Annotated in this window: 60 protein-coding genes (2 of these 60 cut by a window edge); 24 read left to right on the top strand and 36 right to left on the bottom strand. The window is 70.7% G+C overall.

Annotated features, from left to right (window positions below):
* Window positions 1–9: the start of a DUF4229 domain-containing protein gene (locus tag AB0H21_RS16880; RefSeq protein ID WP_358517113.1), read on the bottom strand. It extends 192 nt beyond the left edge of the window; only the first 9 of its 201 coding nucleotides appear in the window; the start codon lies at window positions 7–9; the stop codon falls past the left edge of the window.
* Window positions 10–293: 284 nt separating this feature from the next.
* On the opposite strand from AB0H21_RS16880, the gene AB0H21_RS16885 reads away from it, so the two are divergent.
* Window positions 294–539: a BldC family transcriptional regulator gene (locus AB0H21_RS16885; protein WP_358517115.1), complete on the top strand. Its 246-nt coding sequence runs from the start codon at window positions 294–296 to the stop codon at window positions 537–539.
* Window positions 540–846: 307 nt separating this feature from the next.
* Here the strand turns inward: AB0H21_RS16885 and AB0H21_RS16890 are convergent, their stop codons facing one another.
* Window positions 847–1,095 (bottom strand): hypothetical protein, encoded by a 249-nt coding sequence (locus AB0H21_RS16890; RefSeq protein ID WP_358517117.1) that lies wholly within the window; start codon window positions 1,093–1,095, stop codon window positions 847–849.
* 10 nt (window positions 1,096–1,105) lie between these two features.
* Complete coding sequence (locus AB0H21_RS16895; RefSeq protein ID WP_358517119.1) at window positions 1,106–2,167, bottom strand: hypothetical protein; 1,062 nt, start codon at window positions 2,165–2,167, stop codon at window positions 1,106–1,108.
* Window positions 2,168–2,359: 192 nt separating this feature from the next.
* Between AB0H21_RS16895 and AB0H21_RS16900 the strand changes: the two genes are divergently transcribed.
* Window positions 2,360–2,665, top strand: coding sequence for a PLDc N-terminal domain-containing protein (locus AB0H21_RS16900; RefSeq protein ID WP_358517121.1), 306 nt, complete (start codon window positions 2,360–2,362; stop codon window positions 2,663–2,665).
* 173 nt (window positions 2,666–2,838) lie between these two features.
* Here AB0H21_RS16900 and ccsB read toward each other — a convergent pair whose 3' ends face one another.
* The 13 genes from ccsB to AB0H21_RS16965 form a co-directional block, all read right to left on the bottom strand.
* The gene (gene ccsB, locus AB0H21_RS16905; protein ID WP_358517123.1) at window positions 2,839–3,795 is read right to left on the bottom strand and encodes a c-type cytochrome biogenesis protein CcsB; all 957 of its coding nucleotides are present in this window, start codon (window positions 3,793–3,795) and stop codon (window positions 2,839–2,841) included.
* Complete coding sequence (locus AB0H21_RS16910; RefSeq protein ID WP_358517125.1) at window positions 3,785–5,368, bottom strand: cytochrome c biogenesis protein ResB; 1,584 nt, start codon at window positions 5,366–5,368, stop codon at window positions 3,785–3,787. The genes ccsB and AB0H21_RS16910 overlap by 11 nt, the downstream gene beginning before the upstream one ends.
* Window positions 5,368–6,099 (bottom strand): cytochrome c biogenesis protein CcdA, encoded by a 732-nt coding sequence (locus AB0H21_RS16915; protein ID WP_358517127.1) that lies wholly within the window; start codon window positions 6,097–6,099, stop codon window positions 5,368–5,370. The genes AB0H21_RS16910 and AB0H21_RS16915 overlap by 1 nt, the downstream gene beginning before the upstream one ends.
* Before the next feature lie 45 nt (window positions 6,100–6,144).
* Entirely contained in the window at window positions 6,145–6,723 is a 579-nt protein-coding gene (locus AB0H21_RS16920) for a TlpA disulfide reductase family protein (RefSeq protein WP_358517128.1), read from the bottom strand.
* 113 nt (window positions 6,724–6,836) lie between these two features.
* Window positions 6,837–7,478: a histidine phosphatase family protein gene (locus tag AB0H21_RS16925; RefSeq protein ID WP_358517130.1), complete on the bottom strand. Its 642-nt coding sequence runs from the start codon at window positions 7,476–7,478 to the stop codon at window positions 6,837–6,839.
* Window positions 7,479–7,491: 13 nt separating this feature from the next.
* On the bottom strand, window positions 7,492–8,421 hold the full coding sequence (locus tag AB0H21_RS16930) for a LysR family transcriptional regulator (RefSeq protein WP_358517132.1): 930 nt from the start codon (window positions 8,419–8,421) through the stop codon (window positions 7,492–7,494).
* Between the two features lie 50 nt (window positions 8,422–8,471).
* Complete coding sequence (gene hemL / locus AB0H21_RS16935; RefSeq protein WP_358517134.1) at window positions 8,472–9,788, bottom strand: glutamate-1-semialdehyde 2,1-aminomutase; 1,317 nt, start codon at window positions 9,786–9,788, stop codon at window positions 8,472–8,474.
* Window positions 9,789–9,847: 59 nt separating this feature from the next.
* Entirely contained in the window at window positions 9,848–10,501 is a 654-nt protein-coding gene (locus AB0H21_RS16940; RefSeq protein WP_358517136.1) for a bifunctional DNA primase/polymerase, read from the bottom strand.
* Window positions 10,502–10,595: 94 nt separating this feature from the next.
* Window positions 10,596–11,582: a porphobilinogen synthase gene (gene hemB / locus AB0H21_RS16945; RefSeq protein ID WP_358517138.1), complete on the bottom strand. Its 987-nt coding sequence runs from the start codon at window positions 11,580–11,582 to the stop codon at window positions 10,596–10,598.
* 76 nt (window positions 11,583–11,658) lie between these two features.
* On the bottom strand, window positions 11,659–13,191 hold the full coding sequence (locus AB0H21_RS16950) for a bifunctional uroporphyrinogen-III C-methyltransferase/uroporphyrinogen-III synthase (protein ID WP_358517311.1): 1,533 nt from the start codon (window positions 13,189–13,191) through the stop codon (window positions 11,659–11,661).
* 125 nt (window positions 13,192–13,316) lie between these two features.
* A complete protein-coding gene (hemC, locus tag AB0H21_RS16955) occupies window positions 13,317–14,252 on the bottom strand; it encodes a hydroxymethylbilane synthase (RefSeq protein ID WP_358517140.1) in 936 nt (311 codons plus the stop codon).
* A complete protein-coding gene (locus AB0H21_RS16960; protein ID WP_358517142.1) occupies window positions 14,249–15,592 on the bottom strand; it encodes a glutamyl-tRNA reductase in 1,344 nt (447 codons plus the stop codon). The genes hemC and AB0H21_RS16960 overlap by 4 nt, the downstream gene beginning before the upstream one ends.
* Window positions 15,589–16,284 (bottom strand): redox-sensing transcriptional repressor Rex, encoded by a 696-nt coding sequence (locus tag AB0H21_RS16965; protein ID WP_358517144.1) that lies wholly within the window; start codon window positions 16,282–16,284, stop codon window positions 15,589–15,591. The genes AB0H21_RS16960 and AB0H21_RS16965 overlap by 4 nt, the downstream gene beginning before the upstream one ends.
* A 279-nt stretch (window positions 16,285–16,563) precedes the next feature.
* Between AB0H21_RS16965 and AB0H21_RS16970 the strand changes: the two genes are divergently transcribed.
* On the top strand, window positions 16,564–16,812 hold the full coding sequence (locus AB0H21_RS16970; protein ID WP_358517145.1) for a glutaredoxin family protein: 249 nt from the start codon (window positions 16,564–16,566) through the stop codon (window positions 16,810–16,812).
* A 7-nt stretch (window positions 16,813–16,819) separates the two neighbouring features.
* Here the strand turns inward: AB0H21_RS16970 and AB0H21_RS16975 are convergent, their stop codons facing one another.
* The gene (locus AB0H21_RS16975; RefSeq protein WP_358517147.1) at window positions 16,820–18,484 is read right to left on the bottom strand and encodes an antibiotic biosynthesis monooxygenase; all 1,665 of its coding nucleotides are present in this window, start codon (window positions 18,482–18,484) and stop codon (window positions 16,820–16,822) included.
* A 229-nt stretch (window positions 18,485–18,713) separates the two neighbouring features.
* On the opposite strand from AB0H21_RS16975, the gene AB0H21_RS16980 reads away from it, so the two are divergent.
* The 5 genes from AB0H21_RS16980 to AB0H21_RS17000 all read left to right on the top strand — a co-directional run bounded on the left by AB0H21_RS16980 (window position 18,714) and on the right by AB0H21_RS17000 (window position 23,367).
* Complete coding sequence (locus tag AB0H21_RS16980) at window positions 18,714–19,313, top strand: sigma-70 family RNA polymerase sigma factor (protein ID WP_358517148.1); 600 nt, start codon at window positions 18,714–18,716, stop codon at window positions 19,311–19,313.
* Window positions 19,314–19,427: 114 nt separating this feature from the next.
* A complete protein-coding gene (locus AB0H21_RS16985) occupies window positions 19,428–20,114 on the top strand; it encodes a DUF5667 domain-containing protein (protein ID WP_358517149.1) in 687 nt (228 codons plus the stop codon).
* A gap of 87 nt (window positions 20,115–20,201) precedes the next feature.
* A complete protein-coding gene (locus AB0H21_RS16990; protein WP_358517150.1) occupies window positions 20,202–21,068 on the top strand; it encodes an HAD-IB family hydrolase in 867 nt (288 codons plus the stop codon).
* 431 nt (window positions 21,069–21,499) lie between these two features.
* Window positions 21,500–22,756, top strand: coding sequence for an ATP-binding protein (locus AB0H21_RS16995; RefSeq protein WP_358517151.1), 1,257 nt, complete (start codon window positions 21,500–21,502; stop codon window positions 22,754–22,756).
* Between the two features lie 5 nt (window positions 22,757–22,761).
* Complete coding sequence (locus AB0H21_RS17000) at window positions 22,762–23,367, top strand: RloB family protein (protein ID WP_358517152.1); 606 nt, start codon at window positions 22,762–22,764, stop codon at window positions 23,365–23,367.
* A 229-nt stretch (window positions 23,368–23,596) separates the two neighbouring features.
* Here AB0H21_RS17000 and AB0H21_RS17005 read toward each other — a convergent pair whose 3' ends face one another.
* From AB0H21_RS17005 to AB0H21_RS17015, 3 genes are all read right to left on the bottom strand, one after another.
* Window positions 23,597–24,337 carry a metallophosphoesterase family protein gene (locus AB0H21_RS17005; RefSeq protein WP_358517153.1) on the bottom strand — a complete coding sequence of 247 codons (741 nt, stop codon included), beginning with the start codon at window positions 24,335–24,337 and terminating at the stop codon, window positions 23,597–23,599.
* A gap of 99 nt (window positions 24,338–24,436) precedes the next feature.
* Window positions 24,437–24,796: a hypothetical protein gene (locus tag AB0H21_RS17010; protein WP_358517154.1), complete on the bottom strand. Its 360-nt coding sequence runs from the start codon at window positions 24,794–24,796 to the stop codon at window positions 24,437–24,439.
* 142 nt (window positions 24,797–24,938) lie between these two features.
* Entirely contained in the window at window positions 24,939–25,703 is a 765-nt protein-coding gene (locus tag AB0H21_RS17015) for a DUF5919 domain-containing protein (RefSeq protein ID WP_358517156.1), read from the bottom strand.
* A gap of 114 nt (window positions 25,704–25,817) precedes the next feature.
* Between AB0H21_RS17015 and AB0H21_RS17020 the strand changes: the two genes are divergently transcribed.
* The 4 genes from AB0H21_RS17020 to AB0H21_RS17035 are packed head-to-tail and all read left to right on the top strand — an operon-like array spanning window position 25,818 to window position 27,035.
* Window positions 25,818–26,051 (top strand): hypothetical protein, encoded by a 234-nt coding sequence (locus AB0H21_RS17020; protein ID WP_358517158.1) that lies wholly within the window; start codon window positions 25,818–25,820, stop codon window positions 26,049–26,051.
* Window positions 26,048–26,338: a hypothetical protein gene (locus AB0H21_RS17025; RefSeq protein WP_358517159.1), complete on the top strand. Its 291-nt coding sequence runs from the start codon at window positions 26,048–26,050 to the stop codon at window positions 26,336–26,338. The genes AB0H21_RS17020 and AB0H21_RS17025 overlap by 4 nt, the downstream gene beginning before the upstream one ends.
* A complete protein-coding gene (locus tag AB0H21_RS17030; protein WP_358517161.1) occupies window positions 26,335–26,748 on the top strand; it encodes a hypothetical protein in 414 nt (137 codons plus the stop codon). Before AB0H21_RS17025 ends, AB0H21_RS17030 begins: the two co-directional genes overlap by 4 nt.
* Window positions 26,745–27,035 (top strand): hypothetical protein, encoded by a 291-nt coding sequence (locus tag AB0H21_RS17035; RefSeq protein WP_358517163.1) that lies wholly within the window; start codon window positions 26,745–26,747, stop codon window positions 27,033–27,035. The genes AB0H21_RS17030 and AB0H21_RS17035 overlap by 4 nt, the downstream gene beginning before the upstream one ends.
* Before the next feature lie 188 nt (window positions 27,036–27,223).
* Here AB0H21_RS17035 and AB0H21_RS17040 read toward each other — a convergent pair whose 3' ends face one another.
* The 10 genes from AB0H21_RS17040 to AB0H21_RS17085 form a co-directional block, all read right to left on the bottom strand.
* Window positions 27,224–28,177, bottom strand: a complete 954-nt coding sequence (locus AB0H21_RS17040; RefSeq protein ID WP_358517164.1) for a lysophospholipid acyltransferase family protein — start codon at window positions 28,175–28,177, stop codon at window positions 27,224–27,226.
* Window positions 28,174–29,214, bottom strand: a complete 1,041-nt coding sequence (locus AB0H21_RS17045; protein WP_358517166.1) for an NAD-dependent epimerase/dehydratase family protein — start codon at window positions 29,212–29,214, stop codon at window positions 28,174–28,176. The genes AB0H21_RS17040 and AB0H21_RS17045 overlap by 4 nt, the downstream gene beginning before the upstream one ends.
* Before the next feature lie 103 nt (window positions 29,215–29,317).
* On the bottom strand, window positions 29,318–29,416 hold the full coding sequence (locus AB0H21_RS17050; protein ID WP_018654693.1) for an AURKAIP1/COX24 domain-containing protein: 99 nt from the start codon (window positions 29,414–29,416) through the stop codon (window positions 29,318–29,320).
* Between the two features lie 359 nt (window positions 29,417–29,775).
* Entirely contained in the window at window positions 29,776–29,979 is a 204-nt protein-coding gene (locus AB0H21_RS17055; RefSeq protein ID WP_114029719.1) for a helix-turn-helix domain-containing protein, read from the bottom strand.
* Between the two features lie 321 nt (window positions 29,980–30,300).
* Window positions 30,301–31,107, bottom strand: a complete 807-nt coding sequence (locus tag AB0H21_RS17060; protein ID WP_358517168.1) for a phosphatase — start codon at window positions 31,105–31,107, stop codon at window positions 30,301–30,303.
* An 86-nt stretch (window positions 31,108–31,193) separates the two neighbouring features.
* Entirely contained in the window at window positions 31,194–32,357 is a 1,164-nt protein-coding gene (locus AB0H21_RS17065; protein WP_358517170.1) for an acetoin utilization protein AcuC, read from the bottom strand.
* Between the two features lie 248 nt (window positions 32,358–32,605).
* Window positions 32,606–33,790 (bottom strand): ABC transporter permease, encoded by a 1,185-nt coding sequence (locus tag AB0H21_RS17070; RefSeq protein ID WP_358517172.1) that lies wholly within the window; start codon window positions 33,788–33,790, stop codon window positions 32,606–32,608.
* Complete coding sequence (locus AB0H21_RS17075) at window positions 33,787–34,509, bottom strand: ABC transporter ATP-binding protein (protein WP_358517174.1); 723 nt, start codon at window positions 34,507–34,509, stop codon at window positions 33,787–33,789. Before AB0H21_RS17075 ends, AB0H21_RS17070 begins: the two co-directional genes overlap by 4 nt.
* Window positions 34,506–35,921 (bottom strand): biotin/lipoyl-binding protein, encoded by a 1,416-nt coding sequence (locus tag AB0H21_RS17080; RefSeq protein WP_358517176.1) that lies wholly within the window; start codon window positions 35,919–35,921, stop codon window positions 34,506–34,508. Before AB0H21_RS17080 ends, AB0H21_RS17075 begins: the two co-directional genes overlap by 4 nt.
* 58 nt (window positions 35,922–35,979) lie before the next feature.
* Window positions 35,980–37,221 (bottom strand): MFS transporter, encoded by a 1,242-nt coding sequence (locus AB0H21_RS17085; protein ID WP_358517177.1) that lies wholly within the window; start codon window positions 37,219–37,221, stop codon window positions 35,980–35,982.
* 210 nt (window positions 37,222–37,431) lie between these two features.
* On the opposite strand from AB0H21_RS17085, the gene AB0H21_RS17090 reads away from it, so the two are divergent.
* Window positions 37,432–37,650, top strand: a complete 219-nt coding sequence (locus AB0H21_RS17090) for an EF-hand domain-containing protein (RefSeq protein WP_358517179.1) — start codon at window positions 37,432–37,434, stop codon at window positions 37,648–37,650.
* A 74-nt stretch (window positions 37,651–37,724) separates the two neighbouring features.
* Here AB0H21_RS17090 and proC read toward each other — a convergent pair whose 3' ends face one another.
* Both proC and AB0H21_RS17100 read right to left on the bottom strand, forming a co-directional pair.
* Window positions 37,725–38,519 (bottom strand): pyrroline-5-carboxylate reductase, encoded by a 795-nt coding sequence (gene proC / locus AB0H21_RS17095; RefSeq protein ID WP_358517181.1) that lies wholly within the window; start codon window positions 38,517–38,519, stop codon window positions 37,725–37,727.
* A gap of 91 nt (window positions 38,520–38,610) precedes the next feature.
* A complete protein-coding gene (locus AB0H21_RS17100) occupies window positions 38,611–39,525 on the bottom strand; it encodes a proline dehydrogenase family protein (protein ID WP_358517183.1) in 915 nt (304 codons plus the stop codon).
* A 216-nt stretch (window positions 39,526–39,741) separates the two neighbouring features.
* Here AB0H21_RS17100 and AB0H21_RS17105 point away from each other — a divergent pair, with 216 nt between their 5' ends.
* The 8 genes from AB0H21_RS17105 (at window position 39,742) to AB0H21_RS17140 (ending at window position 50,107) form a co-directional block, all read left to right on the top strand.
* Window positions 39,742–41,310, top strand: a complete 1,569-nt coding sequence (locus AB0H21_RS17105) for an alpha/beta hydrolase (RefSeq protein ID WP_358517185.1) — start codon at window positions 39,742–39,744, stop codon at window positions 41,308–41,310.
* A 109-nt stretch (window positions 41,311–41,419) separates the two neighbouring features.
* Window positions 41,420–41,881 (top strand): hypothetical protein, encoded by a 462-nt coding sequence (locus AB0H21_RS17110; RefSeq protein WP_358517187.1) that lies wholly within the window; start codon window positions 41,420–41,422, stop codon window positions 41,879–41,881.
* A 447-nt stretch (window positions 41,882–42,328) separates the two neighbouring features.
* Window positions 42,329–44,209 carry a molecular chaperone DnaK gene (gene dnaK / locus AB0H21_RS17115; RefSeq protein WP_358517189.1) on the top strand — a complete coding sequence of 627 codons (1,881 nt, stop codon included), beginning with the start codon at window positions 42,329–42,331 and terminating at the stop codon, window positions 44,207–44,209.
* The gene (gene grpE, locus AB0H21_RS17120; protein WP_358517191.1) at window positions 44,206–44,868 is read left to right on the top strand and encodes a nucleotide exchange factor GrpE; all 663 of its coding nucleotides are present in this window, start codon (window positions 44,206–44,208) and stop codon (window positions 44,866–44,868) included. Before dnaK ends, grpE begins: the two co-directional genes overlap by 4 nt.
* A gap of 35 nt (window positions 44,869–44,903) precedes the next feature.
* Window positions 44,904–46,091, top strand: a complete 1,188-nt coding sequence (gene dnaJ, locus AB0H21_RS17125; protein WP_358517193.1) for a molecular chaperone DnaJ — start codon at window positions 44,904–44,906, stop codon at window positions 46,089–46,091.
* A 21-nt stretch (window positions 46,092–46,112) separates the two neighbouring features.
* Window positions 46,113–46,460, top strand: a complete 348-nt coding sequence (locus tag AB0H21_RS17130; protein WP_358517195.1) for a helix-turn-helix transcriptional regulator — start codon at window positions 46,113–46,115, stop codon at window positions 46,458–46,460.
* A gap of 107 nt (window positions 46,461–46,567) precedes the next feature.
* Window positions 46,568–49,165, top strand: a complete 2,598-nt coding sequence (gene clpB, locus AB0H21_RS17135) for an ATP-dependent chaperone ClpB (RefSeq protein WP_358517197.1) — start codon at window positions 46,568–46,570, stop codon at window positions 49,163–49,165.
* A 219-nt stretch (window positions 49,166–49,384) separates the two neighbouring features.
* Window positions 49,385–50,107, top strand: a complete 723-nt coding sequence (locus AB0H21_RS17140) for a hypothetical protein (RefSeq protein WP_358517199.1) — start codon at window positions 49,385–49,387, stop codon at window positions 50,105–50,107.
* Between the two features lie 239 nt (window positions 50,108–50,346).
* On the opposite strand, the gene AB0H21_RS17145 is transcribed toward AB0H21_RS17140, so the two are convergent.
* On the bottom strand, window positions 50,347–50,907 hold the full coding sequence (locus tag AB0H21_RS17145) for a tetratricopeptide repeat protein (protein WP_358517201.1): 561 nt from the start codon (window positions 50,905–50,907) through the stop codon (window positions 50,347–50,349).
* Window positions 50,908–51,068: 161 nt separating this feature from the next.
* On the opposite strand from AB0H21_RS17145, the gene AB0H21_RS17150 reads away from it, so the two are divergent.
* Window positions 51,069–51,353: a hypothetical protein gene (locus AB0H21_RS17150; RefSeq protein ID WP_358517203.1), complete on the top strand. Its 285-nt coding sequence runs from the start codon at window positions 51,069–51,071 to the stop codon at window positions 51,351–51,353.
* A gap of 30 nt (window positions 51,354–51,383) precedes the next feature.
* Here AB0H21_RS17150 and AB0H21_RS17155 read toward each other — a convergent pair whose 3' ends face one another.
* The 3 genes from AB0H21_RS17155 to AB0H21_RS17165 form a co-directional block, all read right to left on the bottom strand.
* Window positions 51,384–52,226, bottom strand: a complete 843-nt coding sequence (locus AB0H21_RS17155) for an alpha/beta hydrolase (protein ID WP_358517205.1) — start codon at window positions 52,224–52,226, stop codon at window positions 51,384–51,386.
* A 131-nt stretch (window positions 52,227–52,357) separates the two neighbouring features.
* The gene (locus AB0H21_RS17160; protein ID WP_358517207.1) at window positions 52,358–53,077 is read right to left on the bottom strand and encodes a TetR/AcrR family transcriptional regulator; all 720 of its coding nucleotides are present in this window, start codon (window positions 53,075–53,077) and stop codon (window positions 52,358–52,360) included.
* Between the two features lie 117 nt (window positions 53,078–53,194).
* The gene (locus AB0H21_RS17165; protein WP_358517209.1) at window positions 53,195–54,433 is read right to left on the bottom strand and encodes a CapA family protein; all 1,239 of its coding nucleotides are present in this window, start codon (window positions 54,431–54,433) and stop codon (window positions 53,195–53,197) included.
* Window positions 54,434–54,558: 125 nt separating this feature from the next.
* On the opposite strand from AB0H21_RS17165, the gene AB0H21_RS17170 reads away from it, so the two are divergent.
* Window positions 54,559–54,975 carry a Fur family transcriptional regulator gene (locus AB0H21_RS17170; RefSeq protein WP_358517211.1) on the top strand — a complete coding sequence of 139 codons (417 nt, stop codon included), beginning with the start codon at window positions 54,559–54,561 and terminating at the stop codon, window positions 54,973–54,975.
* Between the two features lie 193 nt (window positions 54,976–55,168).
* Window positions 55,169–55,504 carry the 5' portion of an HD domain-containing protein gene (locus tag AB0H21_RS17175; RefSeq protein WP_358517213.1) on the top strand. It continues 276 nt past the right edge of the window, so only the first 336 of its 612 coding nucleotides appear in the window; it begins with the start codon at window positions 55,169–55,171; its stop codon lies beyond the right edge, outside the window.

Consider the following 55,504-nt stretch of genomic DNA (forward strand, 5'->3'; position numbering starts at 1 on the left):
CGGTCGCACAACCTCGAGGTTACGCCACCGTCCCGATGGAGCGGTCTAGGGCACCCCTGGACGGCCGCCCATTAAGACCCCGGAGCTTTACCGGCTCACTTCGCATCGGGCGCGAGCACTGCTAGTGTTCCCAACACGGCGCTTTTGTAAAGAAACACCCACGAGCGCCCCAAAGAGGCTCTATCATATAACAAACGGGCAGTCAGCTGATAACAACCCGTGATCTTTCGATGTAAATCACGGATATATCAGATTTGGCTCGGCAAACTGGATACCTGTCCGCCCGCTTCAGGATGCGGGATGCGAGGGGGGAGATTGTGGAGAGTAGCAGCGAACGTCTGCTGACCCCTGGAGAGGTTGCCGCCCTCTTCCGGGTCGATCCAAAAACGGTGACGCGCTGGGCAGCGGCAGGCCGTATCAGCAGCATCCGCACCCCCGGAGGGCACCGGCGTTTCCGCGAGTCGGAGGTGCACGCCCTCCTGCGTGGCGAGGAAGTCCTCACGGGCGATAGGCCAAACGGCGACTCGCCGCGCGTCTGATGTGCAGGTGAGAGCACGCCGGGCCTGGCGAACGTCGCGAGGCGCGGTGAACTCGAAGCCGCGATGCGCCACCCGGTGATCCTGCGTGCCCCCGGAAGCCGCAGGGTCACTGTTCTTTTTAGGCACGCCATAAATGCATTTACGGATCTGAATGTACGTCGGCCGACGCGTCGTGCACATGATCGGCACGACCCGGCACCGCGGGAGCCACGACCCGCGGCCCGGGGAGCTCCCGATCATGGGTAGTGAACGCCCGGTCACCGGTAGGGGGGCGGCCGAGTGCTTAGGGGTCGGCTCAAGGGCCGGCTCAGCGGTCATAGCCCGGCTGCGACTCCTTGAACGCCAGGAACTCGCGCTCCAGCTCGTCGTTCCCCTCACGCCAGCGCCGGCGCCGCTCGGTGTCCTGCTCCTCGGTGACGGACTCGGGCAACCACCGGTCGTAGTCCGGGTCGCCCGGCTCGATCTCGACGTAGGCGTTGCCGATCAGGCGTCCGTCGTCGCTGGTCAAGGACTGCGGTATGCGCAACCTCCCGTCCGCGAGCCGGATGACGTACATGACGGATCACCTAGATTCCGTAGCGCCGGTTGAAGAACAGCATGACATCCAGCGCGGCCCGCGTGTCTCCGTTCAGCATGTCCACCAGCGCGGGACGCTGCCGCGAGGCGATCGCCGCGAAGGCGTCGGCGAAGAACTCCTTGCGGCCGAGACCGCCCGGCTGCCGGTGGAACGTCGAGGCGAATAGCGGCGCGCACTGGTTATAAAGGGCCATGAACTCCGGGGAATCGGACACCCATTCGCCCGGCGCCGCGTCGATGTCGTCCAGGGCGTGGCCCGTCTCGTGCATCATCACGTCGGGCGTCGGCGACGGCCGGTCCCCCACCACGATCTTGCGGTCGCCGTACGCGCCGGCGCAGACGTCCCAGGTCGCCTTGCCCGAGGGCAGCGGCGCGCCCCGCAGATAGCCCATGTCGTCCAGATCGGGGACCCCTCCGGCCCCGATGTAGATGCCGTCGAGCCCGACCGCCAGGAGGGCCTTCAGGCGCTCGGGCAGGCGGCACAGGCTGTCGACGGCGCGGACCGCGTCCGCCGAGGGCGGCCCCTCGGCCGCGTCCCACTGCCGGTAGAGGATCTGCTCCAGGGGCCCGCAGTGCTTCAGCCCGTCCCCGTAGTCGGGGGTGTCCGGCGAGTTCGGCTGGGCCAGCGGCGGCTCGTCGTCCAGCTCGAAGTCACGCCAGATGTACTGGGGCCGGTCCACGACCGGCGCGGTGACCGCGCCGGGGACGTCCACGCGCCCCTGGTCGCCCTCCCAGAAGGAGTCGGCCCGGCTCTCGCGGCGGTTGGCCCTGCGCCCGCTGTCGCGGTACTCGGCGCGGCCCTCGCGCGGCTGGCGGCGGGCGTCGCCCCTGCCCTCCCGGGAGCCGTCCGTACGGCGCTCGGCGCCGGCGTCGGGACGCCTGGCGTCCGTGGGCTCCTGCGCCCCCTCACGCGGGGTCTCGCCCCGGTAGGGGAAGGCGTACGGCCCGCGCTGCCGCCAGCGCGACGCGCGGCGGTGGCGACCCCTGTCGCCGGGCTGGCCCGTCACCGCGATGGCCAGAGGGCCCGAGCGAGCGCGAAGTTCAGCACGCAACCTCTCCCGTCCGCGAGCGTGGTCACGGTCCACCGTACGACGAGGCCGCGCGGGAAGCCATCGGTAATGTCCGACGGAGATGGCCCGCGAAAATCTACGGGGGCCCGTGGAGCAGGGCGCCCAGCCCCTTATCGGCCCGGGGCGCCGTCCCCCGGAGACACGATCTACCGGCGAATGGCTTACGCTGCGGACATGCCTAGCGTGCTTCTTGGCCTGGCGTTGTTGGCCTTCTGGCTGTATTGCCTGTTCGATGTGATCACCACACCCGAGGAGGACGTGCGGAACCTGCCGAAGCTGCTGTGGGTCCTCATCGTCGTGCTCCTGGCCGACATCGGCGGCCTGCTGTGGCTGCTCCTCGGCCGCCCCCTCAGCGAGCAGGCCGTGCAGCGGCGTGTGGCCCGCCCGGGAGACCACCGGCCGCCCGTGGCCCGCGGCCCCGACGACGACCCCGACTTCCTCCGCGACCTCGACCGCCGCCTCCACCGCGAGGACGACTGACCGCCCCGAACCCGCCGCGCGGAGCGAGGCCATAGGCCGTTCGGGGCGCGGCGGTGTTCTGGAGGGAGGAAGGGGTGAGGAGCGAGCCCCTTACGAGTGACGACGGAAGAACGCCGCCTAAAGGAGCGCCCCGAACCGCAACCGCCGAGCCGGAGGCGCGGCCATAGGTACAGCTAGGGGACCTGTGCGTACGAGTGCAGGCCCGACAGGAAGATGTTCACTCCCACCAGGTTGAAGATCAGGCAGCCGAAGGCGACGAGCTGGACGATCGTCGCGGCCTTGCCCTTCCACCCGGCGGTCGCCTTGGCGTGCAGGTAGGCCGCGTAGGCGATCCAGGTGATGAACGACCAGACCTCCTTGGGGTCCCAGCCCCAGTAGCGGCCCCAGGCCTTGTCCGCCCACAGCGCGCCCGCGATCACGGCGAACGTCCAGATCGGGAAGGCGATCACGATGGCCTGGTGGGCGACGCGCTCCAGGTCGGCGCGCGAGGGCAGCCGCGAGGGGCCTTCTTTACGGACCAGAAACAGGATTCCGGCCACCCCGGCGAGGATGAAGAGCCCTGCCGCGAGGATCGCCGCCGTGACGTGGATGGCGATCCAGTAGGACTTCAGCGCGGGCACGACCGGCCCGGCCTGCACGTGCAGGTAGCGGACGGCGAACCCGAGCCCGAGGGCCGCCGCGAGCGACACGAACGCGCCGAGGAAGCGGACGGGCTGGCGGATCTGCATCACCAGGAACGCCGAGACGGCGGCGAAGCAGATGGCCACCACGAACTCGTACATGTTGCCCCACGGCCAGCGCCCGACCGCGAGGCCGCGCGCGACGATGGCCCCGAGGTTGGCGGCCCAGCCGAGCCAGCTCAGCGCCACGGCCGCGACGGCGGCGCGCGCGGCCCAGGCGGGCGGCTCGGGCCCCTCGGCCCGCGCGGATGGGCTCTCGGGAGCGCTCTCGGCCGCCCCGCCGGCGCCTACCGCGACTAGCTTCCGGGCCGGGACCGTCGCCGCCGCCGCGCGGACGCGGCCGAACCCGAGGTCCAGCGCGTAGCCGATCATGGCGAACACGTAGAGCAGGACGGCGGCCAGGACGAGCTGGTCGCTGAGCGTGGCGAGCCCGGACATCTCAGTGGGCATGGTTCGCTCCTTCACGCGAATCGGCCTCGGCGGCCTCGCGTCCTCGAAGGGTCGTGACGATCGTGGAGAACTCGTCGGCGAAGGCGGCGCCGCCGTCGGTGCGCGTCAGCCCGCCGACCTCGACCTCCTCGCCGTTCTCCGCGGTGCCGACCCGGACCCAGACCCGGCGGCGGCGGACGGTGAGCGAAAGGACCAGGCCGAGCACGGCCAGGGCGGCGGCGACCAGCGCGGGTCCCCGGCCGGGGTCGTAGGCGATCTGGAGGCTGATCCACTCGCGGACGCCGGTGAGCTGGATCGACCCCGCGCCGCCGGGCAGCGGCAGGGTGTCGCCGACGGCGAGCGGCTTGGTCTTGTTCCCCATGACGAGGGGCTTGAGGTCGGTGGTGTCGAGCTGGTACACCGACTGCGGCTGCCCGGACTTCAGCCCGAGGTCGCCGGAGAACGCGAACACCTGGGCCGTGGGGTTGGCCGCGCCCGGGAAGATCGACACCCAGGACCCGTCGGCGGCGGGCACCGTGGTCGGCAGGAAGCGCACCAGGAACCCGAGCTGGGACGGCTGCGCGTCCGGCACCTTGATCACGCACTCGGAGGTGTAGGTCATCTGGTCGGCGGTCAGGCACGGCACCGCGCCCTCGAAGGCGACCTGCCCCTTGCCGTCCAGCACCTTGAACGCGGGGGCGTACCCGTGGCCGAGCAGGTAGGTCTGCGTGCCGTTGACGTCCAGGGGCTCGTTCACCCGCAGGTCGTACGGGCGCTCGGGCGCGCCGGGGCGGTCGGCGACCCTCAGCCGGGCCGAGAAGTCCAGCGGCTGGCCGCGCCGGTCGCCGGCGGCGACATAGGTGGCCTGGAAGTCGTCCAGGTGGAAGGAGAACGGCTCCAGCGACTCGGCCGAGACCCGCTGGCCGGGGATGTACCGGTCGTAGGCGGCGACGGTGTTGGCGAAGCCGTTGCCCTCGACCAGCAGCACGTTCCCCCGGTACCCGTACAGCGAGCCCACGCCGACCGCGACCAGCAGCGCGAGCAGGGCGGTGTGGAAGAGCAGGTTGCCGGTCTCGCGCAGGTAGCCCTTCTCGGCGGCGACCCAGCCGGGGCCGGTGACCGTGCGGAAGCGCTTGGCGCGCAGCAGCGCGGCGAAGTCGTCGACGGTCCTGCCGGGCGCGGCGAAGGACGCGTGCTGCGGCAGCCGGGACAGGTTGCGCGGGGCCGCCGGGGGCTTGCGGCGCAGCTCGCGCCAGTGGGCGGCGGCCCTCGGGATGACGCAGCCGGCCAGCGAGAGGAACAGCAGCAGGTACGTCGCGGCGAACCACGGCGAGGTGAACACGTCGAACAGCCACAGCCGGTCCAGCCAGGCGGCCATGCCGGGGCTGTCCTTGAAGTACTGCGCGACCTTGTCGGGGCTGATCGACCGCTGCGGGTAGATCGACCCGGGCACCGAGGCCAGCGCGAACAGGAACAGCAGGATCAGCGCGGTGCGCATCGAGGTGAGCAGGCGCCAGGCCCAGCGCAGCCACCCCACCGGGCCGAGGCCGGCCGGGCGCACCGGGTCGGCGCGGACGTCTTCGGTCAGCGTCATCAGATCACCGGCTCGAATCCGCCCACCCAGCCCTGCATGTTCGCGATGATCTGCCCCCAGAGGCCGGTCACGAGCAGCACGCCGACCAGGACCAGCATGGCCCCGCCGACCCGGGTGATGAGCCGGGAGTGGCGGCGCACCGCCGTGAACGTCTTGAGGGCCTTGCGGTAGGCGAGGGCCGCGACGACGAACGGCAGGCCGAGCCCGAGCGCGTACGCGAACGCGAGTACGGCCCCGCGGACCGCGCTGCCCTGGTCGAGGGACAGCGTGAGGACGGCCGACAGCGTCGGGCCGATGCAGGGCGTCCAGCCGAGGCCGAAGACGACGCCGAGCAGGGGGGCGCCCGCGATGCCCGCCGCTGGGAAGCGGTGGATGCGCACGTCCCGCTGCAGGCCGGGCACCAGGCCGAGGAACGCCAGGCCGAGCACGATCGTCAGGCCGCCGAGCACGCGGGTGATCACGTCGGCGTTGCCGAGCAGCAGCGCGCCGAGACCGCCGAACAGGGCGCCTCCGAGCACGAACACCAGCGAGAAGCCCAGCACGAACAGGGCGCTGCCCGCGATCATGCGGCCGCGCCGGGGGTCGCCGCTCATGCCCGTCACGTACGACAGGTAGCCGGGCACCAGGGGCAGCACGCACGGGGACAGGAACGACACCAGCCCCGCGGCCACCGCGATGGGCAGCGCCACGAGCAGCGAGCCCGCCGCGATCGTGGTCGTGAGATCGCTCACGGCGCACCCGGCCCGGTCGGGACGCGGGCGCCGCGGGCGCGGGCCCTACTTCTCATCGCTGACCTTGGTCACCACGTCGAGCAGGTCGGAGTATTTGACCTCGCCGAGGGCGCGCGCCGCGACGCGCCCCTGGCGGTCGAGCACCAGAGTGGACGGGATCGCCGCCGGGTTCACCATGCCGTGGAAGGCGAGCGCCACCTTGCCCGGCTGGTCGAACAGGCTCGGGTAGCCGGGCTGCTGGGTGCGCTGGAAGGCCACGGCCTGCGCCTTGTCGTCCTTGAAGTCGACGCCGAGGAAGCCGACGCCGCGGTCCTTGGTCTTGGCGGCGACGTCCTTGAGGATGGGCGCCTCGCTGCGGCAGGGCGCGCACCACGAGGCCCAGAAGTTGAGCACCAGGACCTTGCCCTTGTGGTCTGCCAGGGCGGCGGCCGTGCCTTCGAGGGTCTCGCCCCGGACGTCCGGGGCCGCCTGGCGCTGCGCGGCGGGGACGACGAGCATGGTGCCGTCGCCGGCGACGTAGCGCGTGTCACCGGACTGCGGCTGGGTTCCCTGGGTTCCGGCGCAGCCCGCCAGAGCCGTCATGGCGAGCACGACGGCGACGAGGGCGCGTGGCTTCGCGGACACCGAGAAGGGTCTCCTTGTACTCACGACGTACTACGACCGGTAGAGCTTCAAACCCTATCCAGCACGCCGCGCGCCCCCGAAATCGGGGCGGTACCTGTGCAGGTGTGGGGTGACTACCGCCGATTGGCCGATTTGAGCATTTTAGGCGGTTTGACGAGTGCGCCGGCCGGTTCGCTGTACCCGACGCTCGCCAGCCGGTCCCCCTCGAACGTGAGGCTGGTCACGCTGGCCAGCGCGCACTGGCGGCGGCGCGGGTCGTGCCAGAACCTGCGGCCCTCGGCGGCCAGGCGGATGATCCAGATCGGGAGCTGGTGGCTGACCAGCACGACCTCGTGCCCCCGCGCCCCGGCCCGCGCCTGGTTGATGATCGACCGCATGCGGTCGACGATCTCGGTGTACGGCTCGCCCCACGAGGGACGCGCGGGGTTCCACATGTGGCGGAAGTTGCCCGGCGTGCGGAACATGCCGCCGATCACCAGGCCCTCGAAGACGTTGTCGGCCTCGATCAGCCGGTCGTCGGTCTGGACGGGCAGCCCGAAGGTCTGCGCGAGCGGCGCGGAGGTCTCCTGGGCACGCTCCAGCGGCGAGCTGTACAGCGCGGTGACGTCGCGGCCGGCGAGCGCCTTGGCCACCATCTCGGCCATCGAACGGCCGTTCTCGGAGAGGTGGTACCCGGGCAGCCGTCCGTACAGGAGGCCCTGGGGATTGTGCACCTCTCCATGACGGAGCAGGTGAACAATGGTGCTTTCAGTCATGACGGACACCAGCCTACTGGCCCGGACCGACCGCGGCCGTGAGGCCGGGCGGGGGTGTCATCTTGCGCAGCACCTCGACGGCCGCGCGGATGGCCGGGCGGCGCGCGGCGTCCGTCCGCCACACCGCGAAGATGTGCCGGGTGGGCCTCGGCTTCAGCGGCACGGCCCGGACGTCCGGCGGCAGCCCGCCGCGGCCCAGGCGCGGGATCAGCGCGCAGCCGTGACCGGCCCCGACCAGCGCGACCTGCGTCGGGTACTCGTCGGCGATGCACGAGAAGTCGGGCTCCAGCGACGCCCGGCGCAGGGTCAGCACGAGCCAGTCGTGGCACAACGTGCCCGGGGACGAGCCGATCCACCGCTCGCCGGTCAGCTCCGCCAGGTCGATCTCTGGCCTGCCGGCCAGGGGGTGGTCGGCGGCGAGGACGACGTCGGCCGGGTCCTCGAACAGCGGCGCGCGCGACAGCCCCTCGGGGACGGCCATCGGCCGGTTCTGCCAGTCCTGGACGATGGCCAGGTCCAGCTCGCCGCGCGCGACCTCGCGCACCTGGCGCTCGGGCTCGCGCTCGTACATCATCAGGTCCAGCTCGGGGTGGCGCCGCTTGAGCTCGCCCAGCGCGTGCGGCATGACCCCCCGGGCCGCCGTCGGGAACGCGGCGATCTGCAGGCGCCCGACGACCGTGCCGCGCAGGGCCTCGAAGTCGGCCTCGGCGGTCTCCACCAGGGCGAGGATGCGCTCGGCGTGCTCGGCGAGCAGCCCCGCGGCGTCGGTGAGCTTCACGCCGCGCCCGTTGCGCTCCAGCAGCGTGGAGCCGGTCTCGCGCTCCAGCTTGGCGAGCTGCTGGGAGATCGCCGAGGGGGTGACCATGAGCGCCTCGGCGGCGGCGCCGACCGAGCCGTACACCGAGACCGCGTGCAGGGCCTTGAGCCGGTGGAGATCCAACATATAGCGATGCTAAACGATGGCCGACCAAAAGTCGCGAATGCGCTGAAGCTTCACGACCCCTGTCCGGCCTCCTGGGACGCGGCGGCCGCGGCCTTGGCGGCGGCGGGCAGCGCCTCGGCGACGCGGGTCAGCGCCTCCTCGTCGTGCGCCGCCGACAGGAACCACGCCTCGTACGCCGACGGCGGCAGGTAGACGCCCTGGTCGAGCATGGAGTGGAAGAACGCCCGGAACGCCCCGGTGTCCTGCGCGCGGGCGCCCGCGAAGTCGGTGACGGGATCGGCCGTGAAGAAGATCGAGAAGAGGTTGCCCGCGCGCTGGAGGCGGTGGGGCACCCCGGCGGCTGCCAGCGCGTCCGAGGCGGCGCGGCCGATGATCAGCGCCGCGGCGTCCACGCGGTCGTACACCTCGTCGTCGCAGGCACGCAGCGTGGCCAGGCCCGCCGCGCACGCCAGCGGGTTCCCCGAGAGCGTGCCCGCCTGGTACACCGGGCCCTCGGGGGCGAGCCTGTCCATGATCTCGGCCCGGCCGCCGAACGCCGCCGCCGGCAGCCCCCCGCCCATGACCTTGCCGAACGTCATCAGGTCGGCCTCGACGGGGTCCAGGCCGTACCAGCCGGACGCCGAGACGCGAAAGCCCGTCAGCACCTCGTCCATGATGAGCAGGGCGCCCGAGGCCGTGCACAGCTCGCGCAGCAGCGCGTTGAAGCCGGCGGCCGGGGGCACGACCCCCATGTTGGCCGGGCACGCCTCGGTGATCACGCAGGCGATCTCGCCGCCGTACGCCGCGAACGCCTCGCGCACCGCCTCGGGCGAGTTGTACGGAAGGACGATCGTGTCGGCGGCGGACGCGCCGGTCACGCCGGGGGTGTCGGGCAGCCCGAAGGTCACGACGCCCGACCCGGCGGAGGCGAGCAGCGCGTCCACGTGCCCGTGGTAGCACCCGGCGAACTTGACCACGCGCGAGCGGCCGGTGAAGCCGCGCGCCAGCCGCACCGCCGACATGGTGGCCTCGGTGCCGGAGCTGACCAGGCGGACCTTCTCGACCGGGCCCACCCGCGCCACGAGCTCCTCGGCCAGCTCGACCTCGCCCGGGGTCGCGGTGCCGAACGAGGTGCCCCGCGCCAGCGCGGCCGTCAGGGCCTCCACCACGGCGGGGTGCCGGTGGCCGAGGATCATCGGCCCCCACGAGCACACCAGGTCGACGTAGCGGTTGCCGTCGGCGTCCACGACGTACGGCCCCTCGCCGGACTCCATGAACCTCGGGGTGCCGCCGACGGCGCCGAACGCGCGCACCGGGGAGTTCACCCCGCCGGGGACGACGGCGCGGGAACGGCCGAACAGGGCCTCTGAGATCTTCGTACGGCTCACGGACCCAGGCTAGTGCCCGGGGCGCGCGCCCGGACGGCCGCCTCCGGGCGCGAGCGCGGTCACTCGCAGGCGTCGGCCAGGTGGTCCAGGACGTGCAGCGGGTCGGGCAGGGGACGGCCGTCGGGCGGGCGCAGCCAGCGGGCCTGGCTGCCGTCTACCAGCGACGACGGCGGGGCGAGCACGTAGCTGTCGCGGCAGTGCCAGCGCAGGCCCGGGGTCTCCTCGATGGTCTCGGGCCCGTAGTCGAGGTGGCAGGACCACCACTCGTCCTCGTCCTCGGGGGCGCCACGTGTGGCGACATAAAAAAGGGCCCGGTCGCCGTTCGTGGCTACCGGGCCCGTCGCGAAGCCGGATTCCTCCATCGCGAGCAGTGCCGTATGTCCGGCGGAGGCCGGCACGTCGAACACGTCGAACACCCTGCCCGTGGGAAGAATCACGTTCGCCTCGGGATTCTGCTCCCACCATCGGGTCAGCAGCGCGGCGTCCGTGGTCGCCATCATCTGCCAGGCCGGGGACAGGGGATGCGCCCCTGGATCCGGACAGCCCACGCGGTCGCACGAACAGGCGCGCCTTCCCTCGCGCAGCGGATGCGCGCCCAGGCAGCTCGCCCAGCCCAGTTCGGCGTATTCGAGCACCGAGGTGATCGTCTGTACTCTGCCATGGGCACGGCCTCGCTTTTTGGCCCTGCGGGCCGCCAGCGGCACACCCACCATCGTGTTCCTCCCCCACCCTCGCCTTCCCCCGATGATGCCCGATGGCGTGCGGACCAGGTGACCCGACCCCCGGAAACCCCCGGAAAATGGCCCGTCAGGGTAGTCTTCTGGCCACTTCCGTAGCCCAGTAGGTGAGGATCATGTCCGCCCCGGCGCGCTTGATCGCGGTGAGCGACTCCATGATGACGCGGTCGCGGTCGATCCAGCCGTTGGCCGCCGCGGCCTCCACCATCGCGTACTCCCCGCTCACCTGGTAGGCCGCGACCGGCACGTCCACCGCGTCGCGGACCTGGCGCAGGATGTCCAGGTAGGCCAGCGCGGGCTTGACCATGACGGCGTCGGCGCCCTCCTGGAGGTCCAGGCGCACCTCGCGCAGCGACTCGCCGATCGGACCGGCCGGGTCCTGCTGGTAGGCGCTGCGGTCGCCGAACTGGGGCGCGCACTCGGCGGCGTCCCGGAACGGGCCGTAGAACGCCGAGGCGTACTTCGCCGAGTAGGCCAGGATCGGGATGTGCGCGAAGCCTTCCGCGTCCAGGGCCGCGCGGATCGCGCCGACCTGGCCGTCCATCATGCCGCTCGGCGCGATCACCTGTGACCCGGCGCGGGCCTGCGCCACGGCGATCGAGGCGTAGCGCTCCAGCGTCGCGTCGTTGTCGACCTCCCCCTCGGGGGTGAGGATGCCGCAGTGCCCGTGGTCGGTGTACTCGTCCAGGCAGGTGTCGCTCATGACGACGATGGCGTCGCCCAGATCGGCGCTCAGCTCGGCCAGCGCCTTCTGCAGGATGCCGTCCGGGTCGTCGGCCGCCGAGCCCCGGGCGTCCTTGGCCGCCGGGACGCCGAACAGGATCAGCCCGCCGACGCCCGCCTCCGCCGCCTCGCCGGCGGCCTTGCGCAGCGAGTCGACGGTGTGCTGGACGACCCCGGGCATGGACGCGACCGGTTGCGGGTCGCTCACGCCCTCCTTGACGAACATCGGCAGCACCAGCTCGGCCGGGTGCAGCCGCGTGCCCGCCACCATGCGGCGGATCGGCGTGTTACGGCGCAGCCTGCGGGGCCGCGCGACCGGAAAGCCCGCGTTCATCGTGTCTCCCCTCCCTGACCTCGCGACCGGCCGCGCGCGGCCGGTCGCGATGGGGATCTCTACTGGTTGTGGTGGGTCACCTGGCCCGGCGCCGCGCTCCCCTGCGGGTCTGCGAGGGCCGTCGGGGGACGTCGCCGGCGGCGAGGGCCGCCTGACGCTGCTTGGCACCGTACTCGGCGAGGGCGGCGGCCAAGGCTCCGGCCGAGGGGTTGTCGGCCATGATGTCCACCCGCAGGCCGAACTCCTCCGCCGTCTTGGCGGTCTGCGGCCCGATCACCGCGATGACCGTCACGTTGTGCGGCTTGCCGGCGATGCCGACGAGGTTCCTCACCGTGCTGGACGAGGTGAACAGCACCGCGTCGAACCCGCCGCTCTTGATCGCCACGCGGGTCGCCTCGGGCGGCGGGGCCGCGCGGACCGTCCGGTAGGCCGTCACGTCGTCGCACTCCCAGCCGAGCTCGGTCAGCCCGGCGATCAGCGTCTCGGTGGCGATGTCCGCGCGGGGCAGCAGCACGCGGTTGATCGGGTCGAGCATCGAGTCGTACGGAGGCCACTCGGCGAGCAGCCCCTCCGAGGAGTGCTCGCCCACGGGCACGAGGTCGGGCTTGACGCCGAACGCGATCAGCGCCTGTGCCGTCGCCTCCCCCACGGCCGCGACCTTCAGCCCGGCGAACGCCCGCGCGTCCAGGCCGTACTCTTCGAACTTCTCGCGGATCGCCTTGACCGCGTTGGCCGAGGTGAACGCCACCCACTCGTAGCGGCCGGTCACCAGGCCCTTGATCGCGCGATCCATCTGCTGCGGCGTGCGCGGCGGCTCGACGGAGATCGTCGGCACTTCCTCGGGCACCGCGCCGTACGACCTGAGCTGCTCGGACAGCCCGGCCGCCTGCTCCTTGGTGCGCGGCACGAGCACCCGCCAGCCGAACAGCGGCTTGTTCTCGAACCAGGACAACCGGTCGCGGGTGGTCACGGCGTCCCCGACGACGATCACCGCGGGCTCGGCGATGTCGGCGTGTTTCAGATCGGCGGCGAGCCTGCCGAGCGAGGAGACCACGGTGTACTGCTCGGTCGTGGTGCCGCTCTGCGTCACGGCCACGGGCGTGGTGTCGGGGCTGCCGCCCGCGATCAGGGCCTTGCCGATCGCCACCGCGTCCCGGACGCCGTTGTAGATCACCAGCGTGCCGTCGCAGGCGGCGTGCGGCGACCAGTCGTCCACGCGCGTGGCGTCCACGATGCGGAACTCGGACGCGGACGCCGCCGGGGCGATGCCCGCGTAGGTGAGCACGGCCGTCGCGGGCGTCACGCCCGGGACGATCTCGAAGTCGACGTCCGCCTTCGCGCAGGCCGCGACCTCCTCGCTCACCGAGGAGAAGAAGCCAGGGTCGCCCGCGCACAGGCGCACGACGTGACACCCGGCCTTGGCGTGCTGCACGGCTTTCAGCGACACCGCGCCCGACTCGCCGGCGACGTCGACGACCGTCACGTCCTCGGCGCAGTGGCGCAGCAGCGGGGCGTACGCCTCCTGGTCCAGGACGACGACGTCGGCGCGGGCGAGCAGGTCGGCGGCACGCAGGGTCAGAAGGTTCTCGTCGCCGGGGCCCGCCCCCACGAACGCGACGAAACCGGCGCGCCGCCGCCCGGCGTCATGGCCGGTCTCCTCGGGCGCGCCGCTCGTCGTGCCGGGCGTCTCAGGCTTGCCCGTCTCGGCGGTCTTGCTGGTCTGGCTTCCGGAGCTCAATGGGTCCGCTCCCCCATCAACGTGCCGGCCCCCTCGGCGATCATGGCGGTCGCGAGATCGCGGCCGAGCTCCATGGCGGCCGAGGGATCCCCGGCGGTGGACTTGCGCACCGACCGCGTGCCATCAAAGGCCACCACGGCGGCGGTCAGGTTGAGAATGTGCCCGTCATCGGAGGCGTACGCACCTACGGGCGCGCTGCACCCGGCCTCCAGCGCGGCGAGCACCTCGCGCTCGGCGGTCACCGCCGCGCGCGTGCGCGCGTCGTCGAGGACGGCCAGCAGGTCGATCAGGACGTCGTCCCCGGCGCGGCACTCCACGGCGAGGGCGCCCTGGCCCGGCGCGGGCAGCATGTCCGCGACGTCGAACAGCTCGGAGATCTCGGCGGTGCGGCCGAGGCGGCCGAGCCCGGCGGCGGCGAGCACGACGGCGCGCAGTTCGCCGGAGGCGACCTTGCCGATGCGGGTGTCGGCGTTGCCGCGGATCGCGACGTACTCCAGGTCCGGGCGCAGGAGGCGGAGCTGGGCGACGCGGCGCGGGGAGCCCGTGCCCACCTTGTCGCCGGGGCGCAGGTCGGCGAGCCTGGCCGGGCCGACCAGGGCGTCTCTGGGGTCGTCGCGGGGCGTGATCGCCGCGACGACGACGCGGGGATCGGGCTTGGTGGGAAGGTCCTTGAGGGAGTGGACCGCGAAGTCGATCTCGCCCTCGATGAGCTTGTCGCGCAGGGCGCTCACGAAGACGCCGGTGCCGCCGAGCTGGGCGAGCTGCGCCTTGGTGACATCGCCGAAGGTCGTGATGCAGACGAGCTCGACGGGACGGCCGGTGAGCATGGTCAGCCGGTCGGCCACCTGCTGGGACTGGGTGGTCGCCATCAGGCTGCGGCGCGTGCCCAGCCGGAGGACGCGCGGGCTCGCCATCAACAGGCCCTCGCTCATTCGTCCTCCTCGCCGGATCGCCCGGTCGTGTCCGTCTCCACCTCGGCCACCTCGGCTCTCGTCACTGCCTCTGGCACCTTCGGGTTCAGGTCGAACAGTTCGCGCAGCGCCTCAGCATAATGATCGCCCGCCGGGGACGCCGCCAACCGCTTGACACGCACGGTCGGCTCGTGGAGCAGCTTGTCCACGACCCGGCGGATGGTCTGGGAGATCTCTCCGCGCAACCGCCCGTCGATCTCGGGAACCCGGGTGACCAGGCGCCCGATCTCGGTCTCGACGACGTCGGCCGCCTTGGCGCGCAAGGCGATCACCGTCGGCGTGACCTTGGCCGCGCGCTCGGCCCGGAGATACTCGCACACCTCGGCGGACACAATCGAGCGGACCGCGGCGACCTCGTCGGAGGCGCCGCCGTCCTGACCGTCACCGAACCCGGCCTCCTGCATCGACTCGAGATCGACGAGGGTGACGCCGGGCAGCGTGCGGACGCCCGGATCGACGTCGTGCGGCAACGCGAGGTCGAGCAGGAATAGCGGCTTGCTCCGCGCCGCCCGCCCCACCATCTCGGTGCCGATGACAACGCTACCCGCTCCCGTGCAGGAGATGACGACATCGGCCGAGGTCAGCTCCCTCTCGACGTCCGCCAGCTCGACCGCGCGGCCGCCCACGCTCTGCGCCAGGCGCGCGGCCCGCTCGAAGGTGCGGTTGGCGACGACGATGTCGGTCACCCCGGCCCTGCCCAGCGTCACGGCCGACAGCGCGCTCATGGACCCGGCGCCCACCACCAGCGCCCGCTTGCCCTGGAGCGGCCCGAGCACCCGCTCGGCCAGCGTCAGGCCGAGCCCGACCAGAGAGGCCCCCACGCGGTCGATGCCCGTCTCGGTGTGGGCGCGCTTGCCCACCCTCAGCGCCTTCTGGGCCAAATCGTTCAGCGTGGAGCCCGCGGTGCCCTGCTCCTGGGCGAGCCGCAGCGACTGGCGCACCTGGCCGAGGATCTGGCCTTCGCCCAGCGCCATCGAGTCGAGCCCGCACACGACGGTGAAAAAGTGCTCGACCACGCGGTCCTCATAGTGGACGTACAAATGGCGCGTCAACTGCTCCTGGGGGACGCCCGAGTGCGCGCTGAGCATCTCGGTGACCGCCGTCACACCGCCGTGGAAGCGGTCGACCTCGGCGTAGACCTCGACCCGGTTGCACGTGGAGACGATCATCACCTCGGACACGTGCTCATCGCTTCGCAGGTCGTGCAGCAGCTTCACGAGGGCGTCGCCGGTGACCGCGACGCGTTCGAGCAAGGCCACGGGCGCCGTCCTGTGGCTGAGACCCACGGTCAGAAGACTCATGCGTCCATCGCCTCCGCCAAGTTCTCCGCCATGATGGGGCTCCCTGATTCACGATCCGCCTTGCGCTGCTCATGGAACGCGAGGATCTGAAGTTCGGTCGATAGGTCAACTTTGCGGACATCGACTCCGTCAGGCACATTGAGCACAACGGGGGCGAAGTTCAAGATACTGGTGATGCCGGAGGCGATGACCCGGTCGGCCACCGGCTGGGCGGCCGCCGCAGGCGTCGCGATCACCACGATCGAGATGCCGCGCTTGCGGATCACGTCCTCGAGTTCGTCGATGTGGTCGACGGCCATGCCGACCAGGCGCTCCCCCACGACGGACACGTCCGCGTCGAACAGCGCGGCCACCCGGAAGCCCCGCGACACGAACCCGCCGTAGTTGGCGAGCGCGCGGCCGAGGTTGCCGACGCCGACGATGGCGACGGCCCAGTCCTGGGTGAGGCCGAGCTCCCGGGAGATCTGATAGATGAGGTACTGGACGTCGTAGCCGACTCCGCGCGTGCCGTACGACCCGAGGTGCGACAGGTCTTTGCGGAGCTTCGCGGAGTTCACCCCGGCCGCGACGGCCAGGTCCTCCGAGCTGACGGTCGCGGTTCCCCGCTCCGCGAGCCCGTTGAGGGCGCGCAGATAGAGGGGCAGCCGTGCGACGGTCGCATCGGGGATGCCACGTTCACGCGCTTGGGACATGCGGCGGATCACTTCGGCCGGGACTCCAGGGGACGGGCGGCCGGTGCGCCCCGGCCGCGCTCGCGGTTGCGACGGATGTCGAGGAGAGGGCGCAGGCTTCCAGGTTAATCCCTTTGTGAAGACATGCACAAAGTGTGAGAGCCCACTCTCGGGTGTTCACTCTCCCAGTTAAGGGTGGCGGTCCGGGATCCACCCCCGGGCCCCGCGAACCCGTACGGGGCCGCGCCATGGGCGTTCCGGGAGCGTACCAGTCCAGGCGGAGGCCGCTAGGCTGGGCGTATGGCGCCGCGAGATCACACGATCACTCTGCTGGGCAAACCAGGATGCCATCTGTGCGACGACGCCAGGGCCGTCATCCAGCGCGTCGCCGCGGAACTGGGCGTCACCTGGGAGGAACGCGACATCACCGCCTCCGAGGCCGATCAGAAGGCGTACTGGGACATGATCCCCGTCACACTGATCGACGGCGTGCAGCACGACTTCTGGCGGGTCGACGAGACCCGCCTGCGCGCCGCCCTCGGCGCCTGAACCCTCCCTACACGCGATAGGCGGTGGGCAGCGGGACGACCTTGGCGGCGTTGACGTTCAGCTCGATCACGTTGGCGGCGAGCACGTGGGCCACCCGCTCGCGGGCGAACCGCTCCATGTGCGCCTGGCGCTGGTGCTCGGTGAACGCCACCTCGTCGCGGTAGATCTCGTACACGATGCGCTGCAGCGGCGCCGACTTGACCGCATGGCAGATGAAGATCAGGGTGTCCGGCTCGCTGCGGCGCACGGCCTCGACCGTCTCGTCGGCCAGGCGGTCGAACGCCTCGCCCGCGCCGTCCATGAGCGTGAAGACGGTGAGCAACCCGTAGATGCTGGTGGACGGCTTCGCCGAACCGCCGGCCGGCGCGGACGCCACGCCCCGGGCCCCGCGTCCCCCGAGCCCCTCGGGCGCGGCCGGCGGATCCGGGCGTCCGAAGGCCTGCTGCGCCTCGGCGCCGGAGAAGAGCACGCCCGTGGCGGGCATCGAGAATTCCGGCTGCCCGGGCGCCCGGTGCGACCCGTCCGGCCCGGGGAAACCGGCCTCGACCGTCGCGTCGTAGCCGCCGTGCCGGCCGAACTGTTCCTGCTGCTGCCCGGGCTGCTCGGGCCGTCCGTACGGGGACTGCTGCCCGTACGGGGGCTGCTCGCCCTGCGGGCCCTGGTAGCGGCCCGGCTGGTTGAGCCGGCCCGGCGGCGGGCCGGGTTCCATGAACTCGCCGGTCCTCGGGCCGCCGTGGCCCTCGAACTGGCCCTCGAACTGGCCCTCGGAGCCGCCGGACGGCTGCATGCGCGCGGCGAAGTCGACCTCGCCCGGGTCGCCCGCCCGGTACTCGGCCACCAGGTCACCGAGACCGGAACGGCGGGGCGGCGGCATGGCCGGGGCGGCGACCGGCATGGGGCCGGACTCGGGGGAGGTTCCGGACGGCTCGGGGGCGCGGCGCCTGCTGGGCCTTTGCTCCTCCTCCCAGACGTCGTCGGTGTCGTCGCGCTCCTCGTCGTACGGGGCGAGCGGTCGCGCGACGACGTACCACACGGCCCCCACCATGAGGGTGATCAGCAGCGCGGCGAACACGCCGGGGATGGCGAACCGCACCGCGCCGACGATGGCGAAGCCGGTCGGGGTGAGCACCACCCCGGCGTGCATGTTGTCGGCGTCGGAGTCGTCGCCCCCGCGCCAGCGCAGGACCGCGAGGATCAGGCAGCCGATGAGGATCAGGTACGTGGCGGCGTGGGCGGCGGTCAGCAGGGCGGTCGGGATGATCGTCCAGTGGGTGTCCCCGAGGGGCAGTACCTTGCTGCTGAGCTTCTCGGTCGCGCTGATCGGGTCGACGGCCAGGATGACGAGGGTGACCAGCGTCAAGGCCGCGCCGAACAGCCAGGCGGCGAACTTGCCGGCCGTGCCGCGCGCGAGGAGCTGGACCATGCCGATGGCCAGCCAGAACGGTGCCAGGAACGCCCCGGTGATCTGGTAGACGCGGAAGGTCGCGGGACCGAACCCGATGAGGTGCCCGATCGCGACCGAGCTGAGAGCCAGGCAGAGCGACGCGGTGGTGATGGCCCAGGCGAGGAGCCAGCCGGTTCTCTGCTCCCGGAGGCGTCCCACCAGGATGCCGGTGGTGATGGCGGCGAACACTGCACCGGCGAAGGCGGTGACGGCAACGACGGCTTCCATGATGGCTCAACTCTGCCGGACATTACCTCCAAACCGGTAGCCGATGCCCGAGGTGCCGCATCACTCCTGTTACGCGAGGTACTTACTGAGGCAAAGTGGATTGTGCAATTTCCCTATGATTTCTAGAGTGTTGCCGCACGCACCCGCCCTTCCCTTTCCTCCCCAGGGATACCGGATGTCGAACTCATGGTCGGTCGCCGGGCTTTCCCCACCAGGATCGGCCGACACAGTGAACTCCACGCGCCCCGCCGCTGACCAGCGCGAGCGCCCCTCTCCTGAGAGCGATGAGCTCCGGAAGGTGGTGCTCCGCGCCAAGACCGGCGACGCCGACGCCTTCGCGGCGCTCTACGACCGTTATGTGGATCTTGTCTATCGCTATGTCTACTTCCGGGTCGGCTGCCACGCGCTCGCGGAGGATCTCACCAGTGAAACGTTCCTGCGCGCCCTCGGGCGCATCGGCCACTTCACCTGGCAGGGCAGGGACATCGGCGCATGGCTGGTGACGATCGCCAGGAATCTCGTGACCGACCACTACAAGTCCGGCAGGTACCGCATGGAGGTGTCCACGGCCGAGGTGCTGGACACCCCGCTGGACGGCGCGCACATCCCGGAGAACGCCGTGGTCGCCACCATGATCACCGAGCGGGTGTTGCGGGCCGTCCGCGACCTCGGACCCGAGCAACAGGAGTGCGTGGTGCTGCGCTTCCTGCACGGCATGTCCCTGGCCGAGACCGCGCTGATCATGGGCAAGAAGAGCGGCGCGATCAAAGCCCTGCAGTTCCGCGCGATCCGCGCCCTGGCCCGGGCGCTCCCGGACGACCTCAATTGACCACGACCGGCAAGGCGCCGCCGCGGGCGCGGACGGCCGTAACCTGAGGCCTCTCCGCATCGTTGGGCAGATAGCACCTATGGATCATCGTAGTGCGTCCGGCAGGGAGCTTTCATGGGCAAGTGGGGGCCTACGCGGTGGCTGCTCAGGCGGCGGGCCGTCGTCAGGCGGCGCGATCCCCAGCCCCATTTCGTCGCACGGCTGAACGAGATCGGCTCCGACTCCGGCACCGGCCCGCGTCCCGACTTCCGGGCGCGCCTGCGCGAGGAACTGCTGGCCGCCTACCACGCGAAGGCCGCCGCCCCCGCCCCCGAGACGCCCCCGCGCCGCCCGTCCCTGTTCACCCGGGTGCGCCCGGCGGCGGTGATCGTGGCCGTGGTGGGCGTGATGTTCTTCACAGGCCTGCGGACCTACGACGCCGTCCCCGGCGACAGCCTCTACCCGATCAAGCGCGCGGCCGAGGCCACCCTGCTCAGCCTGACGACCGACGACACCGAACGCGCCAAGCGGGAGCTGAACGCCGCCCACTCCCGCGCCACGGAGGCCGCCGCGCTGCTCGGCTACCCCGACTCCGCGCGCGAGAAGCTGATCGGGCGGACGCTGGACGACATGACGCGCACCACCCGCTCCGCCCTCACCGAGCTCGGCCACGTGAAGCGGCGCGGCAAGCAGACACCGGCGATCAAGAAGTTCACCGAGCAGCAGCGCGACGTCGTCGAGCCGATGATCCCGCAGCTCGGCGGGGACGACCGCATGAAGGCCAGCGCCTACCTGGACATGATCGACGACCTCACCCCGTGACGTCCCCGCGCGTGCGCCAGACCGTCACGCCACGCTAACGCCTCGTACACCGATTTCAGCCCCTCCGCATGGTTAAGCTGAAGTGCTATGAGGCGGTTACTACGACGGCGTACCGAGGCGGAGATCGCCGGCGAAGTAGCGGCGGCGGCGGCCGTCACGGCCCCGGAGACCGAGCCCGACCCCACCGCCGCGGCGTTCTTCGACGTCGACAACACGATGATGCGCGGCGCCTCGATCTACCACTTCGCCCGCGGGCTCGCCTCCCGCGGGCTTTTCACCACCGGGGACCTGCTGAAGTTCGCCATCGGCCAGGCCCTGTTCCGCGTGCGCGGCAACGAGAACCCCGCACACATCGCCCGCGCCAAGGAGACGGCCCTGGCGTTCGTGGTCGGGCTCAAGGTCGAAGACGTCGTGCGCCTCGGCGAGGAGATCTACGACGAGGTGATGGCCGACCGCATCTGGGCCGGCACCCGCGCGCTCGCCCAGGGCCACCTTGACCGCGGCCAGCGCGTGTGGCTGGTGACCGCCACACCGGTCGAGCTGTCCCGCGTGATCGCCCAGCGGCTCGGGCTGACCGGCGCGCTCGGCACCGTCGCCGAGACCGAGAACGGCGTCTACACCGGACGGCTGGTGGGCGACCTGCTGCACGGCCCCGCCAAGGCCGAAGCCGTCAAGGCGCTGGCGCGACGCGAGGGCCTGGACCTGTCCCGCTGCACCGCCTACAGCGACTCGGCCAACGACCTGCCCCTGCTGCGGCTCGTCGGCCACCCCTGCGCGATCAACCCCGACAGCGAACTGCTCGAATACGCCAGGAAGAGCGACTGGCCGGTGCGCGACTTCCGCACCGGCCGCAAGGCCACGATGATCGGCCTGCCCATCGCGGCGGGCGCGGGCGCGCTGGCCGGAGGCGTGGCCGCCGCGATCGCCCTCAGAAAGCACTACCGCTCGCTCTGACCCGACGCCCCGCGGGCGTCGGCTGGTCAGCGCCCCTCGGCCTTGCCGAAGACCTCCAGGGCCTCGGCGTCGGAGTAGCTGCCGGTGACGAACTCGGCGACCCACTGCTCGACGCCGCCGAAGCCGCTCTCGTGCCCGCCCCTGGTGACCTCGACCAGTTCACGGTCAGCGTTAAGGCCTCAATGCGGAGGAACCGGGACTCGCTTGACCCCAACAGGCCGGCGCACGGAGGTGGGGACCACGTCACTGCCGACACGCAGGCATCGACGTGGGGACCGCGAGCCCGTTCACCCGTCAGCCGTGTTCGCGGAGGGCATGCAGGCAGACGCACGTCTTCGCAAGTTTTCCGCGAAATCCTCACTATGATGACGACGTGCATGCAGGGAGGGGGGGCCGTGCTCATCCGATTCGATGTGGCGAACTTTCGGTCGGTGCTCGATTCCGTCGAGTTGTCGATGGTCGCCGTCGACCGGGACAGAACCGAGGCGAGGCCGGTGCCCAACCTCGGTGAGAGCCTGCTGCCGGTGGCGGCCGTCTACGGTCCCAACGCCTCCGGCAAATCCAATGTCATCGCCGCGCTGACGTGGCTGCGAACCGCCGTGCGTGATTCCTTGCGCTACTGGGACGACGAGATCCCCGTCGAGCCGTTCGCGTTCGCCGACGGTAAGGACCGTCCTTCCGAGTTCACGATCGAGTCGGTGATATCGGGCGTCAGGTTCGAGTACACCGTCGAACTGGACCGGCAAGAAGTCGCGTATGAAGCCTTGTTCCACTACCCCGAGAAGAAGCGGCGCAGGATCTTCGAACGTGAAGGAGCCGAGCTCAAGCTCCAACGGGGCCTCGGCAGGCTGTCCGGCACGCGGGAACTGTTGACCGCGCGTACTCTCGCTCTGTCCGTCGCCCGGCGATTCGACGAGCCTCTCGTCTCTGATTTCGCTCGTGACCTGCTCGCGGCCCAGACGCTCGGCCTGAAGTCCCGTGCTCGCCGCCCCTTGAACTCCGGTCCGGCTCGCTCGACGCTTCGCTGGTTCGAGGAGAGCTCCGAACGGGACCAGTTGTCCTTGCCGGGCTTCGAGGAACTGGAATGGCCCTCTCCGGCGGATCGGACTCAGGCGTTGGCCTTACTGCGGTTGGCAGACCTCGGCATCGACGATGTGGTGATCGACGAGCCCGAGGGGAGTTATCCAGAGGGCGCCCCCGAAACACTGCGCATGCGAACGCAACGCAGGGTGAGGCTCGTCCACCGAGCGGCTCACGAAAGAGCACCGCTCGACTTCGCAGCGGAGTCGGAGGGCACGCGCACCTGGTTCCAGCTCATCGGCCCGGTACTGGCCGCTCTCCGCTCCGGGTCTCTGCTGTTGTTCGACGAGCTGGACGCGAGCCTGCATCCGACGTTGTCCATGCACCTGATCCGGCTGTTCCACGAACCGGCGACGAACCCGAAGGGCGCACAGCTCATCTTCACCTCGCACGACACGAGCTTGCTGAACCACCTCAACCGAGACGAGGTCTGGTTGACCGAGAAGGCGGAGGACGGCGCGACCAGGCTCGGCGCGCTGGCCGAGTTCGCCGGAGAGCGGGTGAGGAAATCCCAGAACCTCGAGAAGGGGTACCTGCACGGCCGGTTCGGTGCGCTCCCCGACGTCGACCGGACCGAGGTCCTCCGCGCTCTTGGTCTGATCGGCTGACCGATATGCCGCGTAGAACCAAGGCGAAGGACCTCAAACGCAAGGTCGCGAGCCGACCGGAACGCAAGACCGTCGTCGTGTTCTGCGAGGGCGAGGCCTCCGAGCCCGACTACATCAACGGACTGAAGCGACTGCCGCACGTCCGCGCGAACACCTCGGTCAACATCGAGATCGACCCCGACAAGGGGGTACCGCTGACGCTCGTGAGGCGGGCGGTCGACCGAAAGCACGATGACGAGGTCGACGAGTGCTGGTGCGTGTTCGACGTCGAGTGGCCGCGGAATCATCCGAACCTTGAGCAGGCCATCCAGTTGTCGAACAGGCACGGCATTCGCCTCGCCATCTCGAACCCCTGCTTCGAGCTGTGGCTGATCCTTCACTTCGAGGACCAGACGGCCTTCATGAACACCGGTGACGCCGAACGCAGGAGCCGCAAGCTTGACGGACGTTCCGGGAAGCGGATCGACGCCGATCGGTACATGGACCGTCGGCACGCGGCATCGCAGCGCGCGGCCCTGCTGGCCAAACGCCACGCGCGGGACGAGACCCTGTTTCCCGACGACAACCCCTCGTCCACCATGGGCGACCTGCTCGACGCGATCGAACCCTGACCGGTCCGCACCCCTCGCAGGCGCTTAAGTGATCAGAAGAACGGGGGGAAGGCGTGGCCGCGTTCGAGGCGTAGGCGGTTGAGTTGTTGCTGGATCAGCTCGCGGACCTGGTCGGTGAGGTTGAAGACCAGGGCTCCCACCTCGTCGGCGCCGGCACCCGCGCGCTGCGATCGCCCTAAGGAAGCAGAGCACTACCGCTCGATCTGACCCGGCGCCCCGTGGGCGTCGCTCAGCGACCCTCGGCCTTGGCGAAGTCCCCCAGGGCCTGGGTGTCGGAGAAGGTGCCGGTGACGAAGTCGGCGACCCACTGCTCGATGTCGCCAAAGCCGCTCTCGGCCACCAGTCGGCTTGCCGCGGCGGCGGCGTCGAACAGGGTGCGGCGGAGGGTGACCGCGCCGCTGCCGGAGTCCAGCAGGGCCCAGTGGGCGCCCGACGTTCCGTACGGCATGCCGACCGACCCGGGGTTGACCACGAGCCTGCGGTCCACGAGCCGGACGAACGGCATGTGGGTGTTGCCCAGCACCACGGTGTCGGCGGTGACGCCGTCGAGCACCTCGGCCCACCGGGCGAGCGTGCTGTCCACGAGAATCATCTCGTCGTCCCGGCGCGGCGTCGCGTGGACGAAGAGAGTGGTGCTGAGCCGGCCGAGGTCGAGCACCTGCCGGTCGGGAAGGGCTGCCAGCAGGTCGACCTGTTCCGGGCGGAGCCGCTCGCCCGCCCACCGGGAGATCTCGTACTCGCACGGCTCTCCCCTGGCGACCTCGACCAGCTCGCGATCGGCGTTCCCGTTGACCCATAGCACCCGCTCGCCCAGGCTGACCAACAGATCGAGCGTCTCAACCGGCTGCGGGCCGGCGGCGATGTCCCCAGTGAGGACGAGCAGGTCTGCCGCCGTCACATCAGGCTCGGCGAGCACCGCCTCCAGAGCCGGCAGCACCCCGTGAACGTCGGAAAGTACGGCTATACGCATACCACCACCCTGCACGGCCGCCCCCACCTGCGACTCCCCCTGAACCCAATGGAAGTGCGATCTTCGGGCAATCATCCCCAGCCGAGCCTGACCGCACCGTCAGCCTGCCCGGAGGAACTGCTCGAAGGCTTCCCGGGCCAACGCGGAGACGGTCTTCCCTTCTTGATCAGCACGGGCCTTCGCGCGTTCGCGCAGTTCCTCAGGTACGCGAAACGAGACCCTCGGTGAGTGCGCGCCCTCACCTGTCAGTGACGGCCGACCGCCACGGCTGGTAGGTGTGGGCACGCGGCCCGCGTCGATCGCACGGTGGACATCGTCGATCGCGTCGTTCACATACGAGTCGGTGATGCGGTTGCCCTTGCCGTCATAGATCTCTTCGATGTCGCTGTCGATCTCGGAGTCATGGTCCAGGACCAGTTCGATGTCTTCCGGTGGCCAGGCTGCCTTGTAGCCGGTCATGGCATCCTCCTCAACGCGGTCGGCATCGCATGGATGATCACCAGGTATTTGTCGATGAGCCGATCTCTCCCAGTTCGAAGCCTCGTCCCATCGTGCCCCGCCACCGGGCCGACCACCGAGCGGAACTCATCCAGAGCTGGTACTACTGATCCGAGCCTCGCTCGCCTGTCCAGACGTCTCGGCCGTTCGCCCATAGCTCGTTGACGTGATAAGCGAACCGGTCGTACAGGCCGTCGTCCTGGTGCCGCCTGAGGTGCAGCATCGGCGAGTCGTGGCCGACGAGCTTGGCCAGATGCGGGGTGACGAGCATCTCCTCGTCGAACTGGAACACCGACAGCGCGATGTGCTCGTCACCGAACCGCGCCTCGATGCCGGAGATCTCTTTGAGATGATCGAGCTCGGCCAGTGTGATCCTGATCCGCGTGGACACCGTCAATGGCACCCCCTCGGCCTCCTCGCGGCGTCGTGTCACCTCACTGTCCGGATCTCCGAGCAGAAACCGGATACGGCACCCCTGCTCGGCCTTCCGCTGGAGCACCTTGGCGAGATTAGGGTGCTCCAGCCAGAGAAAGTAGTTGGTGTATCCGGCCAGGGTGATGCTCGACCTGGCATCAGTGATCAGCGTCCGCCACACACTCTTGGGACATGCGGACCGATACGGAAAGACCGACACCACCTCTCGATCCGGCCCGGTCTTGACCGCGTTACGTATCGCCTCGGGCCACAGCACGGCCTCATCCACTCCCAGCGCTCCGGAGGCGGCCCACCGGTGACGCGGATGCGGCACGCGCGCTTGGTCGGTCAGCCAGCGGGACACCGTTTTGACGTCCACCTCGCACCGTTCGGCGAGGTCCTTTTCGGTAAGTCTCGCACTCACCATCGCCTGACGTAGGGACTCGTTGGACATCGGCTACCTCGAAACCAGGGACGTTGGGGACGCCTCCAGACCGTAACGAGAAACGTCCCAGACGTCCGGGGAACGTGGTGTGAACGGCCGAACACGGACAGCCACTCTATCCGCGTGACCAAACCAACGATCCTCGAAGACCTGCAGGCGGCGTTCCCCCGATGGACCATTTGGCGCAGCTCAGCGGGCCGACTGTGGGCTACGCGCAACCAACGGCTTACCGACGCGCAGATGGAGCTCGGACTGAGCCACACCATTGACGGTGACGACGCACCTCAACTGGTCGAACGCCTCCGCGGCGAAGAGAACGCCGGTGCTTCCGGCGACCAAGGTGGGCCGACGACGTGAGCCGCACCCCGGGTCGGCACAGGATCGGAGCGGCACTCAGCCAGGTGGAACCTCGGCGCTGGGATGTGGCCAAGAAGGCGGCCGCCGCGCAAGTTGACCAGATGGAGCCCTGCTGGTCCGTCTCGTACGGCGTGGGTAGCCGACGGTTTCTCGCCATCGCCGTCTGGCACGTTCCGGCACCGCTGCGTGTGGAGGCCGCGACGGTTGAGGAGCTTCGCGAGTTGATGCGCGAAGCCGAGTTGGGGCCGCTGGCTGGGCCGGGCCGTTCGTGGGCCTGGGTGGCATGACGGCCTCCGACGCCCACGACCACGAGCCCACCGACCCCGACGACGCCGAGCCACGAGACCCGTACGGCTTCGGCCCCGGTGCACGGATCTCGATCGGCGGCTACTTCCCGAGCAGCGCCGTGGACCAGGTGGGCCCGGTAGTTCCGATTAACCCCGTTCCAGCCGATGGTGAACGGCTTTCAGGTGACCGGCAGTTGTACGCGGTCGCGTACCTGCTCCCGTCCCGAACCGAGCACGCCGTACCGTGGCGGGTCGCCGTCCCAGGGGACGATGCCGCTACGGCGTGCGGCGTCCGAGCCAGGGTCGCGGACATCTCCAGATCACGGGTCATCTGGATCCCCGGACCTCTGATGTGCCATGAATGCGCATCGGTGGTCACCGGCCGCACCGGACGGGACGGGCCACGGTGACGATCCTCAAGCCCGAAGGCACTGCCGGACACAGCCCACACGTCCCCGAACCGCAGGCCGACAGCCAGATCATCACCTGGCGGCCGGCGACCCACGCCGAGGACCGGCGGCGGGTGCTGCGCTGGACCTGTCAGTGCAAGCCAGTGGTGTACTACCTGATCACCGCTGGCGGACGAGGCTACATCGAACGCACCGCCCCAGGCCAAGCGACCGTCCAAAGCCCTCGAATGCGGTACGCGCCCATCGCCGACCTGTGGGAACTACTCCTCCTCGGCCGCGCCCGATGACACCACCGTCATCACACTCCCATCCGCAGCCGCGCAAACCGGCTGGCGGGTAGCGGGGAGTCCGAGGGGCGGCAGCCTCTCGGCGGGAGGCGGGGGCGGAGCCCCCTGGGAGAACACAGCCCGAGCCGGAGGGCCGCCAAGGCCCGGAGGTGAGGACCTTTGCCTTGCCGGCCCTCGGTGCTCCGTTGTCAGAAGAACGGGGGGAAGGCGTGGCCGCGTTCGAGGCGTAGGCGGTTGAGTTGTTGCTGGATCAGCTCGCGGACCTGGTCGGTGAGGTTGAAGACCAGCATGGGGTCGTCGGCCTCTTCGGGGTCGTAGGTGTCGGTGCGGACCGGTTCGCCGAACTCGATCATCCACTTGGACGGCAGGGGGACGAGGCCGAGGGGGCCGAGCCAGGGGAAAAGCGGGGTGATCGGGATGTACGGGAGGCCGAACAGGCGGGCGAGGGAGCGCAGGTCGCCGATCTTGGGATAGATCTCCTCGGCGCCGACGATCGCGCACGGGATGATCGGCACGCCGGCGCGGATCGCCGAGGCCACAAAGCCGCCTCTGCCGAAACGCTGGAGTTTGTACCGCTCGGAGAACGGCTTGCCGACGCCCTTGAAGCCCTCGGGGAAGACGCCGACGAGTTCGCCCTTGCGCATGAGCCGGTCGGCGTCCTCCGGGCAGGCAAGGGTGTGGCCGGACTTGCGCGACAGGTGGCCGAGGACGGGGAGCTGGTAGACGAGGTCGGCGCCCAGCAACCGCAGCGGGCGGTGCGCCGGGTGCTCGTCGTGCAGCGCGACCTGGAGCATGAGGGCGTCGACGGGGATCGTGCCGGAGTGGTTGGCGACGACGAGGGCTCCCGCCTCGTCGGGCACGTTCCCGAGGCCGACGGTCTGGACGCGGAACCAGTGGCGGTAGAGGGGGCGGATCAGCTCCAGGAGCACCTTGTCGTTGAGCTCGGGGTCGAAGCCGAACTCGTCGACCTCGTACTCCCCGGCGAGGCGCCTGCGCAGGAAGTCCAGGAACTCGGTGAGGCGGTCCTCGACGTTCTTGGACGGGGTGTCCGCCGCGCCGCGCCGCGCCGACGTGATCGGGATGACCCGCGCGGTCTCGCCCTCTTCGTCCTCGAAGTCTGAGAATGCGTCTGTCTGCTTCACTGTTTCCCGCCCCCGCCGAGCACTGTTCCCAGCCAGTCGATCACAGGGAGTGGCGTCCCGCCAAACAGGCCACGCGCGTGGAGGAAATCCGCGAACGCGGTCGCGGTGGTGAACTTCGGCCGCCAGTCGAGCTCCGCGGCGATCTTCTCGGCGTCCACGGCGCGCCCGTAGCTCATCAGGGCGAGCTGCTCGGGCGAGAAGTCGACGCGCCCGATGCGCCGGGCGAGCTCGCCGAGGACGCGGAAGGTGGGGGACGGCACCGGGACGGTGGGCCGGCCGCTTCTGCGCACGCACTGCGACAGGAGCATGACGCCGTCGCCGGCGACGTTGTACGTGCCGGGGTGGTCCTCGACGGCCATGCGGCGCAGGACCTCGACGCCGTCGTCCTCGTGGACGAACTGCAGGCGCGGGTCGAAGCCGAAGACGGTCGGCACGACCGGCTGGGTGAAATACCGCGTCAGCGGAGAGTCCACCCCCGGGCCCATGAAGTTCGCGAAACGCAGCGTCGAGACCGTGATGTCGGGGCGCCGTCGGGCGAAGCCGCGCACGTACGCCTCGACCTCGGAGGCGTCCTTGGCGTACCCGGAGATCGCGACCTCGACCGGCTCGGCGTCCTCGGTGAAGACCGCGGGGTCGTGCGACGAGGAGCCGTACACCGCCGTCGTGGACCGGACGACCACGCGGCGTACCGTGGCGGACCGCTGGCACGCCCCGAGTAGCTGCATGGTGCCGATGACGTTGTGCTCCTTCATCGAGGACCGGCCGGTGGTCTTCGAGGGAGCGCTGACGAGGCTCATGTGGACGACGGAGTCGACGTCGGCCGCGGCGATCACGCGCGCGATGTCAGGGCTGCGCAGATCGACGCGGACGAACTCGGTGCGGCCGAGCGCGGGGCCGCCGCCGCCCCGCGTGAGCGATGGCGGCGGCACGGTGTCCACACCGATGACCCGGTCGATCAGCGGATCCGCTGCGAGGGCGCTCGCGACGCGCGCGCCGATGTGCCGGGAGACCCCCGTGACGAGCACTGTGTGGGTCATCGGCGCCTCGCAGGATCACGTGCCGTGGGTACCGCTCTGCTCGAGTGCTCGCCGGGCGCCTCGTCGCACCCGGCCCGCCGCTCCGCGTCGTCGGTCCGCGCTGCTACTTCTTGTTACGCCGCTGGATGCGGGTCTTCTTGAGAAGCTTGCGGTGCTTCTTCTTCGCCATGCGCTTACGACGCTTCTTGATCACAGAGCCCACGGGACCCCCAGGTGAAGGTAGGTTTGCCAAATCTGCGAGTGCCGCCCGGCGAGTGGTGCACCGCCCGGAGTCATGAGGACACGCCGCTCTCACGGCACACCCATAACCCGGATCGGTGCCTCGTCATGAAGCACACCGACACAACAGCCTACCGGCGATTCGCGGTCGCTCGCTCCCTGGGGGGAACGGCGCTCCCTGGGGGGATCCCGCGTACCACTCCAGGGGACGCCCGCGACCGGCCACGATGCGGGCGGCGAGCCGCCTGCCACGCCCCGGTGGGGTTGTTCGCCCCCTGGCAAACTGATGCGCTCGTTATCTAACGGTTGCCGACCAAACCGCCAATGTCGCTACTGGTCAGTTCAACCCGCTTCGATGAACGCATCCCTCAAGTAGTCGTGCACCGCCTGCTCGGGCACCCTGAAGGATCGCCCGACCCGGATGGCCGGTAACTCACCCGAGTGCACGAGCCGGTACACCGTCATCTTGGACACCCGCATGACGGTGGCAACCTCTGCCACCGTCAGGAACTTCACCTCGCTGAGAGGTCTTTCGCCTGCAGCCATCGGACGCCTCTTCCGCACGTGTTTCCGGGTTATCCCCACTGGTGCCATTGCTCACGCACGTGTACTGCTGTCAGCGTAGAGCGCGCCTCCGATCGCGCAAACCCCCTATTCCACCAGTCTGAGGAGACGTCTGCCACCAGAATGGGAAAAGTCGCTGGCCAGCAGCCAGGCCGGGCCCTGTTCCCGATCTTGTAAACGCTCTGATCACGTCTCATTAGAGCCGCCGGGGATCAGAAAAAAGTTGGCAAACGGTCGACGCCGAGCTCAGATGGCCGGTCCGAAAGCGGCGTTAGGGTGTGACCGGATTACGCGACAGCTGTCTCACAGGCCACTCTCGACCCTTGAGACCAAGTAGTCGGTCATCGGACCGTAGTGGCGCGGCAACACGTTGTCATCAAGGGGGACGGTCACCGCGATCTTGCCCTCGGCCTCGCCGACGAACAGCCCGGGGTCGTTACTGTCGGCGAACCCGACGGTCTCGATGCCCGCCTCGCCCGCCGCGCCCGCCCAGCCGTGGTCGGCGATCACCAGGTCCGGCCGGTCCTGGCCGGCCTCGTCCAGCTCGGCCAGCATCGCCTGCATCGGGGCGGGGTCGTGGGTGTGGACTAGGGCGCCGCCGTCGTCCAGCATCGCCACGTCGTCCAGGTAGCGGATGCGCCGCCTGCGGCCCAGGCCGCCATGGGTGAACGCCCGCGTCTCGCCGGGGGTGAGGAGTTCGGCGCCGCGCCGCCGGGCCAGGCGCGCGAGGGCGAGGTGGGTGGTGAGCAGGCCGGTGGGGTGGCCGGTCGCGATGAGGATGCGGGGCTTGTCGCGCTTCAGCACGGCGGCGATCCGGTCGCCCATCGCGTCCAGGGCGTCGAGGGTGCGGTCGGGGTCGATGGTGTCCTGGCCCGACCGGAACCCGGGGTCGGGCACGACGCCCGCGGCCTTGGCCATCAGCGCGAGGATGTCGCGGAAGGTCCAGTCGCCCTCCATGCTGAGGCCGAACATGTAGTGGGGGTCGCGCACGGCGAGGGAACGGTAGTGGTCAAGATTGTTCTCCCGGCTGGTCGCCACATCGCCGGCGATCCTCGCCCGGACAAGATGTTCGCGCAGCTCATCCCGCGAAGGAGGGGTCGCGGTCTCCATCGTTCACTCCGTCCACTCGGCAGGTCGTGCGTCCCTCGCGCGACCTCGACAACGCCACGCACGGGCGGCCACCTCGCCGTGCGGGATCAGGGCTGGGGGTCCAGCCCGTGAAGTGGGAAGATCGCCTTCCGCGTCGCCATGATCGCCCGGTCTATGGAGTCCCCCGGGTCGTAACCTCGCGAAAAATCCTGAAATTCCGGGGTCCGACCGTCGGTCATGGTGAGAGGAGGCAACTCTCCTGTACGTTCCGTGGCGAACGCGCGCCAGCTCGCCGGCGTCTCGGTGGCCGGGTCGACCGGCGCGCCCGCCGCCTCGGCGATCAGATGCGTCCACGCCCGCGGCACGACCTGGACCAGCTCGTACCCGCCGCCGCCCGTGACCAGCCACCGGCCGCCCGCCGTCTCGTGCGCGAGCGCGTGCAGCGCGGCGTACGCCCGGCGCTGGCCGTCCAGGCTGAGCATGAAGTGCCCCAGCGGGTCCAGGGCGTGGCTGTCGCAGCCGTGCTGGGTGACCAGCACCTCGGGCTGGAACTCGCGCAGCAGCGGCGGGACCACGGCCTGGAAGGCGCGCAGCCACCCGGTGTCCCCGCACCCGGCCGGCAGGGCGACGTTGACCGCGGTGCCCTCGGCGCCGGTCTCGCCGGGGAGGCCGGTGCCAGGGAACAGGGTACGCGGGTTCTCGTGCAGGCTGATGGTCAGCACCCGCGGGTCGTCGTAGAACATCGACTGGACGCCGTCGCCGTGGTGGACGTCCACGTCCACGTACGCGACGCGCCGCGCCCCCTGCGCGAGCATCCAGGCGATGCCCACCGCCGGGTCGTTGTACACGCAGAATCCGCTGGCCAGGCCCGGCATCGCGTGGTGCAGCCCGCCGGCGACGTTGATCGCGTGCTCGGCCTGGCCCGTCCACACCGCGCGGGCGGCGGCCAGCGTCGCGCCGGCGACCAGCGCGGACGCCTCGTGCACACCGGCGAAGGCGGGGTTGTCCGGGGTGCCGAGCCCGTAGAAGAAGTCGGGCACGCCCGAGACGGACACGCGCCTGACGGCGTCGATGTAGTCGCGCGTGTGCACCAGGGCGAGCTCGTCGTCGGTCGCCGGGGCGCACCCCACGACGCGCACCTTGTCGAGCACCCCGAGATCGCGGGCGAGCTCCATGGTCAGCTCGACCCGGACGGGGGCCAGCGGGTGCCCGGGGCCGAAGTCGTAGGAGATCAGCTCGGCGTCCCAGACCACCTGAACCGAACGGCTCACGCGTTCACCTCGCCCACGACGCAACGGCCATACCCTCGGGCCTCCGGGCCCGCCGGGGGCCGCCCTGGGAAGCCGGAGGAACGGTCACACGAGGGGCGCGAGGTCACCGAATCGCCGCGCACGCTCATGAAACCGACCGTACCGCACCGCTTACCGGCCACCGGCGACGGCCACGGCCGAAGGGGCGTCCGGGCGGGCCTGTAGGGGGCTCCTACGGGCCGCACGCGGACGTTCAGGGGTCCCGCCGGTCACTCGGCGCGCAGGGCGATCACCGGGTCCAGCCGGGCGGCCCTGCGCGCGGGCGCCACGCCGAAGAAGACGCCGACCCCGGCCGACACCCCGAAGGCCAGCGCGATCGACCACCACGTGATCGCGGCCGGCACCGGCGACAGCGCCTGGATCGCCAGGGCCCCGCCGACGCCGAGCAGGATGCCGACCACCCCGCCGATCGTGGTGAGCAGCACGGCCTCGATCAGGAACTGGCCGAGCACGTCGCGCCCCCGCGCCCCGAGCGCCTTGCGCAGCCCGATCTCGCGGGTCCGCTCGCGCACGCTGACCAGCATGATGTTCGAGACGCCGACGCCGCCGACGAGCAGCGAGATGCCCGCGATGGCCGCCAGCACGCCCGTGAGCATGCCGAGGACGCTGCCGATCGTGCCGAGGAGCTGGGTCTGGGTGACGCCGCTGAACCGCTCGCCCGGGTAGCGTTCGGTCAGCCCGTCCACGACGCGCCGCCGCAGCGGCTCGATCTCGTCCGGGCCGGAGGCGCCGACCGCGATGCCGTTGATCCGCGACAGGCCGATGAGCCGCTGGGCCGTGGTGACCGGGATGTGCACCTCCTGGTCCCGGGCCACGCCGAACGTCGCGCCCACCGGCGCGTACAGGCCGATGACCCGGAACCGCACGCCCGCGATCGTCACCTGGCGGCCGATCGGGTCGACGTCCCCGAAGAGCTTCTCGCCGACCTCCGCGCCGAGGACGGCCACCCTGCGCCGCGTGTCCACGTCGGTCTCGCCGAGGTACCGGCCCCGGCGCAGCGGGCGTTCGAAGATGTTGGGCATGTACTGGTCGGTTCCGGTGACCGTGGCGAACACCTCGGTGCGTCCCACCCGTACGGACTCGCCGGAGTTGACGGCGACGGTGACCTTGGCCGGGTCGCCGACCACGCGGCGGACGTAGGCGACGTCGTTCAGGTCCAGGCGGCTCTGGGTGGGGGCCGCGCCCAGCCCGACCTGGCCGGGGACGACCAGGATGATGTTGCTGCCCAGCCCCGCGATCTCCCCCTCGATGGCCTGCTTGGCGCCGGTGCCGATCGCGACGAGGATCACCACGGACAACACGCCGATCACGACGCCGAACATGGTGAGCGCGCTGCGCAGCCGGTTGACCCGCAGGGCCTCCAGCGCCATCCGGGACGCTTCGGCGGTCCTCACCGGACGCCCGTCCCGGAGGCGGTGTCCAGCTCGATGAGGCCGTCGCGGACGTGGATCTGGCGGCGGGCCGCGTCGGCGACCTCGCGCTCGTGCGTGACGAGGACGACGGCGACGCCGCGCTCGGTGTTGAGGTCGGCGAGGATGCCCATCACCTCCTGGCCGTTGCGGGAGTCCAGGTTGCCGGTCGGCTCGTCCGCGAGCACGACCTTGGGGTCGCCGACCAGGGCGCGCGCGATGGCCACCCGCTGCTGCTCGCCGCCGGACATCTGGGACGGCCGGTGGTCCAGGCGGTGCGCGAGCCCGACCGCCTCCAGAGCCCTGCGGGCCCGTTCGCGCCGCTCGGCCCGTCCGACGCCCCGGTAGACGAGCGGAAGCGCCACGTTGTCCAGCGCGGAGGTACGTCCGAGCAGGTGGAAGGACTGGAACACGAAGCCGATGGCCTTGTTGCGCAGCTCGGCGAGGCCCGCGTCGTCGAGCGTGGAGACGTCGGCGCCGTCCACCCGCAGGGTGCCGGAGGTCGGCCGGTCGAGGCAGCCGAGCAGGTGCATCAGCGTAGATTTGCCGGACCCGGAGGGCCCGACGATCGCCACGGACTCGCCGTGGTGGATGCGCAGGCTCACCCCGCGCAGCGCGTCCACCGACACCCCTTCCAGCCGGTAGGAGCGGGTCAGGTCCACGGCCTCGAACGCGGGGACGGCCCCGGCCTCGTCCGGGGTCATGAGAGCCGCTGACCGGCGCGGACGGTGTCGGCGCCCCTGACGACGACGCGCTCGCCGACGCTCAGGCCGCGGGCGACCTCGACCACGGCGTCGCCCTGGGCCCCCAGCTTGACCACGCGGCGCTCGGCGGTGCCGTCGCCGCGGACCACCCACAGGACGGTCTCCCTGCCGCTGGTGACCACGCTGGACGCCGGGACGGCCACCGCGTCGGGCGAGTCGCGCACGGTGAGCCTGACGACCGCGCTCATGCCGGGCTTGGGCGCGGGCGCCCCTCCCCCGCCGTCGTAGGTCCCCGCGCCGAGCGCCAGCCGTACGGGGTAGCTCACGCCGCCGGTAGTGCCCTCCTTCGGGGTGACGCCGACGCCGGTGACCCTGGCCTGGTAGGTCGCCCCGGAGACGGCGTCCAGCTCGACCTCGGCCTTGACGCCGGGGCCGACGAGCAGCACGTCGGTCTCGTCCACGTCGGCCGACAGGGAGAGCTTGGAGACGTCGGTGACGGTGACCAGGGCGTCGCCCGCCGACACCGGGACGCCGGTCGCGATCGTGCCCCCGGACGCGGGGGACGCCGCTCCGCCGCCGGACCCGCCCGCCGCCGCGCCCGCCTGCCCGGCGAGGCCCGGAGGGAGCTGCCCGAGCAGCGCGCCGAGGTTCGCCGAGCCGCCGCCCGGCGGCCCGCCCAGGGTGACGACGCCGCCGAACGGCGCCTTGACCACGAGCCCGTCCACGGTGGCCTTCGCGGCCTTCGCCGCCGCCTTGGCCTGGGCCTTCGAGGCCGACTGGAGCGAGGTCATGGATGTGGCGAGCCCGCCGAGCCCCGCCCCGATCTGCCCGCTGACCTGCGAGAGCGCCAGGTTGACCGAGCGGGTGAGGTTGCGGGTGATCTGGTTCAGCGCGGCGCTCTGCGCGCGGTGCTGGGTCTCGGCGGCGTCGATGGCGGCCACGAGCTGCGCGCGGACCCGCGCGTCCTTGATCTTCCTGGTGGCGGCCCGGGCCTTGGCGAACCCGCGGGCGACCTGGCGGTCCAGGGACGCGGTCACGTTGGGCGCGGCCAGGCGGACGCCCGGCGCCGCGACGCCGCCCATGGACACCGGCTTGGACGCCTGCCGCTCGGCCTTGCGCGCCTGGGCGAGCTGGTCCTTGGCCTGCGGCGAGCTGATCCTGACCAGGATCTGCCCCTTGGTCACCGTGTCGCCGTCCTCGACGTACACCTTGGCGACCGTCCCCGCGGCCGGGGAGCGCAGGGTCGCCGTGGCGCGGGCGCCGACCGTGGCGGGGGCCTCGACGACCTCGCTGACCGGGGCGCGGGTGGCCTCGCCGATCTGCACCTTGGGCGCCTCGTCCGGAGAGCAGGCCGCGATGAGGAACACCGTGAGCCCGAGCAGCAGCGGGGGGAAACCGCGACGAATCGTCACGCGGCCCATCGTAAGAGGGCGATCACCCGCCCCGCCGGGTTACCCCCGGGAAGTACGGCTAGGTCGCGGCCACCACGCGGCGCAGGCCGCGGATCGCGGGGACCGACAGCAGCAGGACGCACCCCGTGACCGAGACGACCGACGAGACCGCGAGCACCTCCCTCGCCCCGACCAGCGAGGCGACCGGGCCCGCGAGGGACTGGCCGATCGGCACGGCGATGATCGACCCGGCGACCTCGTAGGCGTGGACACGGTTCAGCACCTCCGGCGCGACCTGGGTCTGCACGCTGGTCATCCACATGACGCCCCAGAACGCCGAGCCGGCGCCCGCCACGACGTGCAGGACCGCCATGACCGGCAACGGCGGCACGAGCGTGAGCGACAGCGGCTCCAGCGCGCGGAAGAACATCGCCAGCGCGCCGGCGGCGAGCGGCCGCTGCGGCTTGATCCGCATGGCGATCAGCCCGCCGAGGATCGTCCCCGCGCCGAACGCCGAGGTGACGAAGCCGTAGCCGGTGGCCTTGTAGGCGTCGTTGACGATCACGGCGCCGAGCGGGTAGACCGGGCCGAAGACGGCGATGCCCATGACCGCCCAGATGAGGATCACGCCCCACATCCACGTACGCGAGCGGAACTCCCGCCACCCCACCTTGAGGTTCGCCCAGATCGACCCTTCCTGGACCGCACGGGGGACGCCGCGCAGTCGCAGCAGCGCCAGGCACACCGAGCTCACGCCGTACCCGGCGGCGTCGATGAGGAAGACGAGCCCGACGTCGGCGAACGCCACCAGCATGCCGGCGACCGACGGGCCGACCAGCATCATGAAGGACTCGGAGGTGCGCTGGGTGGCCACGGCGCGCTGCACGTCGGTGGCGATCCGCGGGACCAGGCTCGCCAGCCCCGGCTGGAACATCGCCGCGGCGGTGCCGTTGACGGCGGAGATCACCATGAGGTGCCACAGCGTGGGAGTGCCGGCGAGGAACAGCGTGGCCGTGATCGTCTGGGTGACCACCCGGACGGCGTCGGCGCCGACCATCATGCGGCGCGGGGTGAACCGGTCGGCGAACACGCCGCCGAAGAGGACGAGCAGGGCCATGGGGACGATGGAGGCCGCCATCGTGAGGCCCGCGCCGGTGGCGCCGTACCCGGCCTGGATCACGCCGAGGGACATCGCGACCGGCACCATGCCGGTGCCGAGCGTCGAGACGGACCGGGCGGTGAAGAAGAGCCGGAAGTCCCGCGTCCAGACGGCGGGCTCGCCGCGCCGGTCGTCCTCGGACTTCCGCGCTGTATCGGACATCCCTTCCGTTTCAGCGCGCTCCATCGCAATGCCCCCATGTACGCCCGTTCCCGCCGGACATGATGGCACTTCAATAGCAAGCTTTCCTAACGATTTAGCGAGGCACCCGTTCGGGTGGATTGGGACCGCCCATAGGTATCTCGGCGGAATGCCGGGAACTAGGGTGTTCCGTCGTACCAGGTACCTTCTCGCGCCGGGAGGCGGATCTCCTTGACGGCAGAACCCACGGACGAGCGATGGGCCGCGCTCAGGCGGCGCTTCACGGAGATCGACGGCGACGGCGACGGCTACATCACCCACGCCGAGTTCCGCGAGCACTTCCCCGAGTTGCCGGGCGAGGCCATCGGCGCGCTCGACCAGGCCGGTGACGCCGACGGCGACGGGCGGATCTCGTTCGAGGAGTTCGTCCGCCTGACGCCCTTCGGCTGAGCCCGCCCGCCCTGTCCGGGGGCGCGGAACCTGCCGCCTTCGCGGCTGAAGCCTGCGCCCCGGGACTCTACGCGTCAGCCCGCGGCGAGCTGGCGGCTGCGGTCGCGCGCGGCCTCGATGGCGGCCAGGAAGGCCGCGCGGACGCTGTGCCGCTCCAGCTCGGCGATGGCCGAGATCGTGGTGCCGCCCGGCGAGGTGACCGCCTCGCGGAGGATCACCGGGTGCTCGCCCGAGTCGCGCAGCATGATCGCCGCGCCGACGATCGACTGCGTCACCATGTCGAGCGCGGCCGCCCGCGGCATGCCCAGCAGGATGCCCGCGTCGACCATGGCCTCGACCAGGTAGAAGAAGTACGCCGGGCCGCTGCCGGACAGCGCGGTCGCGGCGTCCTGCTGGGACTCCGGGATGCGCAGCACCTTGCCGACCGGCCTCAGCAGGCTCTCCGTCTGCTCCAGGTGGACCTCGGAGGCGTGGGCCCCGGCGGAGATCACGCTCATGGCCTCGTCCACCAGCACCGGGGTGTTGGACATGACCCGCACGACCGGGACCTCGTCGCCCAGCCGGGACTCGACGAAGGACGTCGTGATGCCGGCCGCGACCGTGATGACCAGCTTGCCCGCGGGCACGTGCGAGGCGATCTCGTTCAGCAGGGCACCCATGTCCTGCGGCTTGACCGCGAGGATCAGCGTGTCGGCGATCTTGGCGGCCTCGCTGTTGGGCACGACCCGCACGCCGTGGCGGTCGCGGAGGGCGGCGGCGCGCTCCTCGCGGCGGGCCGTGGCGATGATCTCGCCCGGCGCGACACCCGCGCGCAGCAGCCCGGACAGCAGGGCCTCGCCCATCTTGCCCGTACCGAGAATGGCGATCATCTCAAGGCACCTCGTGTGAACGTCCGGAAACCCTCGCAGCCTACCGACTCCCCGGCGGTCCGGGCGCGTCGCAGTGTCCCGTCAGCGCCCGTCAGCGCCCCGCCAGGGAGCGGAGCAGGTCGGCGACGTTGCCCGTGCGCCCGGCGAAGTGGCGGGCCAGGTGCCCGTACCAGCCGGGCCCGTACGGGACGCGGACGCGCACCCGCGCGCCGTGGGCGGCCTGGCGTCCGAGCGCGGGCGGGCGGACGCCGTACCACATCTGGTACTCGAACGACCCGGGCTCGCGCTCGTTCAGCACGGCGAGCGCCGACGCGACCTCGACCAGCCGCCGGTCGTGGGTGGCCACCATCGGGTAGCCGCCGCCCTCCATGAGGATCCTGAGGCAGCGCACGTACGACTTGTCGACGCCGGCGGGCCGCGCGTGGACGACCGACGCCGGCCCGCCCGGGGTGCCCGCGCACAGCCGTACGCGCCCGGCGGCGAGCGCCCGGCAGTGGTCCTCGGCCTGGCGCAGGGAGGCCTGGACGGCGACGCCGGTCGAGGGGTGGTCCTCCAGGAGGGAGGCGTGCACGCGCAGCGCGCGGTCGGCCAGGGCGGGGCCCTCGGTGTCGACGGTCACCGTCGCCCCGAACTCGCCCGCGGCCGCGCACACGCGCGCTGCGTTGTCCCGCGCGAGCCCCTCGTCCACGTGCAGGCCGAGCACCGACAGCCGGAGGGACAGGTCGGCCCCCTTGGCGGCCTGGCGCCGGTCGAGGGCGTCCAGCAGCGCGACCGAGGAGTCGGCCGCGCGGGAGGCCTGGGCCGGGTTCCGCGCCTCCTCGCCGAGGTGGTCCAACGTCACGAGGAAGCGGTCGGCGGTGAGGGCCGCGGCGACCGAGGCTGCGTCCTCCACACCTGTGCCCGCGACGTAGCGGCTCATGACGCGCCGGGCGACCCCCGACGTCCGGACCATGCTCTCCACACGGCCGTTGCTCGAAGCGGCCAGCAGAACGCGACGCAACACCATTGGCAGCCTTCCTGGCAGGACGGACGGTTCCCAGAGCGGGATCTTCCCACCCTACGGCGGCCAGGGCGTCGATCTTGGGAGCTCGCGGGGCCATGTTGCGGTTTGACAACCAACTGACGACCCATGTCGTCTTATAAGTCTTTTATTCAGAAGATCTACCCGATGGTGCCGTAAGTCGGTTCCAACGCCGGAGCCGCGGTCACCGAAAGGGCAGACGTGAAAAAGATCCTCACAGCGCTGGCCACCGCCGGCGTGGGTCTGAGCACAGCGCTGGTCGCGACACCCGCGACCGCGGGAACTCAGCAGGCCCCCGAGTACACGCCACCCGCTCCGGAGTGGGCGCAGTGCGCCACGCTGCCCGCGGGCATCGAGTGCGCGTCGGTGACGGTGCCGCTGGACTACGACCGGCCGTGGGGCAAGAAGATCAAGATCGCCCTCTCGCGCAAGAAGGCGACCGACACGGCGCACTACCAGGGCGCCATCCTGTTCAACCCCGGCGGTCCCGGCGCCAGCGGCCTGGGCTACCCGGTCACCATGCAGAACCGCCTCGGCGCCGCGCTGGCCGCCCAGTACGACCTCATCGGCTTCGACCCGCGCGGCGTCGGCTCCAGCGAGCCCGCCCTGAGCTGCGACGTGAACTTCTTCAACCCGGTGCGCCCCGACTACGTCCCGGGAGACCTTCGCGAGGAGTTCGCGTGGCTGAAGAAGTCACAGGGGTACGCCAAGGCCTGTGACACCGCCCACGGCGACGTGCTCAAGCACATGACCACCGTCGAGGTGGCCACCGACATGGACCAGATCCGCAAGGCCCTCGGCCAGAAGCAGATCAGCTACGTCGGCTACTCCTACGGCACCTACCTCGGCGCGACCTACGCCACGCTCTTCCCGAGCAACGTGCGCCGCCTGGTGCTGGACAGCATCGTGCACCCCGACCGCGTCTGGTACGACACCAACATCGACCAGAACCACGCCTTCGAGGTCCGCGCCAAGGACTTCTTCGCCTGGATCGCCAAGTACGAGTCCACCTACCACCTCGGCTCCACCGGTGCCGACGTGGAGAAGGCCTGGTACGCGGCCCGCGCCAAGGTGAAGGCCGCGCCCGCCGAGGGCCGGGTCGGGCCGGACGAGCTCGACGACACCTTCCTCGCCGGCGGTTACCTGAAGAGCCGGTGGCCGCTGCTCGCCAACGCGCTGTCGAAGTACGTCAACAACGGCGACACCGTGACGCTCGCGAACGCCTACGCCATCTACGGCGACAGCAGCGGCGACGACAACGGCTTCGCGGTCTACTCCGCCGTCGAGTGCTCCGACGCCCGCTGGCCGCGCGACTGGGGCACCTGGCACCGGGACTGGTGGCAGTCCTCCCGCACCGCGCCGTTCCTGAGCTGGGGCAACGCCTGGTACAACGCGCAGTGCCAGTCGTGGCCCGTGCGCGGCAAGCAGCGCCTGCACATCGACGGCCGGGCGATCAAGAACGCCCTGCTCTTCCAGGACACCAAGGACGCGGCCACGCCGTACGCCGGCGGCGTCGAGATGCACAAGAAGTTCCCCGCCTCCCGCCTGGTCGTCATGGACGGCGGCGGCAACCACGGCCTCACCGGCCGCGGCAACGCGTGCATCGACGACATCTGGAAGGCCTACCTGACCGACGGCACCCTGCCGCCGAGCCTGCCCGGCCCCGACGTCCACTGCGCGCCGTTCCCCGACCCGGTGCCCCCGCCTGCCGCCACCCTCATGCGCACCGCCCCCACGGCGGACGACGACTGGGTCCCCGGCGAGCGCTGACCTCCCCGTCCCCCGTCCGACACCTCGATGCCCCGCCGCTCACCCGAGCGGCGGGGCATCTCGTCGTTCCGAACCAGGGCGAGATCGGGTACGTCATAGGGATATGCGGATGATGACGGCGACTCTGGCGGCCGGATCCCTGCTGCTGACCGTGGGCGGCAATGTTCCGAGTGCCACTGCCATGAGCCCGAACCCCGACCACGCCGTGACGTCGACCATCGTGGCGACGGGCGGCACCCCCTCACCCCTGGCCCCGGCGACAGGCCCGTCGCCCACGAGGCCGAAGGGCCACACGATCAACACGCACAAGGTCCGGTGGGAGAAGGCGAAGCCCACCAAGGACGGGCGCAAAATCAAGGTCATCTGGTGGTCGGGGGTCGAGCCCTGCACCGTGCTCGACCGCGTGAAGGTGCGGGAGACGTCCAAGCGCGTGACGATCACCCTCTACGAGGGCCAGGCGGAGGACGCGCAGAACGTCGCCTGCATCCTGATCGCCATTCAGAAGGTCACAACGGTCAAGCTGAAGGCCCCCCTCGGCAAGCGCAAGATCGTGGACGGCGCCCGCTCCTGACGGCGCCGCGCTCCCAAGCGGGCCGCCCCCTTCCGGGCCGCTCCCTTCCGGGCGGCACTCCCGACCAGGCGGCACTCCTGACCGTGCCGCGCTCCTGACCCGGGCCGCCCACCTGGGCGGACGTCCGGGGAACCGGCCGGTCGTCCCGCCCGTTCCCTGCTGTGTGACCCCCGGCAGGCTCCCCCGCGTCACGGCGCCCGTCCCCGCCGCCCTCGCCGGTCGCCGTACGGTCGCGCGCGGCCTCCGAAGCCCCGGCCGTGCCGCGCCTTCCGGACATGACGCCGGCTCACGGCCCGTCCGCCGTACCCTCCAAAGGCCCCCCGACGACGGGGAATACAGACGCCCCAAATAGGGTTGAGCGCAGTAGACTCAACTCGCTTGACAAAGATACAAGCGAGACTCATGATTGAGTCACTCAGACTCAACTTTGACTACAAGGACGTACTCATGGCACGTGCGGTAGGTATCGACCTGGGGACGACCAACTCCGTCGTCTCGATTCTCGAGGGCGGTGAGCCCACGGTCATCGCCAACGCGCAGGGCTCGCGGACCACGCCGTCCGTCGTGGCCTTCGCCAAGAACGGCGAGGTGCTCGTCGGCGAGGTCGCCAAGCGGCAGGCCGTCACCAACGTCGACCGGACCATCCGCTCGGTCAAGCGGGAGATGGGCACGAACTGGGCCGTCGAGATCGACGGCAAGAAGTTCTCTCCCCAGCAGATCAGCGCGTTCGTGCTGCAGAAGCTCAAGACGGACGCCGAGGCCTACCTCGGCGAGAAGATCACCGACGCCGTGATCACCGTCCCCGCGTACTTCAACGACGCGCAGCGCCAGGCCACCAAGGAGGCCGGCCAGATCGCGGGCCTCAACGTCCTGCGCATCATCAACGAGCCCACCTCGGCCGCTCTGGCCTACGGGCTCGACAAGGAGAAGGACCAGACCATCCTGGTCTTCGACCTCGGCGGCGGCACGTTCGACGTCTCGCTGCTCGACGTCGGCCAGGAGGACGGCCACGGCTTCGTCGAGGTCAAGGCCACCAGCGGTGACAACCACCTGGGCGGCGACGACTGGGACCAGCGCGTCGTCGACGAGCTGGTGACCCGCTTCAAGAACGCCCACGGCGTCGACCTCTCCAAGGACAAGATGGCGCTCCAGCGCCTGCGCGAGGCCGCCGAGAAGGCGAAGATCGAGCTGTCGGCGCAGACCGAGACCTCGGTCAACCTGCCTTACATCACCGCCTCCGCCGAGGGCCCGCTCCACCTCGAAGAGAAGCTGACCCGCTCGGAGTTCCAGCGCATCACCTCCGACCTGCTCGAGCGCTGCAAGGGCCCGTTCCACCAGGTCATCAAGGACGCCGGCATCAAGGTGTCCGACATCGCCCACGTCGTGCTGGTCGGCGGCTCCACCCGCATGCCGGCCGTGAGCGAGCTCGTCAAGGAGCTGACCGGCGGCAAGGAGCCCAACAAGGGCGTCAACCCCGACGAGGTCGTGGCGATCGGCGCCGCGCTGCAGGCGGGCGTGCTCAAGGGCGAGGTCAAGGACGTCCTCCTGCTGGACGTCACCCCGCTGAGCCTGGGCATCGAGACCAAGGGCGGCATCTTCACCAAGATCATCGAGCGGAACACGACGATCCCGACCAAGCGGTCCGAGGTCTTCACCACCGCCGAGGACAACCAGCCGTCGGTGCAGATCCAGGTCTTCCAGGGCGAGCGCGAGATCGCGGCCTACAACAAGAAGCTGGCCACCTTCGAGCTGACCGGCATCGCCCCGGCGCCGCGCGGAATCCCGCAGATCGAGGTCACCTTCGACATCGACGCCAACGGCATCGTCAACGTCGGCGCCAAGGACCTCGGCACCGGCAAGGAGCAGTCGATGACGATCACCGGCGGCTCGGCGCTGCCGAAGGACGACATCGAGCGCATGATGCGCGAGGCCGACTCCTACGCCGAAGAGGACAAGAATCGCCGCGAGGAGGCCGAGACGCGCAACAACGCCGACGCGCTCGCCTACCAGACCGAGAAGTTCCTCCGCGACAACGACGAGAAGATCCCGGCCGACGTCAAGACCGAGGTCGAGGAGTCGCTGTCCGAGCTGAAGAAGACGCTGGAGGGCACCGACTCCGCCGCCATCCGCGCGGCGGCCGAGAAGCTCGCCACCGTCAGCCAGAAGATGGGCTCGGCCATCTACGCCCAGTCCCAGGGCGCGGCCGGCGCTCCCACCGACGCCGCCGCCGGTGCTCCGGGCGCGGGCGCGAAGTCCGACGACGACGTCGTCGAGGCCGAGATCGTCGACGACGAGCCGAAGCCGAAGCGGGAGGGCGGTGCCGCGTGACGTCCCCGAACTCTGGGAGCGAGCACGAGGGCTTGGTGATCCGCGACAACCGGCGCATCGATCCGAAGACCGGGCAGGTGCGTGAGGGGGCGGGGAAGACGGCCGAGCAGTCGTCCCCCGCCGCCTCGGCCGATGCGGCGCAGCAGGACGACAGCCTGGCCGCCGAGCTCGCCACGCAGCTCGCCGAGCGCACGGCCGACCTCCAGCGGCTCCAGGCCGAGTACTCGAACTACCGCAAGCGCGTCGAGCGCGACCGGGTGACGGTCCGCGAGCAGGCGGTCGCCAACGTGCTGACCGAGCTGCTCCCGGTGCTCGACGACATCGGAAGGGCCCGTGACCACGGCGAGCTGACCGGCGGGTTCGCCAAGGTCAGCGAGTCGTTGGAGGCGGCGGTCGGCAAGCTCGGCCTGCAGACCTACGGCGCCAAGGGAGACCCGTTCGACCCGACCGTGCACGAGGCTCTGATCCACAGCTACTCGGCCGGCGTCACCGAGCCGACCGCCGTCGAGATCCTCCAGCCCGGCTACCGCCTCGGCGAGCGCATCCTGCGCCCGGCCAGGGTCGCGGTCGCCGAGCCCGAGGAGCCGGCGGGTGGCGCGTCCAACGCGGCCAAGACGGGCGAGGCGGGCGAGGCCGCGGCCGACCCCGAGACCAATTGAACGACTACCCCTTTGGCCCACGAAGGAAGAGTTAGATGAGCACCAAGGACTACCTGGAGAAGGACTACTACGCGGTCCTTGGTGTGTCGAAGACCGCCACCGCCGACGAGATCAAGAAGGCGTACCGCAGGCTGGCGCGCAAGTACCACCCGGACGCCAACCAGGGCAGCACCGAGACCGAGGCGAAGTTCAAGCAGGTCTCGGAGGCGTACGACGTCCTGTCCGACACCAAGCGCCGCAAAGAGTACGACGAGGCGCGCGCGCTGTTCGGATCGGGTCTCGGCGGGTACGCGGGGGGCGGCGCCCCCCGCGGCGGCGGTGGCGGGTTCCCGTTCGAGTTCGGCGACCTGTTCGGGGGCAGCGGGCAGGGCGCCGGCGGTGGCGCGGGTGAGCGCATCGGCGACCTGTTCGGCGGCCTGTTCAACCGCGGCGGGCGCACCTCCGCCTCGACCGCCCGTCCCCGCCGGGGGCAGGACATCGAGTCCGAGGTCACCATGTCGTTCTCCGAGGCCGTGGAGGGCACCACGGTCGCGCTCCGGCTGACCAGCTCATCGGCCTGTCCCGCGTGCAGCGGCACGGGCGCCAAGACCGGCACGACCCCCCGGGTCTGCCCGACCTGCGAGGGCACCGGCGCGGCCAGCCGTAACCTCGGCAACTTCGCCTTCTCCGAGCCGTGCCGCGACTGCAAGGGCCGCGGGCTGCTCATCGACGATCCCTGCCCGGTGTGCGAGGGCAGCGGGCGCGGCAAGAGCACGCGCACGCTCCAGGCGCGCATCCCCGCGGGCGTGGCCGACGGCCAGCGCATCCGGCTCAAGGCCAAGGGCGCGCCCGGCGAGAACGGCGGCCCGGCCGGCGACCTGTACGTCGCGATCCACGTCAAAGCACACGCGATCTTCGGTCGCTCCGGCGACAACATGACCATCACGGTCCCGGTGACGTTCACCGAGGCGGCCCTCGGCGCCGAGATCCGGGTGCCCACCCTCCACGGCCAGCCGGTGACGCTGCGCATCCCCGAGGGCACGCCCAACGGCCGCACGTTCCGCGTGCGCGGCCGGGGTGTCACCCGCAAGGACGGCACCAAGGGTGATCTGCTGGTCACCGTGGAGGTCACCGTCCCGCAGTCCCTCGACGACAAGGAAAGGTCCGCGCTGGAGGAGTTCCGTTCCGTGTCCGACGGAGCAGACCCCCGCGCCGACCTGCTCAAACAGGCCAGCAGCGAGTAAGCCCGAGAGGAGGCGACGCCGATGGACGCCAACTACTTCGACCTGTCCGACGACACCCCGGTGTACGTCATCTCGGTCGCCGCCCAGCTTTCCGGGCTGCACCCGCAGACCCTCCGGCAGTACGACCGTCTCGGCCTGGTCAGCCCAGGCCGTACGGCCGGCCGGGGCAGGCTCTACTCCACGCGCGACATCGTGATGCTGCGCGAGGTCCAGCGGCTCTCCCAGGAGGAGGGCATCAACCTGGCGGGCATCAAGCGCATCCTGGCCCTGGAGACCGAGAACCTCCGCATGCGTGAGGAGCTCAGCCGGCTCAGGGGCGAGATCGCGATGATCCGCGCGCTGATCCAGTACCAGCTACCACCCGCCTAGACCCCTCGCGCACGGGGGGCTCGCGCGGGGTCCTGGGGCAGGTTCAGCGGCGATATTCAGGGGAAACGTGTGGCGCGCGTGCCATGCGAGGAAAGGCGAGATCGAGCGTGGACTACAAACTGACGCGTAAGAGCCAGGACGCCCTGTCGGGGGCCGTCCGCCGTGCCGCTGCGGAAGGCCACCCCGAGGTCGGGCCGGCACACCTGTTCACCAGCCTGCTCGCCCAGACGGAGGGCACCGCGGTGCACCTGCTGGAGGCGGTCGGCGCCGACTGGAAGAAGCTGCGCGCCGACGCCGAGCAGCAGCTCGAGCAGCTTCCCAAGGCCCAGGGCGCCACGGTCAGCGCCCCCTCGTCCTCGCGGCAGCTCCTGGTCGTCCTGAACACCGCCGCCGCGCGCGCCAAGCAGCTCGAGGACGAATACGTCTCCACCGAGCACCTCCTGGTCGGCCTCGCCGCCGACGGCGGGCGCGTCGCCGACCTGCTCAAGGCGCAGGGCGCCAACGACAAGGCCCTGCTGGACGCGTTCGAGAAGGTCCGCGGCCACGCCCGCGTCACCAGCGAGAGCCCCGAGGACACCTACCGCGCGCTGGAGAAGTACGGCGTCGACCTCACCGAGCTCGCGCGGGCCGGGCGTCTCGACCCGGTCATCGGCCGCGACACCGAGATCCGCCGCGTCGTCCAGGTGCTCAGCCGCCGCACCAAGAACAACCCCGTGCTGATCGGCGAGCCCGGCGTCGGCAAGACCGCCGTGGTCGACGGGCTGGCCCAGCGCATCGTCGCCGGCGACGTCCCCGAGAGCCTGCGCGGCAAGCGCCTGGTCTCGCTGGACCTCGGCGCGATGGTCGCGGGCGCGAAGTTCCGCGGCGAGTTCGAGGAGCGGCTCAAGGCCGTCCTCAACGAGATCAAAGAGAGCGACGGCCAGGTCGTCACGTTCATCGACGAGCTGCACACGATGGTCGGCGCGGGCGCGGCCGAGGGCGCGATGGACGCCGGCAACATGCTCAAGCCCATGCTGGCCCGCGGCGAGCTGCGCATGATCGGCGCGACCACGCTGGACGAGTACCGCGAGCGCATCGAGAAGGACCCCGCCCTGGAGCGGCGCTTCCAGCAGATCTACGTCGGCGAGCCCACCGTCGAGGACACGATCGCGATCCTGCGCGGACTCAAGGGCCGGTACGAGGCCCACCACAAGGTGCAGATCTCCGACGGCGCCCTCGTCGCCGCCGCCACCCTCTCCGACCGCTACATCACGGCCCGATTCCTCCCCGACAAGGCCATCGACCTGGTCGACGAGGCCGCGAGCCGCCTGCGCATGGAGATCGACTCCCGGCCCGTCGAGATCGACGAGCTCCAGCGGGCCGTCGACCGCCTCAAGATGGAGGAGCTCGCGCTCGCCAAGGAGACCGACGAGGCCAGCGTCCAGCGCCTGGACCGGCTCCACAAGGAGCTGGGCGACCGCCAGGAGGACCTGGACGCGCTGGTGGTCCGCTGGCAGAAGGAGAAGTCCGGTCTCAACCGGGTCGGCGAGCTGAAGCAGCGCCTGGACGAGACCCGCTCGGCTGCCGAGCGCGCCCAGCGCGACGGCGACTTCGAGGCCGCGTCCCGGCTCATGTACGGCGACGTGCCCCGGCTGGAGAAGGAGCTCGAAGAGGCCACCGCCCAGGCCCAGCCCGAGGACCCGATGGTCAAGGAGGAGGTCGGGGCCGACGACATCGCCCAGGTCATCTCCTCGTGGACGGGCATCCCCGCCGGGCGCCTCCTGGAGGGCGAGACCGCCAAACTGCTGCGCATGGAGGACGAACTCGGCCGCAGACTCGTCGGGCAGCGCGAGGCCGTGCAGGCCGTGTCCGACGCCGTGCGCCGCGCGCGGGCAGGCGTCGCCGACCCCGACCGTCCCACCGGCTCCTTCCTGTTCCTCGGCCCGACCGGCGTCGGCAAGACCGAGCTGGCCAAGGCGCTGGCCGAGTTCCTGTTCGACGACGAGCGCGCCATGACCCGCATCGACATGAGCGAGTACGGCGAGAAGCACAGCGTCGCCCGGCTCGTCGGCGCCCCGCCCGGGTACGTCGGCTACGAGGAGGGCGGCCAGCTCACCGAGGCCGTCCGCCGCAGGCCGTACACCGTCGTGCTGCTGGACGAGATCGAGAAGGCCCACCCGGAGGTCTTCGACATCCTGCTCCAGGTGCTGGACGACGGCCGGCTCACCGACGGCCAGGGCCGCACGGTCGACTTCCGCAACACCATCCTGATCCTGACCTCCAACATCGGGTCGCAGTACCTCGTCGACCTCACGCTGGAGCCGCAGGCCAAGCGGGACAAGGTCATGCAGGCCGTCAGGTCGTCGTTCAAGCCGGAGTTCCTGAACCGGCTCGACGACGTGATCCTGTTCGACGCGCTCGGCTCGGAGGAACTCACGCAGATCGTCGACCTGCAGGTGTCGAGGCTGGCGCGGCGGCTGTCCGACCGCCGCCTGACGCTGACCGTCACGCCCGAGGCCCGCGACTGGCTGGCCCTCACCGGCTACGACCCGCTCTACGGCGCGCGGCCGCTGCGGCGCCTCGTGCAGTCGGCGATCGGCGACAAGCTGGCCAAGAACCTGCTCGCCGGGCTGATCCACGACGGCGACACCGTCACCGTCGACCTGGACGCCGCCCGCGACACCCTCACCGTCGAGTCCACGAGCACCGCCACCACACCCTCGTGACACCCTGACGAACTGACAGCCTGACGAACTCGCGCCCACGCGTATCGAGCCCCCCGCCGTCTTTCCGGCGGGGGGCTCGATGTCCGTGTGACCGGAGCCGACCGTAACGCGGGCCTGGTAAGGGAATCGCCAGGGTTGGGTCAACGAACCGCTCGGCGAAACTCCCGCTGGATACCGTCGGTGCTCGACCAAGCACCACAGGTAGTCAAGGGAGTGTTCATGCGTACTTCATTCGCGATCAAGGGCGTCGTGGCGCTGGCCGTGGTCGCCGGGGCCGGATGGGCGGGGGCGGGGAGCGCGCTGGCCGCCGTCCCGTGCGGGGAGGGCACCCTCACGCCGCTCACCTCGCCGACCACCGTGTACTGCGGCCCGGACGCGGTCGCCACCGATGTGGCCAACGGCGTCACCGGGCTTCAGCCGCCCCGCCTCGCGGAGCGCACCTCCAAGGGCGACCTGGTCGTCGGCATCGAGCAGATCGGGCGGTCGCCGCGCCTGCTGTCGGGCACGACCGCGGTGATCGGCCTGGCCGACCTCCCCGCGGTCGCCCACGACACCGGCGTCCGTACACTTCGGCGCGGCCTGTCCATCTCTGACGTCAGCCTGCGCCTGCCCGTCTCCGTTCACCGCAAGAGCGGCCCCACGGCGTACCCCTACCAGAACGGACCCGCGGCGACAGGCTTGGTCGCATCGGACGTTCCCGACGCCCCCGGCCTTCCCGCCCAGCCCGGCCTTCCCGTCCAGCCCGTTCAGCCGGAGGTCGCCGCCAAGGTCGACGGCCTTCCCGTTCAGCCCGTTCAGCCGGAGCTCGCGGCCAAGGTCGACGGCCTGCCCAAGCCCGCCGAGGTCGAGGGCCTCACCAAGCCCGGCGAGGTCGCCGTCGACGCCGAGACCAAGCCGCTGCCCGCCGTCGGGTCGGTCACGAGTGGCTTGCGCGTCCGCTGACGACCGACTCGCCAGTGCCGTGAAAGTACGGCCCGTGACACCACAAAGGGCGTCACGGGCCGCCTCTGCGAACGGCCCCGCGCCTCTGTAACGGCCCCCGGCTTGAGTGGCCCGCAACTCTGCAAGTGGCCCCGCGACTCTGCGAACAGCCCTGGGCTCTGCAAGCGATCCCTCGACCCCCGTCCTGCGCAGCGGCGCGGAGAAGAACTTCGCGGACCGGGCGCAGAACGTCGAAGCGGTCAGCAGGGGACGTCGAGGAGGGCGTCCAGGTCGTCCTCGGGGAGGCCGAGGTCGACGCGGATGCGGTAGCGGGTGCGCAGGAGCGCGTCCCGGGTGCGGAGGGTCGCCTCGCGGGGGCCGCACCCCGCGTCACCGACGAGGATGCCGTCCGTCGCCCACTCGTGCGCCGCGGTCAGGTCACCGTAGGCGAGCAGGGTCTCGGCGACGTACAGGGCCGTCATCGGATCGACGCGGCCGTCCGCCTTGATGGACTCCACCAGCTCGCGGGCCTCGTCCGGACGGTCGAGCTCGAACAAGGTGTCGGCGATGCCGGCCCGGGGGTCGACGCTCACCTCGCCGCCATCCTCCAGCGCCCGCTGGAAGCATTCGAGAGCCCTCGCCGGCTGCCCCGCCTGCCGCCATTCTTCGGCGGACAACACCAGGATCGCGGCACGGGACACGTCACCGGACCGGTAGCCGCGCGCCAGGTCATCGAGCCGCCCGGCCAGGGCTCCATGGTCGTCGTCCAGGAGCGCCTGCTCCAGCAGACGATCAAGCTGCTCACGTGTCACATGTGCCACAAGACGAGATTACCGAGCGCCGCTCCACTGTGTGGGGACAACGGCGGGCATTGGTTCGGCCCCTATTCGCACATGTTTGACCACGCTCCGCGTGTCTTCCGAGACGATCGGGCATATCGGCCCTGCCTGGAAGGTCACACACGCCGTTCGAAGGAGCTGCGATGGACATGTCCTGGCAGACGACCTTCGCCCTTGCCTGTGCCGCCCTGTTCGCCGCGATCGTCCCCGGAACCCTCGGCTACACCACGGCACGACTGGAAACCGCCGACCGCCAGCGCGCCGAACTGGTCCGCCTGCGAGCGGAAATCCAGTCGTCCCGGCAGACCCCCCAGCAACCGACCGAACCCTGCACGTCCGCAGGCACGACAACCTCAGGCAGCTCCCTACCGTCCCACCAGTCGTCCCAATCGTCAGAGCTCTCTGAATCGGACGAATCCACCCCCTAACATCGACTTCCTCAGGCCTCGGACGACTCATCACATCTCGGATGTGAGCACCTCCCTCAGGCGGGTGGCGAAAGCCTTGGGGTGGGATGTGAGGCCGTTGTGGCCGCCGGGGAAGGGCGCGACCTCGGTGTCGAGCAGACGCGCCAGTTCGGTTGCGCAGGCGTGGTCGAAGAAACCCGGCGCGGTCGTGCTTCCCACCGCCGGCACCACGCGGGTCGCCGTGCCCTTCAGGGCGGCGATGGCGGCGACGTCCAGCTCGCAGTTCCGGGCCGCAGGGATGTCGTGGGTGAAGAAGAAGTGCATGTTGGCGATGCGCTGTTTGGAGAGCGGCGCGGGAAGCTCGACATCGGGCTCCCGGTCGGCGAACCCGGCGCCGGTGACCTCCGCCAGCATCTTGAAGGCCGCCCCCCACCCCTCTTCGCGGTAGGTCTTCTCCAGCTCGCCGAACGTGGCGTCCGCACCGGCGCACGCGACCTCGGGCAGCAGCGAAAGCGCGGGAGGCTCGTGCGCGACGAGCGTGCGGACCAGGCCGGGATGGCGCGCGGCCACAACCAGGCCGATGAGCCCGCCGTAACTGGAGCCCATCAGCAGCGCGGGCTCGGAGGTCAACGCGGCGAGGAGCCGATGGACGTCGCCGACGTGCGTCTCGACGGTGACCGGCGCGTCCGGATCGTCGGGCGAGCTTCTGGACAGGCCGCGCCGATCGTACGTCACGACGGTGTATTCGCCCGCGAGTTGCCGCACCAGGCCCTTCGTGCGGTCGGCGTCGCCCTCGCCCCCCTGCAGGACGAGCAGAAGCGGGCCCACACCTTGGACCTCGTAGTAGATGCGGGCGCCGGGAACGGCCAGCATGCCGCTTCTCATGGTGCTCATCGATCTTCCTCCCCCGCGGTGCCTACCCACCGCGCCCCCCGGAACACCGAACCATCCGTCCGGACGCATTCCCCGCATGCGCCCGCCGCGGTGACCGGACCACGAAACACCGGGCCCGCGGAGCGCCGAGGTCAGCCCACCCTGTCGGCGGCCCCTCGGCTTCCGACCGCCGCGACCGCGTCGCGGTGGTGCTCGCGGGCGTCGCGCTGGGCGCGCAGCTGGCTCGACAGGTACTCGCGGATCAACCGCTTGGCCTCCGCGATCAGCGGCCCGTACCCGTTGATGTCGCGCCGGAAGGCGAGCGCCAGCACCGCGCCCCCCGCCTCCACGGCGACCGTGAGGGTCAGGTCGAGCTCCTCGCTGTCGGCCATGCCGAATTCCTGGAGGAGAAGGCCGCGCAGCCGCCCGGCGATGACCGTGTTGTTCTCCGAGGCCGAGTCGAGCAGGTTGTGATCGACCGCGTCGCCGAAGCGGAGGGCCCGGAAGCCTGGAACGGTCCTGTGCATGTCGACGTACTCGTCGATGATGGCGTCCACGGCGTGCCACCAGTCGGGGTATTCGTCGACCATGAACCGCCGGCCGACCCGGGAGATGAACATCTCGACGTTGCGCTGGGTCAGCGCCTGGGTGATCGCCCGTTTGTCGGGGAAGAACTGGTAGACCGAGCCGATCGCGACATCGGCGCGGGCCGCGATGCGCGTCGTGGACAGGGCGTCGTAGTCGGCCTCGTCGAGCAATTCGGCGCAGGCGTCCAGCATTCGCTCGACCCGGCGGGCGCTACGACGTTGCGCGGGTTTACGGCGCAGGGGCACCTGCTCGCCGTCACATTGGTCAGTAGAGAAGCCGGGCACACGTTCATCTTGCACTCTTCGCGCCGAACGGTCAGTCCTTCCCGGGCAGACGTCCGATTTCGGAATGCACTACGTCCGCGGCGACCGCCCGGCGCAGGCTCGGCCCCGCGACGTAGCTCAGGGCCGGGGGTCCAGCCCGGCGCAGTCCCGGAGCGCTTCCCAGCTCGTCACGGCCTGCTGCTTGGCGTCGCCGGTAAGGGGGATCGGAATTCCTCCCGAGATCCGCGCCGGTGTCCATTGATCCTTGAGGACCTTGCGGCCGTTGATCGTCAGGGTGAGCACGCCGGTGCGTCCGGTGTCCGGGCCGGAGTTGTAGAAGACGAAGTTGCCCATGCCGTAGTTGACGTACTTGCCCTCTAGGTACCCGCTGCCGAGCAGGATGTGCGCGTGGCCGCCGACGATCACGTCCGCGCCCGCGGCGATCAGCTTGGGCGCGAGGTCGAGTTGGGCGGGGTTCGGGCATTTCTGCAGTTCGGTGCCCCAGTGCAGGTGGACGATGACGGTGTCGGAGGTCTTGCGCGCCTGCCGGACGGCCTGGATCAGCCGCTGCTCGTTCTTCGCCGAGGCGAGCCCGCCCTTGGTGGAGGTCGCCGTCCAGGACTGGATGAACTGTTCGTCCAGCACCTGGGTCGCCCCGATGATCGCCACTCTGTTGCCGTTGACCGTCTTACGGAAGGGCTTGTACGCCTCCGCGGCGTTCTTCCCGATGCCGACGATGGGGAACTTCGAGCTGCGGATGGCGGCGAGGGAGTCGCGCAGCCCGCCCTCCATGTAGTCCATGCCGTGGTTGTTCGCCATGGACGCGACGTCGACGCCCGCCGCCTTGAGCGCCGTCAGGGCGGTGGCGGGCGCGCGGAAGGTGTACTGCTTGCCGGGGGCGGGGGTGCCTCCCTGGGTGATGGCCGTCTCCAGGTTGACCATCGCGAGGTCGGCGCGCCGCAGCACCGCGGAGATGGGGCCGAGGGCCGTGCGGGGGTTGGCGAGCCGGTTCCTGAGCAGGCCCTCGAAGTGGACGTCGCCGCCGAAGGAGATGGTGAAGGGCTTGCGCTGGGGCCTGGCCACGGTCTCCTGCGCGCTCGGCGTGGACGACGCGGAGTCGTCCTTCGGCGGGGGCGAGGCGGACTCGGCGGCCGAGCAGGCGACGATCGGCACCCCGGCGGCCGCGGCCGCGAGCGTCAGAGCGACGCGACGCCGGAACCACCCCGCGCCCCGGAACGGACGGGCCAGGTCACGCGCCCGGCGGGAAACGGGCAGGTCGTGGACGGGCACGGCGGAGACGGCGAGTTCGGCCGGGTCGGTGAGGTCGGTGAGGTCGGCGGCGTCGGTCGGGGGCGAGGCGGCGGGGTGGCATCTCATCGCTCCAAGAGCATGCCATCTTCGGGTCGTAGATGGACACTGCCACCCCAGACGGATCCAAATTCACCCACCTTGGATGATTCCTTCACTTGAATGATTCAGGTTTAGTGCCTAAGGTGCAGGTCGTGGGGGATGTGGACCGGCTCCATGACGCCGGGCTACGGGTGACCGCCGCCCGGGTCGCGATCATGCACGTGGTGCGCGAGGGTGACCACCCTGATGTGGACACCATCTATCGCGCCGTGCGCGACCGGGTCGGCCAGGTGTCCCTCCAGGCCGTCTACGACGGGCTGCACGCGCTCCACGACGCCGGGATCCTTCGCAAGATAGAGCCCATGGGCAGCCCGGCCCGCTACGAGACCAGGGTGGGAGACAACCATCATCACCTGGTCTGCCGTGGGTGCGGCACGGTGGCCGACGTCGACTGCGCGACCGGGGTGGCCCCCTGCCTCGATCCCGTGGACGCCGCCGGCTTCATCGTCGACGAGGCCGACGTCATCTACTGGGGCGCCTGCCCCGATTGCCAATCTCGAACCGCCTGATCCCTTGCCCTACGCACCACTCAAGCGCTGACCGACGACGAGTCGATCGTGGACCCGCTGTCCGGGAACGCGGTGTTTCAACGGCGTCCCGGTCACGCTCACGCCCGCGTGAGCGGCGCGGGAACGGATGGGAACGTATGGGAACGGCGAGGCTGGGCGGTTTCAGGCGCTTGGCGGTAATAGGCTGTGCCGCGTGACCACCGTGCCCGATAAGGAACGTCTGCTGGCCCAGGTCGGTTTCGCCGTGGAAATCGACAAATTGAAGCGTGTGCTCCGCCGTAACACGCTGATGGACGGCTCCCGCAGGGAGAACGACGCCGAGCACTCCTGGTACCTGGGAATGCTGGCCATGGTCCTCGCCGAGCACGCTCCCCCGGGCACCGACCTCGATCGCGTCACGGCCATGCTGCTCGTGCACGACATCGTCGAGATCGACGCGGGCGACACGTTCGTCTACGACGTGACGGCGGCGGAGGTGCAGGAGAAGGCCGAGCGCGCCGCGGCGGACCGCATCTTCGGCCTGCTCCCC

The sequence above is a fragment of the Sphaerisporangium sp. NPDC051011 genome (genome assembly GCF_040653595.1).
Taxonomy (GTDB): Bacteria; Actinomycetota; Actinomycetes; order Streptosporangiales; family Streptosporangiaceae; genus Sphaerisporangium.

Coding starts and splice junctions, on each gene's coding strand:
- AB0H21_RS17100 (WP_358517183.1), bottom strand. CDS start 39,525: ATGGTGTTGCGTCGCGTTCTGCTGGCCGCTTCGAGCAACGGCCGTGTG.
- dnaK (WP_358517189.1), top strand. CDS start 42,329: ATGGCACGTGCGGTAGGTATCGACCTGGGGACGACCAACTCCGTCGTC.
- AB0H21_RS16940 (WP_358517136.1), bottom strand. CDS start 10,501: ATGGTGGGTGTGCCGCTGGCGGCCCGCAGGGCCAAAAAGCGAGGCCGT.
- AB0H21_RS16970 (WP_358517145.1), top strand. CDS start 16,564: ATGGCGCCGCGAGATCACACGATCACTCTGCTGGGCAAACCAGGATGC.
- AB0H21_RS17030 (WP_358517161.1), top strand. CDS start 26,335: ATGACGGCCTCCGACGCCCACGACCACGAGCCCACCGACCCCGACGAC.
- AB0H21_RS16960 (WP_358517142.1), bottom strand. CDS start 15,592: ATGAGTCTTCTGACCGTGGGTCTCAGCCACAGGACGGCGCCCGTGGCC.
- hemB (WP_358517138.1), bottom strand. CDS start 11,582: ATGAACGCGGGCTTTCCGGTCGCGCGGCCCCGCAGGCTGCGCCGTAAC.
- AB0H21_RS17000 (WP_358517152.1), top strand. CDS start 22,762: ATGCCGCGTAGAACCAAGGCGAAGGACCTCAAACGCAAGGTCGCGAGC.
- AB0H21_RS16965 (WP_358517144.1), bottom strand. CDS start 16,284: ATGTCCCAAGCGCGTGAACGTGGCATCCCCGATGCGACCGTCGCACGG.
- AB0H21_RS17150 (WP_358517203.1), top strand. CDS start 51,069: ATGGACATGTCCTGGCAGACGACCTTCGCCCTTGCCTGTGCCGCCCTG.
- AB0H21_RS16910 (WP_358517125.1), bottom strand. CDS start 5,368: ATGACGCTGACCGAAGACGTCCGCGCCGACCCGGTGCGCCCGGCCGGC.
- AB0H21_RS16975 (WP_358517147.1), bottom strand. CDS start 18,484: ATGGAAGCCGTCGTTGCCGTCACCGCCTTCGCCGGTGCAGTGTTCGCC.
- proC (WP_358517181.1), bottom strand. CDS start 38,519: ATGATCGCCATTCTCGGTACGGGCAAGATGGGCGAGGCCCTGCTGTCC.
- AB0H21_RS17010 (WP_358517154.1), bottom strand. CDS start 24,796: ATGACCGGCTACAAGGCAGCCTGGCCACCGGAAGACATCGAACTGGTC.
- AB0H21_RS17155 (WP_358517205.1), bottom strand. CDS start 52,226: ATGAGCACCATGAGAAGCGGCATGCTGGCCGTTCCCGGCGCCCGCATC.
- AB0H21_RS17060 (WP_358517168.1), bottom strand. CDS start 31,107: ATGGAGACCGCGACCCCTCCTTCGCGGGATGAGCTGCGCGAACATCTT.
- AB0H21_RS16930 (WP_358517132.1), bottom strand. CDS start 8,421: ATGTTGGATCTCCACCGGCTCAAGGCCCTGCACGCGGTCTCGGTGTAC.
- AB0H21_RS17110 (WP_358517187.1), top strand. CDS start 41,420: ATGATGACGGCGACTCTGGCGGCCGGATCCCTGCTGCTGACCGTGGGC.
- AB0H21_RS17055 (WP_114029719.1), bottom strand. CDS start 29,979: ATGGCTGCAGGCGAAAGACCTCTCAGCGAGGTGAAGTTCCTGACGGTG.
- AB0H21_RS17005 (WP_358517153.1), bottom strand. CDS start 24,337: ATGCGTATAGCCGTACTTTCCGACGTTCACGGGGTGCTGCCGGCTCTG.
- AB0H21_RS16900 (WP_358517121.1), top strand. CDS start 2,360: ATGCCTAGCGTGCTTCTTGGCCTGGCGTTGTTGGCCTTCTGGCTGTAT.
- dnaJ (WP_358517193.1), top strand. CDS start 44,904: ATGAGCACCAAGGACTACCTGGAGAAGGACTACTACGCGGTCCTTGGT.
- AB0H21_RS17140 (WP_358517199.1), top strand. CDS start 49,385: ATGCGTACTTCATTCGCGATCAAGGGCGTCGTGGCGCTGGCCGTGGTC.
- AB0H21_RS17130 (WP_358517195.1), top strand. CDS start 46,113: ATGGACGCCAACTACTTCGACCTGTCCGACGACACCCCGGTGTACGTC.
- AB0H21_RS16925 (WP_358517130.1), bottom strand. CDS start 7,478: ATGACTGAAAGCACCATTGTTCACCTGCTCCGTCATGGAGAGGTGCAC.
- ccsB (WP_358517123.1), bottom strand. CDS start 3,795: ATGCCCACTGAGATGTCCGGGCTCGCCACGCTCAGCGACCAGCTCGTC.
- AB0H21_RS17165 (WP_358517209.1), bottom strand. CDS start 54,433: ATGAGATGCCACCCCGCCGCCTCGCCCCCGACCGACGCCGCCGACCTC.
- AB0H21_RS17015 (WP_358517156.1), bottom strand. CDS start 25,703: ATGTCCAACGAGTCCCTACGTCAGGCGATGGTGAGTGCGAGACTTACC.
- AB0H21_RS16990 (WP_358517150.1), top strand. CDS start 20,202: ATGAGGCGGTTACTACGACGGCGTACCGAGGCGGAGATCGCCGGCGAA.
- AB0H21_RS17085 (WP_358517177.1), bottom strand. CDS start 37,221: ATGTCCGATACAGCGCGGAAGTCCGAGGACGACCGGCGCGGCGAGCCC.
- AB0H21_RS17045 (WP_358517166.1), bottom strand. CDS start 29,214: ATGACCCACACAGTGCTCGTCACGGGGGTCTCCCGGCACATCGGCGCG.
- AB0H21_RS16885 (WP_358517115.1), top strand. CDS start 294: ATGCGGGATGCGAGGGGGGAGATTGTGGAGAGTAGCAGCGAACGTCTG.
- hemC (WP_358517140.1), bottom strand. CDS start 14,252: ATGAGCGAGGGCCTGTTGATGGCGAGCCCGCGCGTCCTCCGGCTGGGC.
- AB0H21_RS16890 (WP_358517117.1), bottom strand. CDS start 1,095: ATGTACGTCATCCGGCTCGCGGACGGGAGGTTGCGCATACCGCAGTCC.
- AB0H21_RS17075 (WP_358517174.1), bottom strand. CDS start 34,509: ATGACCCCGGACGAGGCCGGGGCCGTCCCCGCGTTCGAGGCCGTGGAC.
- AB0H21_RS16985 (WP_358517149.1), top strand. CDS start 19,428: ATGGGCAAGTGGGGGCCTACGCGGTGGCTGCTCAGGCGGCGGGCCGTC.